Source organism: Pseudomonas sp. NPDC079086 (assembly GCF_044542155.1).
Lineage (GTDB): Bacteria > Pseudomonadota > Gammaproteobacteria > Pseudomonadales > Pseudomonadaceae > Aquipseudomonas.
Window position 1 is genome coordinate 1,755,857 of sequence record NZ_JBITTY010000001.1, and the last position, 56,472, is coordinate 1,812,328.

The following is a 56,472-nucleotide window of genomic DNA, read 5'->3' on the forward strand; positions in this document are numbered from 1 at the left end:
CACCGGCAACCCGCATATCGCTGCGTTCAGCGCCCAGAATGCGCTGAACGACTTCCGGAAGATCCGTGCTGACAACTACCGACGCATCCGGCCTGCCGATCTGATCGCTCAGTCCGTGCAGACGAAAGACTGGCTGCGCGATCGGCTTGCCGATCCCTTTGACGGGCCAACGGTGGTGATCACTCACCACGCGCCGAGCCTGCGCTCGCTCCAGGACAATCCGCATGCCGGCACTGATCTCGATGCCGCGTTCGCCAATCGCTGGGAAGACCTGATGGGAGGCGACATGGTCGCGCTATGGGTCCATGGCCATTCGCATACCGCCGTCGACTATGACGTGGCGGGCACCCGCGTGGTGTCTAATCCGAGGGGGTATCCGGGGGAGGAAACCTGCTTCTGCTCTGATTTGGTCATCGAGGTTTAGACGTGATCCTCTTCCTCGACATCGACGGAGTGCTCCATCCAGATCCGCCACAGCCTGATCAGCGCCTGCGCTCGCTGCCGCGCCTGGTCGCGATTCTGCAGGATTTCCCCGGGGTGGATGTCGTGATCAGCTCGCTCTGGCGCGAGAAGCTCTCACTCGACGAGCTGCGCGAGTTGTTCCCGACCGAGATCCGCAGCCGCATCATCGACGTGACGCCCATCGCCGAGCGGGTGGACGGCTGGTTACCGGCCAGGCGTGAGGGAGAGATCCTCGAATGGTTGGAATCTACCAGCCGGATTGCCGAGCCATGGCTCGCCTTGGATGATGCCGGCTGGCAGTTCACTCAGCACCGTGACCGGCTGATTGAGTGCGTTTTTTACGACGGACTGGACGAAAGAATTGAGGCGCTGCTGCGCCAGAGGCTAGAAACAAAATGAACGTCTTGATCATCGATCTTGAAAACACCTGCATGCCGGAACACGAGCGGCCGGCTGATTACCACGGGCAAATTATCGAAATCGGCGCGGCATGGGTCACGCCGGCCGGCGAGGTCTTGGACACGTTCGAGAGGTTCGTTCGGGCCGAAAACCCAGTGACCGAGTTCTGTGTCGAGCTGCTCGGCATCACCCAAGCCGACGTCGACGGCGGGCTGACGTTCCCTGAGGCCATGCAGGCCCTGGCCGAATTCGCGGCCAGGCATCCGGATAAAACCTGGGCCAGCTGGGGGGCGGCCGACCTCAACTCGCTGAACCGCGACTGCGTCCATCATGGGGTGGAAAGCCCCCTAAAAAACTGGGAGCACCGCAATCTGAAAAAGGAGTGGGCCAAGGCCAGGGGTATCAAACGGGTGGGCATGAAAAAAGCGCTGGAGATCTCAGGTATTGAGCTGGAAGGGCCACACCATCGGGCGCTGTCTGATGTGCTCAATATCGCAAAGCTGCACGCGCACCAGAACCCGGTCTGGTCCTCGTTGCCAGCTTTGCCGAAGGCCGACGAAGACTTTTTGAGCGATCGACCGAATATTATCGACGCGCCAGATCCATTTTAAATACGTCGAACGACGTTTTTTCAGTCTCACCGAACAGCTTGTTAGCTTCGCTCAAGATGTTTTGCGAGATGAGGCCTCGATAGCATGACCCTCACCCGGATCTACCTCGATACCGAGTTCACCAGCCTGAACCGTTACCAGGTCAAACTGATCAGCCTCGCCCTAGTGGTATCTGAAGGCCCGGAGTTCTATGTCGAGTTGACCGACAGCTGGGCGGTTGCCGACTGCTCCCCCTTCGTCCTAGATACCGTTCTCCCCCTACTCGATCACACCTGCTACGGCAGCACTACCGAACAGGCCAGGCGCGAGCTGTTGGCCTTCCTGCAGGCGCTCGACCAGGTAGAGATAATCACAGACGCCCCAGATCACGACTGGCCCTTGCTGCTGTGGCTTGTTGGCCCTGCAGGCCTACCGGCCAACGTACGACCGGAACCCGGGCGACTGACCATCGACCTCGATGCCGACTACAACGGCGAGGAGCCGCCCCACCACGCCCTGCAGGATGCCCGCCTTCTCGCCGCCCTGGTTGAGCCCAGGCACGGGCAGCTGGACATCAGCTAACAGACTCGCCGCCCAGGCCTCGACCAGCTGGTGATCGACAACCCGGGCGGCGTCAACATCGGCCAGGCCTTCCCTGGTGCGTTCCTCGGCTTCATCTTTGTTCATCGTCACCTCTCCGCTGTGTACGCTTAATCACATATCTGTGACTTTCCGCGCATGCCGAGGCGGAAGGCGTCATCTGACAGGCATTGCCTCGGCCAACACTACCGGACTGGCAGCGATGCGTCTCGCTGCCCAGCGGGCGCCGAGGACGGCCCCAGTTGCATCAGCGATCACTTGTTCCCACTGGAAAAAGCCGCGTGGCCCTGTGCCGTAAACATCGACGAAGGGCTGGTTGATCAGCTCCCAAAGCCCTGATAGCAGTAGGCAGAACAGCAGCGTCAGGCTTACTGCGTGGCGCCCGGCCGTCCAAGTCACCACTTCGCCGAGTATTGCTCGCAGAAAAGCGCCAACTATTATGGCCATCGCTATGGCCGATGCTGCGGCGCCGCTCATTTTGCCAGCGTGATTCGCCAGCCAGATAACACCGATCCCGGCCGTAGCTGCTAGCAATAGCCTCGGCAAACTGTCCTCAATGCGCTCGCCTTGAGTCCTGCTTAGTAGTGAGACAAGGCAGGCCGCCATGCCTGCAAAGCCCACGAAATGGGCAGCAGCTCTCCACCAGGTCACATGGCCGGCGACGAGAGGGATAAGCGAAAGCGCGACGCTCACCACCATGGCCGTTAGACCAATCTGAACCGCTTGCTTACGGATTACGGCTGCGTTGATCACCGGCGAGCACCCCATTAGTGGTTTGTAGTTGCGAAACATGTAAATCGAAAATGTACTTAAGCCTAGCAAATAGTGACATCTCCCTCAGTTCTGCATGTGGCGCTGGGTTCCCACGATAAGGCGAAGGTAGTATCCGTCTTCTGTCTGTGTATCCAAGGAGCTTCACTATGAGCGGAAAACCGGCGGCTCGCCAAACTGACCCCACCTCCTGTCCTCTGCCAGGCCATGGCATCAACCCCATTGCCATCGGCTCGCCCAACGTGTTGTTCGACAACCTCCCGGCCGCACGCGAGACTGACACGAGCGCTTGTGGAAGCCCCCTAGTGTCGGGGTTGTCCTCCACCGTTATCATCAATGGCTTGCACGCCGCCACTGTGGGCAGCAGTGGCTCTCATGGGAATACGGTCATCATGGGATCTGGCACCGTGATAATCGGAGACAGCCATTCCGCAGCGCCCTTCGAAGCACCGAAACCTCTCTTGTTTGCGAAGTCATATGCACAGGTTTTTGCGATAACTGACAGCGCGACTGGTTTGCCATTGGCTAATCGGGAATTTGTGGCGCTGGTCGACGGTAAGGAGGTGTTCGGCATTACGGATATAGGTGGCCTGGCCCATATACAGGCGCCATCAGCAGACTCTGTAATTTCCTTGCACGTCCTGTTCAAATCTCCGGCGCGCACGCTCACTGAGCTGTCGGAGGGCAACCAATGACCGGCACCGCTTTCAAGACTACGTCCAAGGCTCAAGAGGTGAAGCCTGGTCAACCGCTCGTTCCAGTAACGGTTATCGTTAATGACAGAGCGGCAACTCGTGAGGCAATCATCCGTAAGGTGCGTTCTCTAGGACATCAATTTGTCGAGCGTTCCGAATGGGGAGCCGTCTCAGCAAAGGAAGGAATGGCGTCAGATTGGGATTATTCCATGATTGCTTTTCACCATGCGGGACGCAGCTACAGCTGTGGGCATGGTGCTGATCAGATGAAAGACACTCAAGAGGAACAGCTTGGCAATAAATACGACGACATCGCATATCACTTTGGGATTGATTGCAGCGGAGCTATCTACGAAGGTCGGGACATTCGCCTAAAGGGCGGCAGTGTTCGAGGGTATAACACCGGTGTTGTAGGTATTGTTTTCTTGAACAACCTCACCATTGCCACCGAGGGCGATGATATTTGGGCAATGGGGCGTGAGACAATTGAGCGTCTGGGAGTTAATACGACCAACGCTATACCGCCTCTCCAGATTGATGCCGCCACCAATTTGATCAGTGCTCTTAAAAGTGTATTTGTGATTAAACAATTGGGCGGACATCGTGAATTTCCGGGGCAGGCCGCGGACGGGAAAACCTGCCCAGGCAATATCGGGATGGAATTTGTGAGAAACATGAGGGTGGTTACAGGCTTACTGCCGCCGCCGACATCGCCATGAAAAAGAAAATAATCCTTGTTTTGACAATTCTTGCATTGTCATTTTTATGGCTAAACGTAGGCGTTTACGAAACACACTTCGCTGAAGATAATCGATCTGTGTTTTTTATCAAAAAACATCCGACATTGCAGGTTCGGTTCGAAAACATCTTCCTAACGGATGAAGATGACAAGCCAATTGACCGGCTCAGCGACGAAGAGCGGAGTGAGGTGATCAACTACTGCAAGTATCGGTTAGGTATTAAAACTGAACTGAAAACGCAGGCAGAATTGGAGGCCTGCAAGGCGATGTAAATGTTCCCTGCAAATCAAGGCGCTGGTGCACATGTGTAGCCATTACGAAGCCCCCGCCTCGGAGCAGCTGCTGGACGCCGTAGCACCGGAAGGGCCGACGCAGACCGAGCTGTGAACTCTCCCTCAATCAGGGCGATCACCACCTCACCCGGGTTGGCCACCGCAGCACGATCGACTACCAATACATCACCATCGAAGATGTCGACGCCGGTCAGACTATCGCCGCCGGCGCGTACCAGGTACACGCTTGGAGCCCGAACGTTGACCAGCTCATCGAGCGACGAATGCGGCCAAGGATGGCGGTCATATGGCTGTAAATAACTGTATAATATAAAGATATTGCCCTGCCAGTCGCCTTAGGTAAGGACAGGCCATCCGAATCTTTATCAGCGCCCGCTAGGGCTAACCTTTGCGAGCGCTGATGTTCAGCGGGATTGCTGGAATCACGCGTCCAGGCGGTCGTACCGAACTGCGCCGTTATCGTACACGGCCAAGTTAAAATTACGGCCAAGCAGAACTTCGTCGGAAACCCCCAAACAGCTTTCAACCACTACTGTAGCCAGCGCGAACTCGATAACCGCTTTATCAATCTCATCCTCGCTGCCGCCCGCCTTCACGACTTTGGCCAATGCCCCACCGAAAAATGGAATGGCGCTCTGTGCGAAATCTAGCCCTTTCTCCATAACGGCAGGCTTTCGCTCGGCCGCCAGTTTGAGGATGTAGTCTCCCGGAAGATCTCGTGTCCCGGTGAACCATGCATTATCTTTGCTATCCAGTAATTCAATGTTGCAGCGCATCAGTCACTCCAATGTGAAAAATGTAAAAACTTGACGATACCACCAGAAGCTAGCCCTATTGTAGGGCATCCGCAGAATTCGGAAAAAATCGAACGCTAAGCATGACAAAAGACGAGTTGCGCGCAGAGCTTGAACGCCAGAAACAGAGATTTGAGACGGTTTACGGGGGGGGAGGTCGTGACCTATGCGGCTCAGCCTGAGCCGGACCGCAAGCCATGGCGCAAGCGTCCGAGTCTGCTGGATGAAGCGTTTCAGGAGGAAATACGTAAGGAAGAGAAGCGCCAGGCTGATCACTCCGGTTAACGGCCGTTTCACGCAACTATTTGCTAATCATCTTGCGTCACGACCGCTACTGCGCAATACTGCGCGCATCGGAGTGACTGACCAGATGAGACCGAGCACTCCCCAGCGGCGAAAGCCGTAGTCGCGCAAGGCGGCTCGTAAGTGGTGTCTGGATCGCAATATTCGAAGAAGGCGCCCATGGCGCCTTTTTTCGTTTCTAGCTATCGCCGGGTTGAGACCGGCTCCCCAGCGTACACCTTCGAGCACAGCAGGCCGAAGCCCATGCGGCCAGACAGCTGTGGCGGATCCATATCTGGAGCCTTCGGATACGCGCTCTCCACTATCAAATTCAGATCCTGCATGTGCCTCTCATCCTTTGCCGTCCGGCGAAGCTCGAAGAAGACATAGTACGGCCCTTTCGGCGTCTGGATCTCGGTTACATGAGCCCAGTTTCGCTGAGCCGCGGTCTGGTGAACCTTCGTTGCGGGATGGCTAAAGCCCGAAATCACACCAGGCAGTGTATGCGACAGCGTGTAGCGCACTTCACAGAATGAGCGTGGTCTGCCTCCATGATCTGGAATGACAGGGTAAGCAGGGTTGTGAGTTACCACGTCATGCGCGGCAGTGAAGACGTGGTTCGTAAACCGTACATGAATACGCAGATCCTTGCGGGCTCGCTCGCTCGGCAAAACCAGCTGGAATGGGTTGAGGTGGGCCAGACAATAGGTCCGATCCTGGATTGCCAGCGGTTCAAAATAGGGCTTGATCAAGCGGCTTCCCTGCAAGGAGATTTACATGCCGCCATTCTACCTCTTTGCCCCAGCCATTTATGAGGGTTCAACCGGTCGCAAGGCTACAGACCTCAGCAGCCGTGGCCAGCAGGAAAGATCGCCAGTGAGGCTCTCACTGCTTTGCGTTGATAAAGTCGACAGCGGCTTTCAATTCCTTCTTGCTTGGCTTTTGGGGTCAGCTGGAGTACCGACAGTAAGATCAGCTTGTTCCGTGTCTTCCTCTGGCCAATAGCGGCAGTCGTAAGCGCCGACTTTGCCAGCTCAAGACGAGGCAGGATTAGGAAACCAGGGGGGGGATTAGCTCGTGGCAAGGGCCGGGCCGGGGAGTGGTCTGAAGCGAGAAGCAGGCGCTGAAATAGCTAAAAACGAAAAAGCAAACCCCCACACGGACTCGAACCGTGGACCCAAGGATTATGGGGGTGTTGTTCCGGCTAGCTCAGCTTCTTGGCTAGATCTTCTGCCCTTGGATGGTAATAGCGCATGAGCATTCTCGTGTCTTGGTGACCAGTGATTTTGGTCAGCTCATGCAGCGGGAATATCTCAGCTAGGCGCGAGGTGGCCTCATGGCGCAGATCGTGAAACCGAAGGTCGAGCAGGAATGGATCTCTGGCGGTTTGCTCTGCAACCTGCTCCGGCGTTAGTCCCCCGGATTTGAGATGCAGCTCAAGCCCCCGCTCATAAGCATTCCTAGCATCACCCAGAGCATCCAGGAACGCCTTGGTGATGGTGTCCGGCTGGCTTTTGAATACTCGGCCGCCCTCTAATTTAGGTTGGTTTTCAATGATCGCTGCGGCTCGGCTGGATAGCGGTACGCCGCGTGAAGAACCATTTTTCGTCATTGGGAGGAGGGCTGTCCGCTTTTTCAGATCTACGTTGGCGCTTAGCAGGCCGGTTATCTCACTACGGCGCATTGCTGTTTCCACTGCGAAGGCGACGATTTTCGGCAGCTCGGCCGAGCGCGAGTGGCGGCAGATCATTTCCAGCTCATCCAAGTGCTCGCTTACCAGCTTCCCGTCTTTGCATGTCCATACGTCTGCGCTGAGGATTCGTCGTTCGCGGGCGTCATCAACGCTCGGTTGGCGGATCAGTTCGACGGGGTTGCTTAGCGACTCCATACGCCACTCTTTGCGGGCTATGGTGAAAACGTGAGAGATCAGGGCCAGCTCGCGGCGCACGGTGGAGGGAGCTAGGCCCTCTTCGAGGCGCAGGTCACGGTAAGTCGCCATGTCTGAGCCACGAATGCTGGCGAGCGAGCGAAGGGCGAGAGGGTGGCGTTGCATGGCCTGGATGCGTGACAGCTCGGAGGCGCTGCTGCGCTTCTTGCTGGTCACCTCCTTGGCGTACAACTCCAGTGCGCTGGAGAAGGAGGTGGCTTCGGCTTCGTTGCGGCTGACGAACACGCCAGCGTCCATTTCGCGCTCGATCATGGTCGCCCAGGTTTTTGCCTCTGCCTGGGTATTGAACGTCTTGCTTTGCAGGGGCCATCCTTTACGTCTGACTTGCACTTGCCATTGGAATGGGCCGCGCTTGCGAAAGGTCGCCATTTCTAATCTCAGTGTGACAAAATTGTGCCAAATATCATAAAGGAATACCCATGGAAGCCGCAAAGTCCCAGTTAATACGCGAAACCTTCCCCGTCGGGCCTTTGCAGTGCAACTGCACGATTATCGGTGATCCGCTGACCAAGAAGGCCATCGTCGTCGATCCGGGTGGTAATCCGGATTTGATCATGGCGCGCCTGGAGGTCCACGGGCTGAAGGTCGTCAGCATCATCCATACCCACGCCCATCTGGATCACTTTCTCGCCTCGGGGCAGATGAAGGAGAAGACTGGCGCGACCCTGCACCTGCATAAGGAAGATCAGTTTCTCTGGGACAACCTGGAGATGCAGTGCCGCATGTTTGGTGTGCCCTATACGCCGGTGCCGGCGCCGGATCAGTGGTTGAGTGATGACGAGGAACTGGCCTGCGGGTGCGGCGTGGCCTTGCATACGCCAGGGCATACCCCAGGCTCGATGAGCTTCTGGTTCCCGCAGGACAAGCTGCTGATTGCCGGCGACACCCTGTTCAAGCGTGGTATCGGCCGTACCGACTTGTGGGGCGGTGATTACCCGACCATCGAGCGTTCGATTAAGCAGCGTCTGTACAGCCTGGACGAGGATGCCACCGTGGTGACCGGTCATGGCGCCGATACGCGCCTTGGTGATGAGATGCGTGATAACCCGTTTGTTCGGGCGTAGTCCGTATCGCTGACCTGCTAATCACCCCTGAAAATGAACTTTAACCATTAATCGGGCTCGAAAAACCAGGTGCAAACCTGTCCCGATCCGATATTCAAAGGAAGTACGCATGAAGCTGTGGCGAAATCTTGCTGTTGTTACCCTCGGTCTTGGCGTACTCGCCGGCTGTACCACCAACCCCTATACCGGTGAGCGCGAGGCTGGCAAAGCTGGGATCTACGGTGGTGTTGGCGCAGTTACTGGTGCGGTAATCGGTGCAGCCACTTCCAGCAAGAAAGACCGCGCAAAAGGCGCTTTGATCGGTGCGGCAGTCGGCGGCGCGGCTGGTGGCGGCTACGGCTACTACGTTGATACCCAGGAAGCCAAACTGCGTCAGACCTTGCAAGGCACCGGCGTGCAGGTACAGCGCAATGGTGATGACCTGAAGTTGATCATGCCGGGCAATATCACCTTTGCCAGCAACTCGGCGGATATTTCCAGCGGCTTTTACCCAACTCTTAATTCCCTGGTCACGGTGTTCAAGGAGTTCAACAAGAACGGTATTGATATCGTCGGCCATACCGACAGCACCGGCTCGTTCGAGCTGAACCAGAACCTTTCCAACCGTCGTGCACAGAGTGTTGCCTCTTACCTGAGTGCCAATGGTGTTCCGGCTTCGCGTTTGTCTTCCTACGGCGCTGGGCCGAGTCAGCCGATTGCCAGCAATGCCAATGAAGCAGGCCGTGCGCAGAACCGCCGGGTAGAAATCAACCTGCGTCCGCTGTAACCGTAACGCGTCATATAAAGCCGCGTATTCACTCGAATACGCGGCTTTTTTCTGCCTGCAATTTAGACTCGGTCGGGCGTTCAAATCATGACTAGACTGCTGGCAGTGGTTCCAATAACCCTGCCGCATCGGCGCGCTGTATGCGCCAGACATGGATGAAAACTGGAGAGATCATGGACGACAGGCCTGTTTCTAGCTCGCGTAAACCCTGGCTGCCGTTGTGGGTCACCCTGGCCTTGTCGCTTGGTTTGGGGGCATTGATTGTCTGGCAGTGGCAGGTCTTCGAGCAGCATGAGCGCGAGCAGAACCAGCAGCGCTTCGAGCTGGAGGCGCAGGACATCGGCCAACGTGTGAAAAGCCGCATGCGCGCCTATGAAATGGTTCTGCGTGGTGTATCCGGTTTGATGACCGGTAGTGATCATGTCTCCCTGACTGAATGGGATCGAGCCATTGATCAGCTGCAGCTACAGGACCTCTACCCAGGCATCCTGGCCCTGGCCTGGTCGAGTTATCTGCGCGCCGAGCAGCTTGATGCCTTCCTGACTTCGCAGCAGAGCCAGGGGCGTGCCGACTATCGAGCATTTCCCACCGGGGCGCGTGAGCATTACCTGTTGATCGACTACATCAGCCCGCTGGATTGGCGTAACCGCCGGGTGTTGGGCTTTGACTTGCTCAGCGAGGACGTGCGGCGCGCCACAGTTGAGCAGGCCATCGACACGGGCCAGGCGATTCTCAGTGCGCCCGTCACTCTGCGCCAGGAAACTGAGGCCAATGCGCCGGGCGGGGTGCTGCTGTTCCTGCCGGTGTACCAGCCCAGCATGCCGCAGAGCACTGCCGAAGAGCGCCGCGCAGCCTTTCTTGGCATGGTGCACGGTGCGTTTCGCAGCCGTGACTTGATGGAAGGCATTCTCGGTGTGCAGAGCCAGCGCTTCGATGTGGTGATCAAGGATCAGCAGGCCCTGAAAACCCCTTTGCTAAGCGCCGAAGCGCATGGTGTTGCCCTGCAGCCACGCTTTCAGCATGAGCTGGAATTACCCTTGTATGGGCGCAACTGGGTGTTGCAGGTGAGCAGTACACCAGCCTATGAAGCGGTTTTGTCCAGCCGTGGTGGCATTAGTTTATGGGTCGGCCTGGTGGCTGCGACCCTGCTGGCCTTGCTGGTTGGTGGATACCTGTATTTGCGTGAGCGCGAGATGCATGCCAACCACCTGGCCACCAACAAATTGCGTGAGCGCGAAGAACGCTTCCGCCTGCTGGTCGAGCGGCTGCCGGTGGCGACGTTGCTGTGCAACGCCCAGGGCCGGATCGAGATGGCTAACCGCAGCGCCGCCGACCTGCTCGACTCGACGCCCGAGGGGTTGGTTGGTGAGCGGGTCAAACGTTTTTTGCCGAGCGTCGAGCAACTCAGCGCGCTGGCGATTGATCTCGACACCTCCGAGCTGTCCAACGAATACCTGGCGCGACGTGATCTTGGCGAAGAAGTGCCGGTGACTTTGAACCTGAGCGTGCTGGGCGACTCTGGTGAGGTCAATTATCTGATCAACCTGATCGACCTGCGCGCTCGAAAAGGCGCCGAAGAGCGTTTTCGCCTGGTCGTCGAAGCTTCGCCCAATGCCATTGTGCTGGTCGATAACAAAGGCTGTATTGCCATGGTTAACCGCCAGACTGAGCAGCTGTTCGGTTATGGCCGTGAGGCGTTGCTCTCGCAGCCTGTGGAGATTCTTCTGCCTACAGCTTTGCGTGGCAGTCATGTGCCCATGCGTCAGGGTTACCAGAGCAATCCCGAGCCGCGGCGTATGGGTAATAACCGTGAACTATTTGGCCAGCACCGCGACGGTACGCTGATCCCGCTTGAGGTTGGCTTGTCGCCGATCCGTGGCGGTGATGACGCACTGGTGCAAGCCGTGATCATCGATATCAGCGAACGCAAGGCCGCCGAACAGCGCCTGCGTGATCAGGCTGATCAGCTGATTTTGGCCAACCGTTACAAGTCCGAGTTCCTGGCCAATATGTCCCATGAGCTGCGCACGCCGCTTAATAGCATCCTGATTCTCAGCGACCAGTTGCGCTTGAACAGTGCCGGTAACCTGACCGAGAAGCAGGCCAAGCACGCCGATATCGTGCACCGTGCCGGCAGCGACCTGCTGCAGTTGATTAATGATGTACTGGATCTGGCCAAGGTCGAATCCGGGCGCATGCAGCTCAAACTCGAACCCCTGAACATGCAGGACATTCTGGTCGAACTGGATGCCAGCTTGCGGCCAATGGCCGAGATCAAGGGCCTGCGCTTGCATACCCAGCTAGAGGCCGGGGTGCCACGGGTGATTCACACGGACCGCATCCGCCTGCAACAGATTCTGCGCAACTTGCTGTCCAATGCGCTGAAGTTCACCGAGCATGGCGAAGTCAGCTTGACGGTCTCCTGCGCCAGTGGCGAGCCGGAGGAGGGCTATGAGCTGCTCAATTTCAGCGTGCGCGACAGCGGTATTGGCATCCCTCCCGAGCAGCATGAGCAGATATTTCAGGCCTTTCAGCAGATTGATGGTTCCACCAGTCGGCGCTTCGGTGGCACTGGGCTGGGGTTGGCCATTACCCGTCAGCTGGTCCTTGCGATGGACGGTGAGATCAGCCTGCAAAGTACGCCGGGCGAGGGCTCCTGTTTTACCGTACAGCTGCCGGTGCAGGTGGTGGCGCAAACCTATACTCATAGCCAGACGGAGCCGATTGCCGAAGCACCGCAACGCAGTGGTGACGGCCCGCTGGTGCTGATTATCGAGGACGATATGAGTTTTGCTGCGGTACTGGCCGAGGAGGCCCATGCACATGGCTTTGCCAGCGTGCATTGCCGTTCTGGGGAGCAAGCGCTCAACCTGCTGCAAAGTGAGCGCTTCAGCGCAGTGATCCTGGATATTCTGCTGCCCGATATCAGCGGCTGGCAGCTGTTCCGCCGTCTGCGCAGCCAGGCCAGCCACCGCTGCACCCCGGTACATATCATCTCTTGTGTACCGCAACCGGTGGATTGGAATGATGATGGCACGCGCTACCTGGTTAAGCCGATCCAGCGGGAAGACCTGGAACAGGTGTTTATCGACCTGCAGCAGATGAACCAGCAGCCGGAGCAACGCCTGCTGCTGGTCGAGGATGTGGAAGTTGAGCGCGAGCATTACCGTGAGCACCTGCAGCAACTGGGCTTCGATGTGCACGCCTGCGCGCGTGCCGATGAAGCACAGCAGGCCTACGCCAACGGTATGTTCGATGCATTGGTGATCGATCTCGACCTGCCTGACCAAGATGGTTTTGAGTTACTGGAAAATTTCAACCGGCAGCGCCCGCTGGAGGGCACGCGCGTGGTGGTCAACACCGGTGTCGATGTCACCCGCCAGGCTTTGCAGCGCCTGCGCCGTTACAGCGCAGTGGTGGTGCACAAACATGGTGAGGATATGCACGCATTGAGCGAGGCGGTGCAGGGCTTTCTCGGCAGTGTGCTTGATCCCGGCCTTGCAGAAATGCCGAGGGTTACGAATCCATTGCAAGGACGGCGCGTGCTGTTGGTTGATGATGATGTACGCAACGTCTATGCCCTGACCGCTTTGCTTGACGAGGTGGGGCTAATCATCAGTTCGGCCAAGGACGGTCAGGAGGCAATCAATGCATATGAGCGTGAGCCGTTCGACCTGATCCTGATGGACATGGCCATGCCGACTATGGACGGCTACACCGCCACCCGGCTGCTCAAAACCGAGCACGGCTGCAGCATTCCGATCATCGCCCTGACTGCCCATGCGATGAAAGGCGACAGAGAGAAGTGCATCACCGCCGGTGCTGATGACTACCTGGCCAAACCGGTTAGCCGCGAGGCCTTGCTTGAACTGCTGGTGCGCTGGCTCGCCACTGCCGAGCCATATGTCGGCACATCTGTCGCCCCATCGCAGTAGTTTTGCTGTGGGCTGCTACCCTCAACCGCAACAGGAGTCGCAAGGCGCTCGCCAGGGACAAGGGAGGAGTTATGGCACATGTGCAGCTGAAGAGCGTACCCAGTACGCAGATTTTGCTGGTGGTGGATGACCGACCGGAAAACCTGGTGGCCATGCAAGCCCTGCTCGAGGAGGGCGACTGGCAACTGCGTTGTGTCGACTCAGGCGAGGCCGCCTTGCAGTGTCTGCTCGAAGAGGACGTCGGCCTGGTGCTGCTGGATGTACAAATGCCGCACATGGATGGCTTCGAGGTCGCCCGGCTGATGCGCGGCAACCCGCGTACTCGCTACACCCCGATCATCTTCGTGTCCGCCATCGCGCAGACCCAGGAATCGGTGATCAAGGGCTACGCCACCGGCGCGGTGGACTTTATGCTCAAGCCGTTCGATACCAGCGTATTACGCCATAAGATTCATGCCCTACTTGAGCATGAGCGTAACCGCAGCGAGCTGCTGCAACTGACTCAGCAACTAGACACGGCGCGGGCCTTCAATGCCTCGGTGCTGGATAACGCCGCCGAAGGCATCATGGTGGTGGGTGAAGATGGCCGGATCAATTTCGCCAATCCGGCGATGGCGCGCATGCTTGGAGGCTCGATCAGCGATCTGGAAGGCAGTGAAATGCTCTCCTATCTGGTCAGCCCGCAAGTCACCAGCGACTGGCGTCTGTCCGAGTTTTACCTGCAATGGCGCCGCGGTGAATCTTATCGCCTACACGATGCCAGCCTACGCACCTTGAATGGAGGGCAGGTGCCGGTGGCTCTGTCCTGTTCACCCTTACCGCGGCTGCAACACGCTATGGTGGTGATGGCGCTGGATATGTCGGTTGTGCGCCATCTGCATCAGCAACTGGAGTCGCAGGCGATTACCGATTCTTTGACCGGTCTGCTCAACCGCCGTGGTTTCTATCAGGCGCTGGAGTCGGCGTTGTCGCGGATCAATCGCAGCGGTCAGCGCATGGCGGTGCTCTATCTCGATCTGGATGGCTTCAAGCGCATCAATGATTCACTCGGTCACGATGTTGGCGACCGCTTGCTCAAGCTGGTTGGCGAACAGCTTAAGGCTAGCCTGCGCCCCTATGACCGCCTGGCGCGGATTGGCGGCGATGAATTCACCGCCTTGCTCGATAGCCTGGAACACCCGGAAGACGCCGCACGCATCGCCGAAAAACTGATTGAGCAGGTGTCGGTGCGGCATAACCTCGACGGCATCGAGGTAACCCTGGGCGCGAGCGTGGGCATAGCCTGTTTCCCTGAGTGTGGGCAAACCGTGGAAGGCTTGCTGCGCGCTGCAGACATGGCCATGTACGAGGCCAAACGCACCGGTCGCCAGCAATACCGCTTCTTCTCCCAGGAAATGAACGGCCGCGCGCGCTCACGGCTGATGCTTGAGGAAAGCCTGCGTAATGCCATTGAAAATGATGACTTTGTGCTGGTCTATCAGCCGCAGATCTATCTGGAAACCGGGCGTCTGCGTGGTTTCGAGGCCTTGCTGCGCTGGCAGCACCGGGTTGCCGGGACCGTGGCACCCGGGGTGTTTATTCCGTTGCTGGAAGAGACTCGCCTGATCAACCGTCTGGGCGGCTGGATCTTCCAGACGGGGATAGAAAAATGCCAACAGCTGAGCCAGCAGTACGGGAATCAACTGGTGCTCAGCCTGAATGTCAGCCCGGTGCAGTTCGGCATGCCGCAGCTGGTTGAAGACCTGCGTCGGGTGCTTGAAGAGCACCTGCTGAACCCTCAGCAACTGGAAGTGGAAGTCACCGAAAGTGCGCTGATGCAGGACCTGGAAACCAGCCAGGAGCAGTTGCGCCAGCTACGCAAACTGGGCGTGAAGATCGCCATTGATGACTTCGGTACCGGCTACTCGTCGCTGGCCTACCTGCGCCATTTCGAGCTGGATACGCTGAAGATCGACCGCCTGTTTATTGCCAATATGCTTGACTCGCCGCGTGACGCTGCGGTGGTCAGTACCATCATCGACCTGGGCCGTCATCTGGGGCTGGAAGTGATCGCCGAGGGTGTAGAGACCATGGCTCAGCGCGATTGGTTGGCGGCGCATAACTGCGCAATCATGCAGGGCTTTCTGGTCGCACCAGGGCTGAACGCCGAGCAGATCAAAACTTTCCCTTCGCAGCTGGATTGGCACAACTTGCCGTTGCCCAATGAAAAGCCCGCTGGCTAGGCGGGCTTGAGGCTGCGGGGTTCGCGACTTAGCGCGCGGGATAGCGCCGTTTTAGCTCGTCGAGTTGCGCATCCTTATCCAGCCACAGCTGGTTGACCCATTGCTGGAATTGCAGGCGGTAGGCATCGTCTTGGTCGTAGTTACCACCGATAAATTCCTTGGGAATTTGCACTTCATCCAAGCGTACCACCACCTCAGGGATGCGCCCGCAGAGCAAATCCCAGAAGCCCGGAATGCCTTGCGGATAGTGGATGGTGACATTAATCAGGCTGTGCAGCTGCTCGCCCATAGCATCCAGAACGAAGGCAATACCGCCTGCTTTAGGTTTGAGCAGGTGCTTGAAGGGGGACTGCTGCTGCGCGTGCTTGGTCGCTGAAAGGCGCGTACCTTCGAGAAAGTTGAACACCGATACGGGGTTAGTTTTATAGCGTGCACAGGCCTTGCGGGTGGTGGCGAGGTCCTGGCCGCGCTTCTCTGGGTGCTTGGCCAGGTATTCCTTGCTGAAACGCTTCATAAACGGGAATTCCAGCGCCCACCAACACAGACCAATCACCGGTACCCAGATCAACTCTTGTTTGAGGAAGAACTTGAGAAACGGAATACGTCGGTTCAGTTGATATTGCAGCACCAGAATATCGACCCAGCTCTGGTGGTTGCTGGTCACCAGGTACGAGTGCTGCTTATCGAAGCCCTTGAGTCCTTCAACATTCCATTCAGTATTGCCAACCAGATGCATCCAGAATTTGTTGGTGGAAATCCAGAACTCGGCAGTCGCATGCATGGCAGAGCGCAGCGTGCGTTGTACCTTTGGAATAGGCAGCAGAAATTTGAGCAGAGCCCCGATGAACAAAGGCCAGCAGCAAATCAGGGTGTTCAGTGCGAGCAGCAAGCCAGCAAGCAGGCCGCGCAGTGGAGCAGGCAGGAAATGCAGCATTGGGGCAGGTGCCTCCAAGAAATGGGGTAGTTCTGGTGAGAACTATGGCGTAGGTGCTCACCGCCTGATGCCCCGACTTATCTATGCCTGTGGTTTTCCACCACAGATCGGTCGGCGCACAGGTTAACGCCTGTGCATCGAACTGCAAGCCTTTCGAAACGCTGGTGATCGCTGCGTTTCGCGGATTTTTACCAGCCTGTTAGCACTTTTGCCCGGCCAGGGCGACCTCAGGCCGGCCCTGGCTGTGCATTACTGCGGCAGGTTGGCGGCCTGGATCGCGGTCAGGGCGATGGTGTAGACGATGTCATCGACCAGCGCGCCGCGCGACAGGTCATTCACCGGTTTGCGCAGGCCCTGCAGCATCGGCCCGACGCTAACGCAATCGGCGCTGCGTTGTACCGCTTTATAGGTGGTATTGCCGGTATTCAGGTCGGGGAAAATAAATACTGTGGCGCGGCCCGCGACCGGGCTGCCGGGAGCTTTCTGCCGGCCGACACTTTCAATCGCCGCTGCATCGTATTGCAGCGGGCCGTCGAGTAGTAGGTCTGGATCAATGGCCTTCGCTAGGCGGGTGGCCTGGCGAACTTTCTCGACTTCTTCACCGCTGCCGGAGTCCCCAGTTGAGTAGCTGAGCATCGCCACCCGCGGGGTGATGCCGAAGGCGCTGGCCGAAGCCGCACTTTGTATGGCGATTTCTGCCAGCTCCACCGCGCTCGGGTCTGGGTTTACCGCGCAGTCGCCATAGACCAGCACCTGATCGGGCAGCAGCATAAAGAACACCGACGACACCAGCTTGTAGCCAGGCGCGGTCTTGATCAGCTGCAGCGCCGGGCGAATGGTGTTGGCGGTGGTGTTGATTGCCCCGGACACCAGCCCGTCGACTTCATCCAATGCAAGCATCATGGTGCCCAGCACCACGGTGTCTTCCAGTTGCGCGGCGGCCATCGGCGCGTTCAGTCCTTTGCCTTTGCGCAGCTCGACCATGGGCTCGACATAGCGTTCGCGAATCAGGTCCGGGTCGAGGATTTCCAGCCCTTCCGGCAATTCGATGCCGTGGGCGTGCGCCACCGCGTGAACATCCTCCGGCTTGGCCAGCAGAACGCAGCGGGCAATACCGCGCGCCTGGCAGATGGCAGCGGCTTGCACGGTGCGTGGCTCGCTGCCTTCCGGCAGAACGATGCGCTTGTTCGCCGCCTTGGCGCGTTGCACCAGCTGATAGCGGAACGCCGGCGGCGACATGCGCAGCTCGCGCGGTGTGCCGCAGCGGGCGAACAGCCATTCATGGTCGATATGGCTGGCGACGAAGTCGGCGACCGTTTCCGCGCGCTCCTTGTCGTCTACCGGGATTTCCTTGTTCAGGCGGTTGAGGTTGGTCGCCGTGTCGTAGGAGCCAGTGCTCACCGTCATCACCGGCAAGCCTCCCTGCAGTGCGCCACGGCACAGCTCCATGATCCGTGGGTCGGGGGCGAAGTCGCTGCACAGCAGCAGGCCGGCCAACGGCATGCCATTCATCGCGGCCAGGCTGGCGGCGAGGATGATGTCGTCGCGATCCCCTGGCGTGACGACCAAGGTGCCTGGCTTGAGTAGTTGTACGGTGTTGGCCACCGCGCGGGCGCAGAGCACGATCTTCAGCATGCGCCGCTGTTCGTAATCACCAGCATTCAGTACCCGTGCGCCGAGCAGATCGGCAATGTCACGGGTGCGCGGCGCGTTCAGCTCGTCCTGCCAGGGAATGCAGCCGAGCAGGCGGAAGTCATCGCCCTTGAGCAGCGGCGAAAGTTCTTTCAGGCGAGTGGCGAAGGCTTCGATGCCATCGTCACTGCGCACCTTGTTAAGGATCACCCCGAGCACTTTCTCGTCTTTTGGCCCGCCAAACAGCTGGGCCTGGATCTCCACCCGGTCGCTCAATTCGCTGAGGCTTTCCTGCTCAGGCGCAGAGACCAGAATCACCTCGGCATCCACGCTCTTGGCCAGGTGAAAGTTGACCCGTGCGGCATAGCTGGCCTGGCGTGTTGGCACCATGCCCTCGACGATTACCACGTCTTTACCTTCAGCGGCCTGCTGATAAAGGCTGATGATTTCTTCCAGTAACTCGTCCAGTTGACCGTCGCCGAGCATACGCTCGACATGTGCCAGGGCCAGTGGTTTTGGCGAGTGCAGGCCATGGGTGCGGGCGATCAGCTCGCTGGAGCGCTCCGGCCCCATATCGCCCTGATGTGGCTGTGCGATGGGCTTGAAGAAGCCGACCTTGAGGCCGGCCCGCTCCAGGGCGCCGACCAGGCCCAGGCTGATTGAGGTGAGGCCGACGCCGAAACCGGTGGGGGCAATAAAGAAAGTGTGCATTCGCGCTCCGTAGTAGTCAGGTGACGATCAGGCTTCGAGTAGCGCCAGGGTATCGAGGGCAATCTGTCGTTCTTCATTGGTCGGTACGACCAGCACGCGTGGGTGGCCCTGGGCATGGATCGGGCCGGCAGCGCCGCGCACGGTGCGGGCGTTGGCTGGGTCGTCGAGGGCCAGGTTGAGTAATTTCAGGTGGGCGATGGTCTTGCTGCGGATCAGCGCCGAGTTCTCACCAATGCCGCCGGTGAAGATCAACCCGTCGAGTTGCGGCAGGGCGCAGCTCATGGCCGCCAGGGACTTGGCCAGGCGATAGCAGAATACCTCGATGGCCAGGGTGGCGCCGGCATGGCCCTGTTCGCGGGCCTGTTCCAGGGTACGCATATCGTTGGACATGCCGGACAGGCCCAGCAGGCCGCTGTCTTTATTAAGCATGTTTTCAATCTGTTCCAGGCTCCAGCCCAAGGTGCGCGCCAGGTGGCTGTGCAGATTGGGGTCGACGTCACCGCTGCGGGAGCCCATCACCACGCCTTCCAGCGGCGTCAGGCCCATGCTGGTGTCGCGGCTTTGGCCATCGACAACGGCGCAGGTTGAACAGCCGTTACCCAGGTGCGCCACCAGCCAGTTGCTGGCGTTGATCGGCAGACCGGTCATTTCCGCCGCGCGTTGGCTGACAAAACGGTGGCTGGTGCCGTGGAAGCCATAACGGCGTACGCCGTGCTCACGGTACAGAGAGTCGGGCAGAGCATAGCGGTAGGCGTGTTCGGGCAGCGTCTGGTGAAACGCGGTATCGAATACCGCCACCTGAGTCAGGGTTGGGAACAGTTTGATCGCCGCTTCGATACCCTGCAGGTTGGCCGGGTTATGCAGCGGTGCCAACGGTGCAGTGGCGCTAATCGCGGCGAGGCTCAGCGCATCCAGGCGACAGGCTGCGGTGAAGTGTTCGCCGCCATGTACCACACGATGACCGATGCCGTGCAACTGGCCACCAGCGGCAGCCTGCACCAGTGGCAACATCTGAGCGAGGGCGGCGCGGTGGTCGGCATGGGGCAGGATCAGGCTGTCTTTACTGTCGCCTTGCTGCCAGAGGACTTGTGCATCGGGGCTGCCCAGGCGCTCGGCCAGGCCGCTGAGGATAAAGGCATCTTGGTCTTCGTTAATCAGGGCAAACTTGATCGATGAACTGCCGCAGTTGATCACCAGAATATTGCGTGCGGGCATTTACCGCTCCTTGTTCAAATCTTGGTTCGGGCGCTCTGTCATCGCCTCGCGTGCGCCATTTTCAGCCGCGCACCAGCCGCACAGGAAAGGTTCTCCCACGTGCGCCTGGCGTTGCTCGGCATCCAGCACCCAGGCGCGATTCTGCCAGGGCGGCTGGTGGCGCAGGTGCTGAGTATGGCCGCAGGACAATACTGCCACCCAATGGCCGTGCTCATCCTGACGAAAATCAAGCACGCGTACTAAAGCCGCGCCTGGCCGTCCGTCTGTGTCCGGTTCGCTTTCGCGCGTGCCCTTGGGTAAACTTGCACGCTCTTTATTTCCAAGCAAAAGGTCTCGCCCCATGCTGATCGCCGCCAATAAGGCCGTCTCCATCGACTATACCCTGACTAACGATGCCGGTGAGGTGATCGACAGTTCCGCAGGCGGCGCGCCGCTGGCTTATCTACACGGTGCCGGCAATATCATCGGCGGTCTGGAAAAAGCCCTGCTGGGTAAGCAGGTTGGCGACGAGTTGGACGTTGCAGTTGAGCCTGAAGACGCCTACGGCGAATACAGCGCTGAGCTGGTAGCCACCCTCAACCGTTCGATGTTCGAAGGTGTTGATGAACTGGAAGTCGGCATGCAGTTCCATGCCTCGGGCCCGGACGGCGGCATGCAGATCGTTACCATCCGCGAATTGGAAGGCGATGATGTGATCGTTGACGGCAACCACCCCCTGGCTGGTCAGCGCCTGCACTTCAAGGTCAAGGTTGTCAGCGTGCGTGATGCCAGCGAAGAAGAAGTTGCGCATGGCCATATCCACGGTGAAGGTGGTCATCACCACTAAGGTTTAGCCTTATGTCAGAGCCGCGAGTCGACTTATGGTCGTATCAACCGCTGGTTCGACTGCTAAGCTGCAAAAGAAGAAAGGCGCCTTCAGATAGGCGCCTTTTTTGTCCGCCATACGTAACCTGTGTGTTCTCAAGGAGTTACCCATGAGTGCCTTTCACGACCTCAACCTGCGTGCACTGGATGGCCAGGAACTGCCGCTGGCACCCTTCAAGGGGCAGGTGGTGTTGGTGGTCAACGTGGCCTCCAAGTGTGGCCTGACGCCACAGTACGCCGGCTTGGAAAAGCTCTATCAGCAGTACAAAGATCAGGGTTTCAGCGTACTGGGCCTGCCGTGCAACCAGTTTGCCGAGCAGGAGCCCGACAGCGAAGAAGCCATTCGCGAGTTTTGCAGCCTCAACTACGGCGTGACTTTCCCCTTGGGCAGCAAACTTGAGGTGAACGGGCCGGAGCGCCATCCGCTGTACCGCCTGCTAGCGGGCGAGGGCGCTGAGTTTCCTGGCGATATCACCTGGAATTTCGAGAAATTCCTCGTCGGTCACGACGGCCGTGTGCTGGCGCGTTTCTCTCCGCGTACCACACCGGATGATCCCAGCATCATTCAGGCGATCGAAAAGGCTTTAGGTTAAGGTCATTTGCGCCAAGGCTGCGGACTAAGCCGGTACACGGCTTGTTCGCAGCTAGGCATCGCGGCTTAATCGGCTGATCTGCCGAGGATGTCCCCGATGAGCCTGTTTCCCGCTGACACTGCCATTTCCCCCGCCACCCCTGCTGCGCTGCGTGAGTTGATCGAGAGTCGCCGCGCGGTTCGCCGCTTTACCGATGAGCTGGTACCTGATGAGGTGGTGCGTGATTGCCTGGAGCTGGCGGTGCTCGCGCCCAACTCCTGCAATCTGCAGCCCTGGAGCTTTCAGGTAATTCGCGACCCAGCGTTGTTGGCGCGGTTGCACCCGGTGTGCATGAGCCAGAACGCCGCCAAAGCGCCGCTGATTATTGTCGTGCTGGCGCGGCCGGACACCTGGAAACAGGCTTGCCAGAACATCATCGATTACTGGCCGGAGCCGCAGGTGCCGGCACGGATTCGCAGCTTCTACAACAAGACTGCGCCTTTTCAGTACAACCAGGGGCCATTTGGCCTGCTTGGGTTATTCAAGCGTCAGCTGCTGCGCGTGGCGGCCTGGCGCAAGCCGTTGATGCGCGCGCCCAACAGCCGCGCGCAGATGCGTATCTGGGCGGTGAAATCCACGGCGTTGGCGGCACAGAACCTGATGCTGGCCTTCCAGAGTCATGGCTATGCCACTTGCCCGATGGAAGGTTTTGATGAGGTGCGCCTGCGCAAGACTCTCGATATCCCACACCAGGCTTTACCGATCATGTTGCTGGCGGTGGGCAAGCAGGACGAGAGGGGCGTATATAACCCGCGCCTGCGTTTTCCGTTGGAGCAGCACGTGACGTGGCTATAGGTTATTGCTCGCGAAACAGTTTCGGATCTCGCGAGCTAGAGTCCTGCAAGGCGCTACGTAGTAACAGCCTCCGGCTGGTCAAAACGGCGAGGAAGCGGAGTGTACTTTTGTACATGAGCATAACTCGTTTCACTCGCCCTTCGGGTCGCGCTAAAGCGCGTTAGCCGCCAGCGGCTTGCTGAGCCTGTTTTTAACGCAGTAGGGCCGACGCGCAGCAGATCCTGGCTGGACCCTTAAAGTACGCCGGCTTTTTTCCAGGCTAAATAACTGCTCACCAACTGCGGCCCTAGCTCGCTAGGACGCGCATCCAGTACCGGCACCTTGTGGGCTATCAAGCGTTCGTGCAGGCCGGCGCGGGCATTCAGATAATCGAGGGTGCCGCAGTAATCCAGGGCGCTGGACAGGTCTTGCACCGGTGTGTGGCGCAGGGTGTCCAGCACTTCCTCACGCAGGCTGGCGACCAGCACGCGGTGTTGGCGGCTTAGGCGTTTGACCGCACCGAGCAGCGCCTGATCATCTTCATCACGCAGATTGGTCACCAATACCACCAAGGCGCGGCGGCGTTGGCGGCTGAGCAGGTTTTCCACTGCGGCGGTGAAATCTGCGGGTTGCTGAGTGCTGCGCAGGTCGTACAGGGCGTTTAGCAGCACATTTAGCTGCGCCTGGCCTTTTACCGGAGCAAGGAAGCGGTTCTGCTCACCGGCAAAGGTCGACAGGCCCACCGCATCGCCCTGGCGCAGCGCTACATAACTGAGCAGCAGGCAGGCATTGAGTGCGTGGTCGAAGTGCGACAGCTCACCATCCTGGCTGCGCATGCGTCGGCCGCAGTCGAGTAAAAAGATGATCTGCTGGTCGCGTTCGTCTTGGTATTCGCGAGCAATTGGCGTGCGTTTGCGCGCGGTGGCCTTCCAGTCGATCTGCCGCAAGGTGTCGCCGTCGCGAAATTCACGCAGCTGATGGAAGTCCTGGCCCAGGCCACGGCGTTGCTGCTGGCGTACGCCAAGTTGGCTGAGCCAGTCATCCACGGCCATCAATTGCGCGCCGTACAGGCGGGCGAAGTCTGGGTAGACGCGAGTCTCACCGACTACTGGTAGATAACGGCGGGCGCACCACAGGCTCATGGGGCTGGGCAGGCTGACTTCGCACTGAGGTAAATGAAAATGCCCACGCAGTAGCGGGCGCACGCGGTAGCTGACCTGGGTCTGTTCGCCGGGGTGCAGGTCAACCTTGAGCGGCAGGTGCTCGAAGGCCATGTCACCGGGAAGGTGGTCAAATACCTCTACCTGCAGCGCACGGTTGTAGCTGTGGTGCAGATTTAGCCGCACTTCGCTCCAGCGTCCCAGCGGCAGATTACCGGGTAGTTGGCGCTCGATGCGCGGCGAGGGCACTTGGCGCAGCAGCAGGGCGTCGATCAGCGTCAGACCGAGCAAAACCAGCAGCAGGCCCCAGTAAATCGGGGTGAAGCTGCGCGGCACGGCGATGGCCAACGCACTGCAGATGCCCAGCGCAATGCCTAGGACGAGCATGCCGGCCAGCAGCGTCAGTAGCGTGCGTGAGGGTTTCATGCCGTTGCGCCTTGCGCTGCGGGCTTTTTCCATGGGTGGGTCATAGACGCGGAGCCGCAACCTGGTCGAGCAGCTGTTGCAGCACCTGATCCACCGACAGCCCTTCGATATCCAGCTCCGGTGACAGCCTTACGCGGTGGCGCAACACGGCCAGGGCACAGCCCTTAATGTCATCTGGTAGGACGAAATCACCACCGCGCAGCAGTGCACGGGCCCTGCCGCAGCGTACCAGGGCAATCGAGGCGCGCGGGCCGGCGCCGATGGCCAGGCCTGGCCAGGTGCGCGTTGCACGGGCGATACGCACGGCATAGTCGAGCACTTGCTCATCAATCGGCAGGTCGCTGGCGATCTTCTGCAGCGCGAGGACATCGCGGGCCTGCAACAGGGTGCGCAGCGGCGTGACTTCAAGCATGTCGGCTTTGCTCGAACGCGCCACCTGGCGAACCATGTTCAGCTCTTCGCTCTGCTCGGGGTAGTCCATGCGTAGTTTGAGCATGAAACGGTCGAGCTCGGCTTCCGGCAGCGGGTAGGTGCCTTCCTGCTCGATCGGGTTCTGCGTGGCCAGAACCATAAACGGCAGTGGCACATTTAGCGCGCGGCCTTCCAGAGTGACTTGGCGTTCCTGCATCACTTCCAGCAGTGCCGCCTGAGTTTTGGCCGGGGCGCGGTTGATTTCGTCCGCCAGCAGCAGGTTGGTAAACACCGGGCCTTTGCGCAGTTTGAACTGCTCGCTTTGCAGGTCGTACACGGCGTGGCCGGTGACGTCGCTGGGCATCAGGTCCGGGGTGAACTGGATGCGCGAGAACTCGCCGCCAAAACAGCGCGCCAGAGCGCGAACCAGTAGGGTCTTACCTAGGCCGGGAACGCCTTCGACCAATACGTGGCCGCCGGCGATCAGCGCGCTAAGCACGTCGTCAATAACCGCCGTCTGGCCGATCAGGGCTTTCTGCAACTCAGCGCGTAGCGCCTGAGCCAGCTGGCTGGCGCGTTGACGCTGAGCATTCGGATTGGCCACAGCGGCTGCCGGGGCAGTTGGCGCTGGTGCCGCAGCGGGTGCCGCGGCCGGTGCCTCGGTGGCGGGCTCGGGGGTTACGACAGCAGGTTCGATTTCGCTTTCCGGCTGTTCTGGGGTGTTTTCGCTCATAGGGCATTCCTGAGGGTTTGCAGGTTGGCGACCTGGCGGGTGAAGTCGGCGGCGGCCAGTCGCTGCTTGGGCAACGGCCGCATGGCTTGGCTGATAACGCTGGAAGGCTGGCGGGTCAGACGGCTAAGGATCTGCCATTGCTCGGCCACCGCGAGGCGTTCGAAACCGGGGTGGCGATGGCGGGCGCGGCGCTGAATGTCCTGCTGCAAGCCTTGCAGCAGGCTGTGCTGGCCGTTGTGGCGCAAGAGGAAGTCGGCGCTGCCACGCAGGTGTTCCTGCAGTTGTCGGCGATTGCGGCTGGCAGGCAACAGCAGCGGCCCCTGGCGCATGCCCAGATGCCATAGACCGAATGCCAGCAACAGCGCCAGGGCGACCAGTGCCTGCGGGAAGTGTTCGAGCAGCTGGCTGAACAGGTCATCGCGGTCGGCGCGGTAGAGCAGAGTCACCTGGCTGTCCTGGGTCATGTACCAGAGCAGCCAAGCGTTGTCGTAGTCACTGATGCTTTGGTTTTGCCAGATCCAGCTGTCGCTGACCACGCTGATCAAACCATCGCCATGGTAGAGCTGCAGCAGGTGCGTGGCCGCATCGCTGTTGGCCCAGGCGTGGGCGCGGTTCTCGGAATCGTAGAGATGGAAGTCGGTGTCGAAGTTGAAATAGGCCGGCGCCTCTTCATTTTCCAGGTAGAGCTGAGTCAGTTCCGGGTAGGCGTTGTCATCGTCTGCAGCGAGCGGGGTCTCTTCGTCCTGAATGGGCCCGGCTTGTTGCTCGGAGTCGTGCTCGCTCTCTGCAGAGGCCTCTTCATCCGTCGCTTCGCTGGCGTCCTCATCGAGTTCTTCGCTCTCGTATTGCTGGATGCCAAGGCTATCGAGCAGCAGATCGCCGCTTTTGCCTTCTTCTTCATCCCACAGCCGCTCGGCAACAAACAGCAGGTGGCCGCCCTTGGCGGTCCAGGCCAGCAGGCGTTCGGCCTGTTTGGGTGTCATGCGGTTACGGTCACCGAGCAGCAGCAGGGTTTGTCCGGCGCTCGGCAGGTCTTTCATGACCTCCAGGCCATCGGCGCGTTGCACCTGCAGGCCTTGCTTACGCAGGAAGTGCTCGGCAGCCAGATAAGGGTTGGCACGAGCCTCGGGGGCAGGGCCATGTTCGAGCGTTTCTTGATAAGGCGTGAGCTTGCCCAGCAGATAAATGCCGAGCAGACCGAGCACCAGCAGCAGACCCGCGCCGAGGAAAAACTGGATGCGCCGGTTCATGCCTGCGCTCCTTGCTCGAACAGTTGCCGCCAGGCATGGCATAAACCCTGCTTGAGCGCTGCTGGTGGCAGGCGGTGGCCATAGGCGAGGTTCTGCCAATGACGAGTCAGGTCCTGGCTGAAATGGCTGAGGTTCTTCTGCTGCAGCGCATTTACCAGCTGCAGTACTTCGGCTTCGGTGTGCGAGCTCTTCAGCGGCAGGCGTTGTTCATGCAGCATACGGCTGAGCAGGGCACGGTAGAGCAGGCCGAGGGCGGCGCGGGGCTGTTCGTCCCAGAGCCGCTCGACTTCACCGGGGATATCTGCTGGCAGGCTTTGTGGTGCCACTTCCAGGCCGAATAGCTGTTCTGGCGGCTGATAGGTGCGCGCTTGCGGCAAGCGCAGGCGCCCGGCAAAGGCGCTCAGCCAGTCGCGGTAGCGCCACAGCAGCCAGGCGATCAGGCTGAACAATGCAGCCCACAGCAGCACCTCGAAGAACAGTGCCACAGCATCGATGCTTTTCCAGAACTCGGTAAGTTTGAAGAAATTTTCCAGCAGCTCGATCAGTGCTTTAGCGTCTTCCTCGCTCGGTTCCTTGGTCTCCTTGGGTTCGTCGCCGAGACGCCAGCGGGTGACCGTTTCGCGGTGTTCGAAGGGTGGCTGGTCGAGCAATTGGCTGATGCTCTGCTGGGCCTCCGCGCTGGTCAGCGGTTGCTTGAGCAGGCGCTCGGCCTGCGGCCCCATGGGATCTTCAATCGGCAGCGGGCAGCTGCTGGCGGCGGCCATGGCGCTGTTTGGCAGCTGCATCAGCAACAGGCCGCAGCCCAGCAGCAGGGCATAGGCCACGCCGGTCAGACGCTGGCGTAACTGACGGAAGATCAGTTCGATGTCCCAGGCTTCCAGGGCGGTGCGGCGGTTCAGGTAAAGGGTGAAGCCGCAGGCTACATAGATTGGTTCCCAGAGAATCAGCAGCAGGACATAGCTCAGGTTGGACAGGTGCTCCAGCCATAGCCATTCGCCCGCAGCGGCGTTGATCAGGCTGCTCCAGCTCCAGTCCAACTCTATCTGTGCCGGCAGCAGCATGTAGAACAAGCTGATGATGCCGAACCACAACGCCATTTCTAGGTGCATACCGACTACCGTCAACCAGCTGGCGCCGCCTGCATCACGCTGGCCGAGGACGATCAGGCGCTGGCTGCGCGCCCTGCCGGAAAGGCCTTCCAGCTGCATGACGGGCAGGTCGAAGCTGCGTGTGGGGCTTAGCCGGCGCCAGGTCAGGCTGGCCAGTAGTTGCGGTTTGAGCAGCCCAGGCAGGGCTTTCAGCGCTTGTTTGAGGCTCGGCGTAGCGCCGAACAGGGCATGTGAGAGGATATACAGCGGCAGGCGCTCATAGGCTGGTTTCAACCACCAGAAAATCAGCAGGGCAATGCTTGGGTAATCCCACAGCAGCAGGCACAGCAGGGCAAATATCGGCACGGTCACCAGCGCCCAGCTGGCCATCAGCAGGGCAGCGTGTTGTTTGGCCAACAACACGCCGAGGTCGACGGCTTCCCAGGCGCTGCGCGGGCGGATGACTACGCTGGCATCAGTCAGGCGCATGCACACCTCGGCCAGCCAACAGCAGATAGGCCAGTACCAGCAGCCAAAGTGCGCCGCCGACTGCATATTTGATCGCGGGACTGGCCAGGCTCATGGATGACCAATAGGCCTCGATAAAAGCCGCCAACAGCAGAAATACGATCACGCCGCCGACCAGCCGCACGCTGCTGCCGGCGGCTATGCGCAAGGCTTCGCCACGTGGCAGGCGGCCTGGTACCAGCAGCGCCCAGCCGAGTTTCAGTCCTGCTGCACCGGCCAGAGCAATGGCGGTCAGCTCGAATGCGCCGTGGCCAACGACGAACGACCAGAAGGTTTCGCCATAGCCGATCTGCGTCAGGTGGCCGGCCACTGCACCGATCATCAGGCCGTTGAACAGCAGGAAGAACAGGCTGCCCAGACCAAACAGCAGGCCACTGGCAAAGGTCTGAAAGGCGATGCCAATGTTGTTCATGATGTAGTAGCCGAACATCATCCAGTCATCGCCGGAGTCGCGTTCGCTGAAACGACCGATGCGTCTGGCGTCAGGGTCGTACATTTTTTCCATCTCGCCAACCTGGTCGGGAGCCATTACTCCGTAGACCAGGTCGGGGAAGTGATACACCAGCGTGCCCATCAGCAATAGGCTGCCAAAGAACAGCAGGCTGGCGGCGACGACAAAGCGCCATTCGGCGCGGACCAGGCGCGGAAAACCGGCCAGGATAAACCCGAGCAGTTGCCCCCCCAGTGGGCTGCGATGGCGATAGAACTGCTGATGGCCGCGCATGGCCAGCAGCTGCAACTGCTCGATCAGGTGACTGCTATAACCACGGCTCTGCGCCAGGGCCAGGTGTTGGCACAGGCTGCGGTAGTTGGCGGCAAAAGCCTTGCACTGCTGGCTATCGGCCTTGCCACGCTCAAGGGCTTCGAGTTGCGTGTTGAAGGTTTGCCAGTCCGCTTGGTGCTGGTTTTCAAACAGGCTCTGTTTCATGTCGGCCCCAACAAACCACGGGCAATACCGTGGATCTGCTGTTCAGCCTGTTCGGCGGATACCTGCAATGGTTCGGCAAGAATGCTTGCTAGCTCCTGTCGCCGTGCGCTGGACAGGCTCTGGGTGCGCTCGGCAAAACTGAGCAGGGCGCGCTGTTCACTCAGGCTCATGCTGAACGGTGCACGCAGGGCTTCGGCCTGCGGTAGCTCTGGAGCTGCCGGGGCGTTGTCACGGTAGACCACCAGCGTGCCGGCGGCGATATCGCCCAAGCGCTTGAAGGCCGGATGATTAAGGCAGCTGAGAATACCCAGGGTGTAACCAAACGGCAGGATGTCGACGAAGCGCAGCAGGTTACGTGTCAATGAGGCGGCCCAGCCAATCGGCGTGCCGTCGTCATGAATCACGCGTAGGCCCATCATCTGCTTGCCGGGTGAGCGACCCTGGTTGAGCACTTCAAACAGCACCATGTACCACCAGGTCACGAGAAACAGCAGGATGGTGCCCAGGCCCATCCCGAACTGGCCGAGCAGCGCCAGTAAAGCAAACAGTGCGCCAAGTAGCGCACCGCGAATCAGCAGGTCAATACTGAATGCCAGCGCGCGCGGCACTACACCCGCGGGGCGCAGGATCAGGTCGATGCCTTCCGGTGTTTCCACCTTATAGCGGGTATCCAGCAGCGGGCGAGCGGCGACTGAAGCAGGGGTTGGCGTGGGCAACATCGGCAGACTGCGTCGAGGAAAGCCCGATGCTAGCCAGCAGCAGGCAGGGAAGCAACCGGCTCAATGATCTGAGCCGGCGCAGCGGTGCTATTTATAGTGAGGATTATTGCGGTGCGGGCAATACGCCGAAGATGGTGCGGTAGAGCACGCCCATGGCGATAACGAACAATGGAATGGTCCAGACCAGGCCGATCCCCAGCGGAATGGCGCTGATAGCGGTGATCAGACCGAGCAGCAAGAACAGGCCGAAGACCTTGAACCAGTGCTGAGTAATCGCCTTGCGCGAAGCTTCCAGGGCTTGCCATGGCGTCAAGCCGCGCTCCACTACCAGCGGGATGGCCAGCATATAAGCGATGGCCAGGTACATACCGGGAATGATCAGCAGAAACATGCCGAGATAGATCAGCAGCATGCTGACGATGGCGGTAATCACCAGCGGCACGGTGCGGCCGAAGTGGCTAAAGATGTCATTGAAGCTGATCGGTTGGTCGGCGGCGCGACGGATGCCGATCATATTGATTCCGGCCATAAAGGGATAAGCCAGGGCTGAGGCCAGAATGCCGATTACCAGTTCGGCGACTACCGCGAGCATCGGGCTTTCGCTGACTACGCCCAGCAGGCCGAAGAACCCACCAATTAGAAAGGACGCTGCGAGCAGCACGGCGTAGAACACCAGAAAACCGCCGATGATGATGCCTTTGGTGCCTTTTACCCGTTGCCAGGCTTCGCTGAGCAGGTCACTGATGTTGAAGTCATAGCCACGGCTCAAGGCTTCTTCGATGCTTGGCACCTGGCTGTCGCGTGGTGTTTCCTGCAGTGCGCTGGCAGGTGCTGCGTAGGGGTTGTTGGGGTTGATGTCACTCATGGGGCGTCCTTGTGCAGAGTGGTTGTTCAAGCCTCCCACTTTAGCCGCCGCCAGGGTGCCCTACAAGGCACAGGCACCACGCGTGGCGTGCGCTGGCGCAAGGTTCTGCGCTTGTCTGCGTGATGCTTACAGGGTGGTAGACTGCCAGCGCCTCAGCATCAGGACATGACAGTGACTTCCAGCCTCTTTTGGTACGACTACGAAACCACCGGTATTGACCCACGGCGCGACCGGCCGCTACAGGTAGCGGGGATTCGCACCGATGAAGACCTCAATGAGATCGCTGAGCCGCTGAATATCTACTGTCAGCCTAGCGATGACATCCTGCCGCATCCGGCGGCGTGTCTGGTAACCGGGATTACCCCGAGCAAGCTGGCGCAGCATGGCCTGGACGAGGCTGAGTTTATGGGTCGCGTGCATGCTGAGCTCTCGCAGCCGGGCACCTGTGGGGTGGGTTACAACAGCTTGCGTTTCGACGATGAGGTGACGCGTTATAGCCTGTACCGCAATTTCTTCGACCCCTATGCCCGTGAATGGCAGGGCGGCAATAGCCGCTGGGATCTGATCGATCTGGTGCGCACGGCCTATGCATTGCGCCCGGAAGGCATCGTCTGGCCGGAAGAAGAGGGCCGGGTGACGCTCAAGTTGGAGCGCCTGACCGCCGCCAATGGCATTGAGCATGGCCAGGCCCACGACGCGCTGTCCGATGTGCGGGCGACCATCGCCTTGGCGCGCTTGCTGCGCAGCAAGCAGCGCAAACTCTATGACTACCTGTATCAACTGCGCAGCAAGCAACGGGTGCAGGATCAAATACGCCTGTTGCAGCCGTTGGTGCATATATCCGGGCGCTATGCCGGGGCACGGCATTATCTGGCGGTGGTGTTGCCGTTGGCCTGGCATCCGCGTAACCGCAATGCGCTGATCGTCTGCGATTTACAGGCTGATATATCGCCGCTGCTCAATGAGTCCGCAGAGACATTGCGCACGCGCCTGTACACGCGCCGCGATCAGTTGGCCGAGGGTGAGTTGCCAGTGCCATTGAAGTTGCTGCATATCAATCGTTGCCCGGTTGTTGCGCCGATGAATGTATTGCGTGCGGAAGATATTCAGCGCCTGCAACTCGATGTGCCGGCTTATCAGGCGCAAGCTGAAAAACTGCGCGGTAGTCCAGGTGTGTGGCAGGACAAACTTGCGCAGGTGTATGCCGAGGAGCAATTCGCTGCCAATCAAGACCCGGAGCAGCAGTTATACGATGGCTTTATTGGTGATCGTGATCGCCGCTTGTGTGAGCAGGTGCGGCGTGCCGAGCCGGAGCATTTGGGCGAGGCGGCTTGGCCATTTGATGATGGGCGTTTGCCAGAGTTGTTGTTTCGTTACCGCGCACGCAACTTTGCCGCGAGCCTGAATGCTGAAGAGCAACAACGTTGGTGGACGTTCTGCCAACAGCGTTTGAGTCAGCCCGAATATGGTGCGCCGAATACTCTGGAGCAGTTCAGTCAGGCCCTTGCCGCGGTACTTCCTGATGTTGGCGCGGAGCAGCAAGCTATCTTGCTGGAATGGCGTGATTATGCAGAACAGTTACGCCAGCGTTATGCCCTGTAATTTGTGAGGATAAATGCTGATTGCGCCGTTGAAGTAGTGCCCATAAAAAACGCCAGCATCGCTGGCGTTTTTATTTAGAGCTGTGTCGCTTGCGCGGCAGGCTTAACCCAGCAGGGTAGCCCAGCCTTCAACGACGTCACCGCCCCACTTGGCTTTCCACTCTTTCAGAGTCTTGTGGTTGCCGCCTTTGGTTTCGATAACTTCGCCGGTGTTCGGGTTTTTGTACTGCTTAACTTTGCGTGCGCGCTTGGTGCCAGTGGTTTTGGTGGCGCGGGTGGCTTTGCCGCCTTTAGCGTCCGGGTCGAGCATGGCAATAATGTCACGCAGCGACTTCTGGTATTCACCCATCAGTGCGCGTAGTTTGCCTTCGAATTCCAGTTCTTTTTTCAGTTTGTCGTCTTGCGACAGGTTCTTCAGGCGATCTTGCAGTTCTTTGATAGCTTCTTCGGTGGCGCGATATTCGTTGATCAACGACATGTTGGGTACCTGTATTCGGGATTGGCGATTAAGTGATAGCAATAGTAGTCAGGCACTTTTCACAAGTAAACCGCTTTATCGGTATTTTTTATGAATTGTATTGTTCAGTAACTTGTTGAGTATTTTGTCTGTTGCACATACCTGGTTATTCACCTGTTAGGGCTGCGGTGTTTGCTCTATTTACCTGGCTGTAACTGTTCGATCTTGCGCTATTGCTACGCTGGCAAGTGCTGTTTGAGTACTGCAGTTTTTTCTGACTGTGACTAGAATGGCCGACTTTATCTGAGCGCTGGAGCCGTTGATGCGTACTTTTCGATTGGTCATTGCCTGTCCGGACCGGGTCGGGATCGTGGCCAAGGTCAGTAACTTTCTGGCCACCTATAACGGTTGGATTACCGAGGCGAGCCATCACTCGGATAATCAGAGTGGTTGGTTCTTTATGCGTCACGAGATCCGTGCTGACTCACTGCCATTTGATCTGGATGGTTTCCGTCAGGCCTTTGCGCCGATTGCCCGTGAGTTTTCCATGGAGTGGCGGGTTACCGATTCGGCGCAGAAGAAGCGCGTGGTACTGATGGCCAGTCGAGAGTCGCATTGTCTGGCCGATTTGCTGCACCGCTGGCACAGCGATGAACTGGATTGCGATATCCCCTGCGTGATTTCCAATCACGACGACCTGCGTAGCATGGTCGAGTGGCATGCTATTCCGTACTTCCATGTGCCGGTCAACCCACAGGATAAACAACCGGCATTTGATGAAGTGGCGCGCCTAGTGAAAGCCCATGCGGCCGATGTGATTGTGTTGGCGCGTTATATGCAAATTCTACCTGCACCACTCTGTGCGGAATTTTCCCAGCGCGTCATCAATATTCACCACAGTTTTCTGCCGTCGTTTGTCGGAGCTAAGCCGTATCACCAGGCATCGCTGCGTGGGGTCAAGCTGATTGGTGCGACTTCGCACTATGTGACCGAGGAGCTGGATGCAGGGCCAATCATTGAGCAGGACGTGGTGCGCGTCAGTCACCGCGACAGCATCGAAGAGATGGTTCGCCTGGGTAAGGATGTGGAGAAGATGGTGCTGTCGCGTGGTCTACGCTATCACTTAGAGGACCGAGTGCTGGTGCACGATAACAAGACGGTGGTGTTCGACTGAGGTGCATGTTGCGGTTCGGTTCAGTACAGACAGAGGGATTTACTGATGCTCAAGTCAATCAAAGTACGTGATTACATGACCCGCAACCTGGTGACTTTTCGTCCTGAAATGAACCTGTTCACCGCCATCAACCGTCTGCTTGAACACCGTATTTCCGGTGCGCCGGTGGTCGATGGGCAAGGGCACTTGGTGGGCTTGTTGTCGGAGGGCGATTGCTTGCGTGGCATTCTTTCCGGGGCTTATTACGAGTCGGCGGGTGGTGATGTCAGCGCCTACATGACCACTGAGGTGGAAGTGATTTCGCCTGAGGCGGACATTATTGAAATCTCCGAGCGCTTTCTGCGCGGCCGACGTCGGCGTTTGCCGGTGGTCGAAGAGGGCCGCCTGATCGGTCAGGTCAGTCGCAGCGATGTTCTGCGTGCGGTCAAGGAGTTCGCCCAGCATGATGAAGGTCGCCTGGCGCTCAACTGAAAGGCTGCGAGGTGTATTTGGAGGTGTTATGACGGATCCGCTCGACCGTGGTTCATCCAGCGCGCCACCTGTGCTTGGGGAAGGCTGCACGCAGCGTTATGACCCACAGGCAATGACCCCTGAGGACGGTACCGAATTTGCCGATGCCGCTGAGCTGTGGCGACAGTTGCAGCAAGACGAACAGTCGGCAACGGACAGCGATAAGCAGAAATAGAAAAGGGCGCTCACTGAGCGCCCTTTTTGTTTGTATGGCTTGCCATCCATGGCGGCCACCCTTGCGGGCCGTCGCTACGCGACGTTAAAAATGGCTCCCAGCTTTTTACGCATTTGTTAAATGCGGAAGCTGTCGACAAGTTGCTTGAGTCGGCTGGCTTGTTGTTCCAGATCGCCGCAGGCACGCAGGGTGGCATTGAGGTTTTCCACGCCTTCCTGGTTAAGGGTGTTGATTTCGGTAATGTCGACGTTGAGCGATTCGATTACCGAGGTCTGCTCCTCGGTAGCAGTGGCCACTGACTGGTTCATGCCATCAATCTCGCCGATGCGCTCGGTCACGCTGCTCAGACGCGCGCCGGCCTGGTTGGCGATCTCCACGCTTTCTTCGCTGTAGCGCTGGCTTTCGGTCATGGTGGTGACCGATTCGCGGGAGCCGACCTGCAGCTCCTCGATCATCTTCTCGATCTCCTGTGCCGACTCCTGGGTGCGGTGGGCGAGGTTACGTACTTCATCGGCAACCACGGCGAACCCACGGCCGGCCTCACCGGCGCGCGCTGCTTCAATGGCGGCGTTGAGTGCCAGCAGGTTGGTTTGTTGGGAGATGCTTTTGATGACCTCAAGAATTTGCCCGATATTCACCGTTTTGCTGTTGAGGGTTTCGATATTGCCGCAGGAGGCGCTGATCTTGCCCGACAACTCATTCATCGCCAGTATGGTTTTCTCTACAACCTGGCGACCGTCTTCAGCCAGATGACGTGCATCGGAAGCCTGATTCGATGCGTCGGCTGCGTTGCGCGCGATCTCCTGGGCGGCAGCGCCCAACTCGTTGATCGCAGCGGCGACGCTGTTGGTGCGGCTGGCCTGCTCGTCAGAGTTGATCATCGACGAGTTGGACGCGCCGACCACCAGTTTCGCTACTTCATTGACCTGACTGGTGGCTGACGACACTTCGCGGATCGAGCTGTGGATACGTTCGACGAACTGGTTGAACGCGCTAGCCAGGCGGCCGAATTCGTCATTGGACTGAATGGTCAGGCGTTTGGTCAGGTCACCTTCGCCCTGGGCGATATCTTCCATTGCTTTACCCATGACATTCAGCGGTTGCATCAGCACGCTGATCAGCATGCTCAGCAGTAGCATGATCAGCACAACCGCGATGATTGTGGCGACGATCGCCGAGGCGCGGAACTCGCTGAGCATCGAATAGGCCTTGGCCTTGTCGATGGACAGGCCAACATGCCAGTTGACCGAAGGTAGGCCCTTGACCGGGGCAAAGGTGAGGATGCGGGTCTCGCCATTGAGTTCCGCTTCGCTGAACTCGCCGCTGATCCGTGGGGTGTTTTGCGGGTAGACCTCGCTGATGTTCTTCATCACCAGGGACTTGTCCGGGTGCACCAGGATCTTACCGTCAGCGCTGATTAGAAAGGCATAACCCATTCCTGCAAAGTCCAGCGAGTTGATGATTTCGACCAGGGTGTTGAGGCTTAAATCTCCTCCGATAACCCCGGTTGCTTTCGCGGGGGTAGCGATGGTGATGATCAGCTCTTTGGTCGCTGCGTCTACATAGGGCTCGGTCAGGGTGCTCCCACCTGCAGCCATGGCGTCCTTGTACCAAGGGCGCTGGCGTGGGTCGTAATCAGCGGGCATTTCCTCGTCCGGGCGCATGGTGAAGCTGCCGTCGGCGCTGCCCAGGTAGGTAAACACAAATGTGGAGGCCAGGACCTTTTGCTCCAACAGGCCGGTCAGGGCTTCATTGGATGGGTCGCGAGCGACTGACTGGGCGACGTTTTCCACCAGCAGGATGCGTCCCGACAGCCAGTTGGAGATGTTGCTGGCGGTGACATTACCCATTTCCTGTAGATAGTTTTCCAGATCATCGCGGATGGCGTTGCGCTGCAGGTAATCGTTGTACAGGGTGAACAATGAGAATGCGGCGATTACTACCAGTGAGGCAGCAAGCAGAATCTTGTGGCTGAACTTCAGGTTATTGGTCATGGCTTCTTGCGTCCGGTAAGTTCTGGCATCAGTCTTGTGCTGATGTAAGGCAATTGCTCCGCCGCTGATGCGGCAATGCGGCGATGCTGACTATGTCGGCCTACTTGCAGTAAAGCTTTAACTAAGGAGATGGCAAGATGGCGCAAACCGATCAATTTATTGTAGGGGCCGGTCTTGATGGGCTGCCGGTGGGGCAGGCGTTGCGTCTAGCCAACCGTCACGGACTGATTGCCGGTGCGACGGGCACTGGCAAAACGGTGACCCTGCAGCGCTTGATCGAAACCTTCAGCGATGCTGGCGTGGCGGTATTTGCCGCCGATGTGAAGGGTGATCTTTGCGGCCTGGGTGCTGCCGGCGCGCCGCAGGGCAAGGTGGCTGAGCGTATCGCCAGCATGCCCTGGCTCAATCACCAGCCGACCGCCTACCCGGTAACTCTGTGGGATGTGCATGGCAAGAGTGGCCATCCGCTGCGTACCACGCTGAGCGAGATGGGGCCTTTACTGCTCGGTGCGCTACTGGAACTGACCGACAGCCAGCAAGCCGCACTCTACGCTGCATTCAAGGTGGCGGACCGCGAAGGTTTATTGCTACTTGATCTGAAAGACCTCAAGGCGCTGCTGGCACATCTGAAAAGTCATCCCGAGGCGCTGGGCGAAGACAGCGCGTTATTTACTTCCACCTCATCACAAGCCTTATTGCGCAAATTGGCCGGCCTGGAGCAGCAGGGCGCCGAGGCGCTGTTTGGCGAGCCAGCCCTGCAGCTGGAAGACATTCTGCATCCGGACCGGGATGGTCGTGGGCGCATCCACCTGCTCGACGCCCGTCGTCTGGTGCATGAAGCACCGAAGGTCTACGCGACTTTCCTGCTCTGGCTGCTGGCCGAGCTGTTCGAGCAGCTGCCGGAACGCGGTGACGCCGACAAACCGCTGCTTGCGCTGTTCTTCGACGAAGCGCACCTACTGTTTGCTGGAACACCGAAGGCCTTGCAGGAACGGTTGGAGCAGGTGGTGCGGTTGATCCGCTCTAAAGGTGTGGGGGTGTATTTCGTCACCCAATCGCCGGGCGACTTGCCGGATGATGTGCTCGCTCAGCTTGGCTTACGTATTCAGCATGGCCTGCGTGCTTTTACCGCGAAAGAGCAAAAATCGCTGCGTGCGGTCGCCGAAGGCTTTCGCCCTAACCCGGCTATCGACACGTTAGCTGTACTGACTGAACTCGGTATTGGCGAGGCGCTGGTAGGCACTATGGAAGCTAAAGGTACGCCCGCCATGGTGCAGCGGGTGGCGGTTGCACCGCCGCAATCGCGTATCGGGCCACTGAGCGAGGCTGAGCGAACGGCCTTGATCCAGCAGTCGCCTTTGCGGGGACGTTACGACAAACCAATTGATCGGGAGTCGGCTTACGAGTTGTTGACTGCCCGCGCCGAAAAGATCGCCGCCCAGCAGGCCGAGCAGAGTAAACCGAGCGTTGTTAGCAAAAAGGCTGAGGCCGGTAGCGGTATAGGTGGTGCGGCCGGTGAGTTGCTTGGCGGTCTTGCCAGTCAGGTGATGAAAACGGCCATGCGCCAGGCGGCCAATCAGATTGGTCGGCAACTGGTACGCGGTCTGTTGGGTTCGTTGATGGGTGGTAAGGGGCGCTGAGTCAGCGGCCATCCCGATCAGGGATGGCCGCGTGATCTGACATCAAGGTGGCGGGGCGTTAGCCAGATGCCTCGTCTGCCTTGGTTTGCAACTCTTTTTCGATTTTTACCAGCTCTTTTTCAAACGCTTGGTCGAGAAGGTTAGCCTTCTTGCGCCACGGCTTGCGCTCGGGGTCCGGCTGAGCGGCGTAGGTAATCACTTCCCCGCCGTATACATCCTTGTAACGCTGCGCCTGGCGCTCGAGTTCGGCGCGCAGTTCGTCTTTCGTCACGTAGTTACCCATGGTTTTGAACAGAATATTGGCTGGATGCCAGGCATATGGTCTGGTCACCTGAGACGGCCAAACAGTTTTAGCTCGCGCATTTATTAAGCGTGGCGAATAGTTGCAATGACTATTGCCGTGCTGGTTCGCCCTTTAACTCTGGGTTATCTGAGCGAATTGTCAGATTTATTAAAGGACGATTTATGCTGCGCCCAGCAATTATGGCGAAGCCAAGTTAAATGTCCAGCCTGCTTAATTAGTAGGCAGTAGACCATGGTGTTGCGCAATGGTTGCAAACTGGCCGTTATTACGTAGCGGGCTCAGTCCGCGATTGAACGCCTGATACTGCGCGGGAGATTGCATTACGGCGAAAATACCATCCACCTCGCCATCTTTGGCCTGCTGCAGAGTAAGGCGCCAGGGTACGGCGGCGCTACTGCAAGAGTCAGCATGTGGCATTAACTCTTTCGGGCTGGGCGCCGCTGGCACTTGCACCGTGCGAATAACTGAAAGGTAGTTACTGCTCGGTTACCAAGTACAGGCTCTTGGCCTCCGAAGTAGTGCTGCAGAACAAGATGGCAAATAGTGCGTATCGGTGCGAGCTAATACCTTGGTTGCGAAAATGTGTTGCTGGTGGTGCGTCGAGTTTTTCGCTGTAACTGTGCTGTTCGCAGAACCTGCAAGCGCCGTTAAATATTGGGTTAAGGCGTATTTTCCAGTGCGTGACAACTGGCGCTGTAGTTCTGCTGGCAGGCACTGGTGAACAGGCGTCTGGCCTGGTTGGCATCCAGTGGTACGCCTTGTTCGCCGCGCAGGTAGAGGTTGCCGAGGATGTGCTGAGCCATCGGGTTGCCGCCGGCGGCGGACTGGTTGAGGTACTTGAGCATCTCTGCCGGGTTGTTGAAATCCGGGTTGTCGCGGCCGGTATACAAGTAGGCCAGGCTGACTGCTGCCATGGCGTGGCCTTTGTCGGCAGCCAACTTCCACCAGTACTCGGCCTGTTTGAGGTCTTTTTTCGGTTTGCCGACGAAGTACAGGCTGCCGAGCTGGAACTGGCTATCGAGATCGCCGCGATTGGCCTGGCTGCGCAGGTTGGCCTCGGTGGCGCTTGATACAACGGGCTGCTCTGTTTGCTGGCTCGGGCTGCTGACTTGTTGATCTGTGGGTTTGCTGGCACAACCGCCGAGCAGCAGGCTGGTGCAGAGCAGTGCAGGCATCAGGTAGCGTAGGTTTATTGGTGTAGCCATGTGTTTCTCCCGGACATAAAGCAAGGCGAAGGTGTCGAGCACAGCAGGTAAGCAGATGACTATCGGCGCGCCGATGAGTTGCGTCGTGCGAGTGTCCCGCAAATCAGCTCAGCGGCTACAGGTTGCAGAATCCATATCAGTTTGTCGCCTGTAGCGTTTCGTCTGCGCGCCAGAGCTGCGATTCTTGGTCATCTTCGCGTCTCTCCATGCTTCCAGGCCTTCGAGGTATCCATGCAGATCAGTTCTAACTTCGACAGCGGCAATATCGAGGTCATCGACGCTAGCAACCCGCAGCAGGTATTGCTGGCGATTCGTCCGGATCTCAACAGTGGGCATTTTCAGTGGTTCCACTTCAAGGTTGATGGCTTGCAGCCTGGGCAGCGTTATGGCTTTAGCCTAGGTAATGCTGGGCAGTCGTCTTACAAGGATGCCTGGAGCGGTTACCACGCTGTGGCCTCCTACGATCAGCGCGACTGGTTCCGTGTGCCCAGCCGTTTTGAAGAGGGGGCGCTGAAGTTCGACATCGAGCCGCAACATGAACAGATCTGGTTCGCCTACTTCGAGCCCTACAGCCGCGAGCGTCATGCGCTTCTGATCGAGGATGCGCAACGCCTGGCTGGCGCTGAGCTGTTTGCCACGGGTAAGAGCATTGAAGGTCGGCCAATCGAGTTGCTGCGCATCAGCCGCAACCCGCAGGCGCAGCGCAAGATCTGGCTGATCGCCCAGCAGCATCCGGGCGAGCATATGGCTGAGTGGTTTATGCAGGGGTTGCTTGAGCGCCTGCAACAGCGTGATGACCCCGAGCTGAATGCCCTGTTGGAGCAGGCTGATCTGTATCTGGTGCCTAACATGAACCCGGACGGCGCCTTCCGTGGCCATCTGCGTACCAACGTCGCTGGGTGCGACCTTAACCGCGCCTGGCAGTCGGCCAGCGAGGCGGAAAGTCCTGAGGTGTATTTCGTCCAACAGCAGATGCGCGCCGTGGGCGTTGATCTGTTTTTGGATATCCACGGTGATGAGGAAATCCCTCATGTGTTTACCGCCGGCTGCGAAGGTAATCCGGGCTACAGCCCGCGTCTGGAGCGTCTGGAAAAGCAGTTCCGCCAATTGCTGATCGATAACGACGCCGAGTTCCAGACCACCTTCGGTTATACCCCCGACCAGTTTGGCCAGGCCAATACCACCCTGGCTTGTAACGCAGTAGGCATGGAGTTCGATTGCCTGGCGTTCACCATCGAAATGCCGTTTAAGGACCACGACGATCGGCCCAATCCACACACTGGCTGGAATGGAGCCCGTTCAATGCAGCTGGGTAAGGATGTGCTGAGCGTGGCAGCAGCGATGGTCGGAGAACTGCGCTAATCGCGTTTTAACCCATTAAGAGAAAACCCAATGCAGCTGGCCGCCCCCATTCCAATTCTGCGCAGCTTTGATGAAGCCAAGGCGCGGGCGTTTTACTGCGAGTTTCTCGGCTTCAGCGAAGATTGGTCGCACCGCTTCGAGCCGGGCTTGCCGCTCTATCTACAAGTGTCGCGCGATGGTTGCGTGCTGCACCTGTCCGAGCACCATGGCGATTGCTGCCCCGGTGCGGCGCTGCGCATCAGTGTTGATGATCTGGATGCTCTGCATGCCGAGCTGACTGCGCGGGCTTATGTCAATGCACGGCCCGGCATCTCGGCGCAGCCCTGGGGGCGCGACATGCCGGTAATGGATCCGTTTGGCAATCGACTGATTTTTACCGATATCCGCACGCCGTAGGTGCGAATAGCCTGCGCCGGCCAAGCGGCCGGCGCAGCGCACTGGGTGATTAGCCGCGGTAGTAGCGTTGTGGCACAAACGGAGTCTTGGCAACTTTCATGGCAACGCGTTTGCCGCGCACCATGGCCCAGACTTCGCTATCCAGAGCGATATGGCTGCTCTGTACATAACCCATGGCAACCGGTGCCGCTAATGTCGGGCCAAAGCCGCCGCTGCTGACAGTGCCAATCACGTTGCCGTCGGCATCGACGATTTCCGCGCCTTCACGCACAGGTACGCGCTCTTGCGGCAGCAGGCCAACGCGCTTGCTGGCTACGCCGGCTTGCTGCTGGGCGAAGATGCATTCGGCACCCGGGAAGCCGCCAGCGCGAGCACCGTCGGCACGGCGCGGCTTGGACATGGCCCACAGCAGGCTGGCTTCGATTGGCGTAACGCTGGTGCTCATGTCGTGGCCATACAGGCACAGGCCGGCTTCCAGGCGCAATGAGTCGCGCGCGCCGAGGCCGATGGCCTCGACTTCTGCTTCGGCCAGCAGGCTGCGTGCAAGGGTTTCAGCGTGTTCAGCTGGCACCGAAATCTCGTAGCCATCTTCACCGGTGTAGCCGGAACGGCTGACATAGCAGTCCACGCCCAGCAGGCGCACGGGGGCGAATTGCATAAAGGTCATCTGCGCAACTTCTGGGGCCAGGCGCGCCAATACGTCGACGGCTTTCGGGCCTTGTAGGGCGAGCAGGGCGCGGGCTTCGAACAGGCTTTCGATCTCACACTGGCTGCCGATGTGTTTCTGCAGGTGGGCCAGGTCTTGGTCTTTACAGCCAGCGTTGACCACCAGAAACAGGGTGTCATCGCCCAGGTTGGCGACCATCAGGTCGTCAAGGATGCCGCCGTTTTCATCGGTGAACATGGCGTAACGCTGCATGCCTACTGGCAGGTCAATGATATCCACCGGCACCAGGCTTTCCAGCGCCTGGGCAGCATTTGCGCCACGCAGGATGATCTGGCCCATGTGCGACACGTCGAACAGGCCAGCCTGGTCGCGGGTGTGTAGATGTTCCTTCATAACGCCCAGTGGGTATTGCACCGGCATGTCATAACCGGCGAAGGGCACCATACGTGCGCCGAGTTCGAGGTGCAGGGCATGTAGTGGGGTTTTCGCCAGGGTTTCAGTGGTCATGCGGTTCTCCATGTCTGTATAGGTTGCTTTTGTAGGAGCGAGCTTGCTCGCGATTTTTTGCGAAAAGCATCGCGAGCAAGCTCGCTCCTACAGGGTTGTATGGTTGTTGGCTTTAGCATTCGACAATATTCACAGCAAGGCCGCCGCGAGCGGTTTCCTTGTACTTGTTGTTCATGTCGGCGCCAGTTTGGCGCATGGTGCGGATCACTTTATCCAGCGAGACGAAGTGCTGGCCATCACCACGCAGGGCCATGCGCGCGGCGTTAATTGCTTTCACTGAACCCATGGCGTTGCGTTCTATGCAGGGCACCTGGACCAGGCCGCCAATAGGATCGCAGGTCAGGCCGAGGTTATGTTCCATGCCAATTTCGGCAGCGTTCTCCACCTGGTTAACGCTACCGCCGAGTACCTCACACAGAGCGCCGGCTGCCATCGAGCAGGCCACGCCGACCTCGCCCTGGCAGCCGACTTCGGCACCAGAGATCGAAGCGTTTTCTTTGTAGAGAATGCCGATCGCGGCAGCAGTGAGTAGAAAGCGCACCACGCCGTCGTCGTTGGAACTGGGAATAAAGCGGCTGTAGTAATGCAGCACCGCCGGCACGATACCGGCCGCGCCATTGGTTGGTGCGGTGACCACGCGGCCACCGCTGGCGTTTTCTTCGTTCACTGCCAGGGCGTAGAGGTTGACCCAGTCGAGCACGCTCAGGGCATCGCGCAGGCTGGCTTCAGGGTGCTTGCATAGCTGGCGGTGCAGGGCGGCGGCGCGGCGTTTGACCTTGAGGCCGCCGGGCATGATGCCTTCGTTACGGCAACCCGCCTCGACGCAGTCCTGCATCACTTGCCAGATATGCAGCAGGCGCGTGCGGGTTTCCGCTTCCGGGCGCCAGGCGGCTTCGTTGGCCAGCATCACCTGACTGATTGACAGGTTGTGTTCGGCGCAATGCGCGAGCAGTTGTTTGCCGGTGGTAAAGGGGTATTGCAGCGGGGTGGTGTCTTCGACGATACGGTCGGCCCCGGCGGCCTGTTCATCCACCACAAAGCCGCCACCCACCGAGTAGTACTCGCGTGAGCGAATCTGCAAACCAGCGGCGTCGAAGGCGCGAAAGATCATGCCATTGGGGTGAAAGGGCAGTGGCTTGCGAATCATCGCCAGGTGCTGCTTTTCGACAAAGCGGATCGGCTTTTCGCCAAGCAAGTTGAGCTCGCCGGTGCTGCGGATTGCCGCCAGGCGGGCATCGACGTTGTTGGTGTCGACCGTATCGGGCTGCTCGCCCTCCAGGCCGAGCAGCACGGCTTTATCGCTGCCATGGCCCTTGCCGGTGGCGCCGAGGGAGCCGTATAGCTCGACCTTGATGCTGTCGGTACTGCTCAGTAAATCATCGCGGCGCAGGCCTTCGGCAAAGCGTAGGGCTGCGAGCATGGGGCCCACCGTGTGCGAACTGGACGGGCCTATACCAATCTTGAATAAGTCAAAAACGCTGAGTGACATGCTATCTCCGGCTCTTAGCCAACCTTGTAGGTCGGCGTGGGTACAGCGCGGCTTGTAACCGCGCCTGTTGCCCGCGCCTGCGTTCAGCAAAAGCAGCTGTTATTTAGTCAGCGTAGACCGGGAAGGTTGCGCACAGCTCTGCAACCTGACCACGGACGCGCTCAATCACCGCTGGGTTGTCCAGCTCATCGAGAATGTCACACATCCAGCCAGCCAAGGTGCGGCACTCACCCTGCTTGAAGCCGCGAGTGGTAACTGCCGGAGTGCCGATGCGGATGCCGGAGGTGACAAATGGCGACTGCGGATCATTCGGTACGGCGTTCTTGTTGACCGTGATATGTGCTGCGCCCAAAGCCGCATCAGCAGCTTTGCCAGTGAGGCCCTGCTTGATCAGGCTGACCAGCATCAGGTGGTTGTCGGTGCCGCCGGAGACCACATCAAAACCGCGCGTAACGAACACTTCAGCCATCGCCTGGGCGTTGTCGATGACTTGCTGCTGGTAGGCCTTGAAACTTGGCTCCAGCGCTTCTTTGAAGCATACGGCTTTGGCTGCAATCACTTGCATCAGCGGGCCGCCCTGGCTGCCGGGGAATACGGCGGAGTTGAGTTTCTTCTCGATAGCCTCGTTGGCCTTGGCCAGGATCAAACCGCCACGTGGGCCGCGCAGGGTTTTGTGGGTGGTGGTGGTGACCACATCGGCAAACGGAATCGGATTGGGGTACAGGCCGGCGGCGACCAAGCCAGCAACGTGGGCCATGTCGACAAACAACAGGGCATCGACCTTGTTGGCGATTTCGCGGAAGCGGGCGAAATCCAGAGTGCGTGAATAGGCGGAGAAACCGGCGACGATCATCTTCGGCTTATGCTCAAGCGCCAGGCGCTCGACTTCGGCGTAGTCGATCAGGCCCTGCTCATCGATGCCGTACTGCACCGCGTTGTACAGCTTGCCGGAGGACGACACCTTGGCGCCGTGGGTCAGGTGGCCGCCGTGGGCCAGGCTCATGCCGAGGATGGTATCGCCGGCATTAATCAGCGCCAGATACACCGCGCTGTTAGCGGACGAGCCGGAGTGCGGCTGTACGTTGGCGTAGTCTGCACCAAACAGCTGCTTGGCGCGCTCGATGGCGAGGGCTTCGACCTTGTCTACATGTTCACAGCCGCCGTAGTAACGCTTGCCCGGATAGCCTTCGGCGTACTTGTTGGTCAGGCCGCTGCCTTGCGCCTGCATGACGCGCTGGCTGCAATAGTTCTCCGAGGCAATCAGCTCGATATGGTCTTCCTGGCGCTGCTCTTCGGCGTTGATCGCGGCGAGTAGGGCGTCGTCGTAGCCTTGCAGTTGGTCGTGCTTGCTGAACATGGTGAGGTCCCTCGCTTATTGTTTTGGGGTGCAACTAACCCGCCCCGGGTAGGGGTGAGTCGAAATTTGGGGGAGAAAGCAGCCCCGCGGCCCGGATGCGCTCCGGGCCGCGGGCTGTTATCACTCGTCCTGGTACGCCTCGATGGACGGGCAGGCGCAGATCAGGTTGCGGTCGCCGAACACGTTGTCGACGCGGCCGACCGGTGGCCAGTACTTGCCTTCGATCAGCGTGGCGGTCGGGTACACCGCTTGTTCGCGGCTATAGCCGTGAGTCCACTCACCGACCAGTTCTAGCGCGGTGTGTGGGGCGTTTTTCAGCGGGTTGTCGTTGGCATCCAGTTCACCACGCTCCACTGCACGAATTTCCTCGCGGATGGCGATCATGGCGTCGCAGAAGCGGTCCAGTTCTTCTTTGGATTCGCTTTCGGTCGGCTCGATCATCAGCGTGCCGGCCACCGGGAAGGACATGGTCGGGGCGTGGAAACCGAAGTCGATCAGGCGCTTGGCCACATCGTCAACGCTGATGCCGCTGCTGTCCTTGATCGGACGGATATCCAGGATGCACTCATGCGCCACCAGGCCGTTGCTGCCCGAATACAGCACGGGGTAGTGCTCTTCCAGGCGGCGGGCGATGTAGTTGGCGTTGAGAATGGCCATCTGCGAGGCGAGCTTGAGACCCTCACCGCCCATCATGCTGATGTACATCCAGGTGATCGGCAGGATGCTGGCGCTGCCGAACGGCGCGGCGCTGACTGCACCTTCTTTACGGGCCATATGGCCGTGGCCAGGCAGGAATGGAATCAGGTGCGCTTTGACGCCAATCGGGCCAACACCTGGGCCACCGCCACCGTGCGGGATGCAGAAGGTTTTGTGCAGGTTCAGGTGCGAGACGTCGCCGCCGAACTTGCCCGGGGCACAGAGGCCGACCATGGCATTCATGTTGGCACCGTCGATATACACCTGGCCGCCGTTGTCATGAATGATCTGGCAGATTTCGCGGATGCCTTCCTCAAACACGCCGTGGGTCGACGGGTAGGTGATCATCAGGGCAGCCAGGCGATCCTTGTGCTCTTCGGCCTTGGCCTTGAGGTCGGCGATATCGACGTTACCGCTGCTGTCGCACGCCGTTACCACCACGCGCATACCGGCCATGCTGGCGGTCGCCGGGTTGGTGCCGTGGGCCGACTGCGGGATCAGGCAGATATCGCGCTGATCGTCGCCGCGACTGTGGTGGTAAGCACGGATGGCCAGCAGACCGGCGTACTCGCCCTGGGAGCCGGCGTTTGGCTGCAGGGAGATACCGTCATAGCCGGTGGCCGCGCAGAGCATGGCTTCCAGTTCGGTTGTCAGTTGGCTGTAACCCTGGCTCTGCTCTGCTGGAGCGAAGGGGTGCAGGTTGCCGAATTCGGCCCAGGTCACCGGGATCATTTCGCTGGCGGCGTTGAGCTTCATGGTGCAGGAACCCAGCGGGATCATGCTGCGGTCCAGCGCCAGGTCCTTGTCGGCCAGCTTGCGCAGATAACGCATCAGCTCTGTTTCGCTGTGGTAGCGATTGAATACGGGATGGCTGAGGATTTCCGATTCGCGCAACAGGCCTTTTGGCAGCTGGGCGAGCACGTCGGCAGCCAGTTCAGCGAAGGCTGGAACAGCCTTGCCGTCGGCGAATACCGCCAACAGCGCTTCGACGGCTGCTTGATCGGTGGTCTCATCCAGGGACAGGCCCAGACGCTCACCATCGATTTCACGCAGGTTGATCCCAGCCTTGCGCGCCGCTGCATGCAGAGCAGCGGTCTTGCTGCCGGTTGCCAGGCTCAAAGTGTCGAAGAAGAATTCCTGCTCAACGCTGTAACCCAGGGCGCGCAGGCCTTTGGCCAGGATTGCGGTGAACTGGTGAGTGCGCTGGGCAATCTGCGTCAGGCCTTTCGGGCCGTGGTAGACGGCGTACATGCTGGCGATGTTGGCCAGCAGCACCTGGGCGGTACAGATGTTACTGGTGGCTTTCTCGCGGCGGATATGTTGCTCGCGGGTCTGCATGGCCAGGCGCAGGGCCGGCTTGCCGAAGCGGTCGATCGACATGCCGACCAGGCGGCCTGGCATATCGCGCTTGAATGCATCGCGGGTAGCGAAGTAGGCCGCGTGTGGGCCACCGAAGCCCAGCGGTACGCCGAAACGCTGGGCGCTGCCCAAGGCTACGTCGGCACCGAACTCGCCGGGTGGGGTGAGCAGGGTCAGGGCCAGTAGGTCAGCGGCGACAGCGACCAGCGCGTTGGCCGCGTGGAAGCGCTCAACCAGTTCGCGATAGTCGAAGATATCGCCATTGCTCGCCGGGTACTGCAGCAGCGCGCCGAAGTAGGCGCTGGCATCAGTAATCGCGGCTTCGTCACCGATCACCACTTCAATACCCAGCGGCTCGGCACGGGTGCGCAGCACGTCGAGGGTTTGCGGGTGGCAATGCTGGGAGGCGAAGAAGGCGTTGCTGGCCTTGTTCTTCGACAGGCGTTTGCAGAAGGTCATGGCTTCGGCGGCGGCGGTGGCTTCATCCAATAGCGAGGCGTTGGCGATCTGCATTCCGGTGAGGTCGCTGACCAGCGTCTGGAAGTTCAGCAAAGACTCCAGGCGGCCCTGAGAAATCTCTGGCTGATAAGGGGTGTAAGCGGTGTACCAGGCCGGGTTTTCCAGCAAGTTGCGCAGGATCGGGCTTGGCGTGTGGGTGCCGTGATAGCCCTGACCGATGTAGGTTTTGAATTGCTGGTTCTTGCCTGCGATGGCCTTGATCTTGGCCAGCGCGTCGGCTTCCGACAGGCCCGGCTGAGCACCCAGCACGCTGGTGCCCTTGATGCTCTCGGGGATGACGTTATCAGTCAGCGCGTCGATGCTGGCATAGCCGAGCAGTTCGAGCATGGCGGCGGTATCGGTCTCACGTGGGCCGATATGCCGGGCGATAAATTCGTTCTGGGTGGTCAGCTTGGTCATTGCAATCTCTCAGGCGTCAGCATTGGCGTTGAGCAGGCGCTCGTAGGCGGCCTGATCGAGCAGGTCGGCTACCGCGCTGGCATTGGCCGGACGGAAACGGAAGAACCAACCCTTGCCCAGGGGATCTTCGTTGACCAACTCAGGGCTGGATTCTAGCTCGCCATTGACCTCAATCACCTCACCGTCCAGCGGCATGGCGATATTGCTCGCCGCTTTTACCGATTCCAGCACGGCCACTTCAGCGCCTTCAACGTAGCTCTGGGCTTCCGGCAACTGGACGAATACCACGTCACCCAAGGCTTCCTGGGCATAGGCGGTGATGCCCACGGTAACCAGACCATCGGCATCCTGACGCAGCCATTCGTGCTCAACGGTAAAACGCAATTCGCTCATGTGAACTCCTCAAGGGTGGTGACTCGCCCTTTCTGTTGGGGGCGATGTGCTGGACGCTCGTGCCGGGCACGAACGGAAGGTGTAAAGACCATAGCAAGGGTGGTGCCATTGTTATTTTTATCAATAAAAACAACAACTTAAGTTGTTTTTAGGTGCTGGGTTTTATAGCGATTGTAGCGATTTCGATACAGGTGTGGCTAATTCATTCACAAAGCACGGCGCAAAGGCTCTAGCGTCGCGGGTTGAACGCTTCGTGTCGCTTTCAATACGGTGTATTCAAATCGGTACGGTTGCCGGTTAGATTCCGCGCTGCAGTGCCGTTGCTGGCGCTGCAGTGCGGCCTGAGTTGCAACGCCAGCCATGGTGAACTCCCCCGCCGAACCGGCCGGGCCATTCACCCGCCCTATAAAGCGCCATTGAAATGGTCCATGGGCCGGGCGCTGAGTGGCTTTTTAGAGGTGTATTCACTCTTTCGGCTGACAGGGCAAATACCTCTTTCGGGCGCTTATCCCGCTCAAGGCGCCTGGGTAGCGTGGGGCCTCAACACGAAACCCGCTTTCCAGGAGAGCCGCATGAGAACAACAACAAGACATGCCATCTTCCAGCCCAGCATTTTGGCGGTTGCCATTGCTGTTGGCTGTGTCGCGCCTGTCCAGGCCATAACGTTCAATATTGGTGAGGTCGAAGCGCAGTTCGACTCATCACTGTCGGTGGGGGCCAGCTGGAGTGTGCGTGGGGCTGATCCGGATTTCATCGGCACACGCAATGGCGGCAAGGCCTCCTCACAGACGAACGATGATGGGCGTCTGAACTTCAAAAAGGGCGAAACCTTCTCGAAGATCTTCAAGGGTATCCATGACCTTGAACTCAAGTACGGCGATACCGGTGTGTTCGTTCGCGGCAAGTACTGGTACGACTTTGAGACCAAGGATGAAAGCCGCCTGCTGTATGACATCGATGATCACAATCGCAAGACTGCGGCGCAGGCCTCAGGAGCGGAAATCCTCGATGCGTTCATCTACCACAACTACAACCTGGGCAGCATGCCCGGCAGTGTGCGGGTTGGTAAGCAAGTAGTCAGCTGGGGCGAAAGTACTTTTATCGGTAACTCGATCAACTCGATCAACCCTGTGGATGCTGCAGCATTCCGCCGGCCTGGGGCGGAGATCAAGGAGGGGTTGATTCCGGTCAACATGCTCTATGTATCGCAGAGCTTGACCGACACCATCAGCATGGAAGCGTTCTATCAGCTGGAGTGGGACCAGACCGTTATTGATAACTGCGGGACGTTCTTTGCACCCAGCGACACGGCCGCCGATGGCTGCAATGACCGCCTGGTTGTAGCCGGGGCCGACGTTGCGCCTGACGCGTCAAATAACACCGGTGCGCCCGGTAATCCGGTCTTCATTCCGCGCGCGGGTGATCGTGATGCTCGCGACAGCGGCCAGTTCGGCGTTGCCCTGCGCTGGTTTGCCGAGTCGCTGAACGACACTGAGTTCGGCTTGTATGCGATGAATTATCACAGCCGTACCCCGAGCGGCAGCATCATTGTTGGTACTGGGGCACCACAGGCTGCTCGCTACTTTCTGGAATACCCGGAGGATATTCGCCTGTATGGCGTAAGTTTCCAGACCAATATCGAAGGCACGGCGTTGTCGGGTGAACTCAGTTACCGGCCGAATATGCCAATCGGCATTAACTCCACTGATATGACCTTTGCTTCCCTTCGGCAGGGTTTCTCACCGGTATTTACCAGTGGTCATGGGCGAAATGCAGTGGGTGAGGAAATTGCCGGTTACGTGCGCAAGCCGGTGACCCAGGCGCAAGTTACGGCGGTGCAGTTTTTCGACCGGGTGCTGGGGGCCAGTCGCCTGACCGTGCTGGGTGAGGTGGGTTACAACCACGTCAGTGGCATCAGCAATGATGTGGGTGAGCTGCGCTTCGGCCGCGATCCTGTCTATGGCATTGGTCAGCTCACCCCCAATACGACCTGTACCGCAGGGGTGAATACCGCCAACCCTGATCAGTGTAATGACGATGGTTTCTTTACCAGCAGCTCCTGGGGCTACCGCCTGCGTGCTAGTGCCGAGTACAGCAACGTCTTCGCCGGGATAAACCTAACGCCGAGCATCGCCTGGTCGCATGACGTCGATGGTTATGGCCCCAATTTTAGCGAGGGCAGTAAGGCGGTGAGCCTAGGCCTGAACGCCGACTACCAGAACACCTATAACGCCAGCCTCAGTTACACCGACTTCTTTGGTGGTGATTACAACACCAACGTCGACCGTGACTTTGTTGCCCTGAGCTTTGGTGTGAACTTCTGATCAACGCAGTGCAAAGGATCCGTACACCATGAAAAACACAAGAATCCTGCAAGCAGGGGCGCTGGCGCTGACTTTGTTAGCCAGCAGCGTAATGGCCGCAGTGTCTGAACAAGAAGCGGCTCAGTTGGGCACCAGCTTGACGCCACTGGGCGGGGAAATGGCCGGTAATGCCGAAGGCAGTATTCCTGCCTGGGATGGTGGCCTTTCTACCAGCGCGGCGGCTGTTGATGACAAGGGCTTTCTCGCAGACCCATATGCCAGCGAGCAACCGCTCTTCACCATTACCGCAGCCAATGCTGAGCAATACAAAGACAAGCTATCAGCCGGCCAGATGGCCATGCTCACGCGCTACGCGGATAGCTACAAGATTCCGGTTTACCCCACTCACCGCTCCACTGCTGTGCCTGCAAGGATTGGTGATGCGGCCAAGGTCAGTGCGCTGAATACCACGCCGGTTGATGGTGGTAACGGCCTGCAGAACTTTAATGCCAGTCGCTACTACGCCTTTCCAATTCCCAAGACTGGTGTTGAGGTGATCTGGAATCACATTACCCGTTACCGCGGCGGTAACACCCGTCGAGTGGTTACGCAGGCCACACCACAAACCAATGGTTCTTACAGCTTGGTGAAGTTCGAGGACGAAGTAGCCTTCCCGGCAGATATGCCCGACCTTGATCCGGCCAAGGGCAGTAATGTGCTGCTGTATTTCAAGCAGCGGGTGACTGCACCATCACGTCTGGCCGGTAACGTGCTGCTGGTTCACGAAACCATCGATCAGGTTAAAGAGCCGCGCTTGGCGTGGATCTATAACGCCGGTCAGCGCCGCGTAAGGCGCGCACCGCAGGTGGCCTACGATGGGCCGGGTACCGCTGCTGACGGCATGCGTACGGCAGACAGTTTCGACTTGTTCTCCGGTGCTCCGGATCGCTACGACTGGCAGTTGGTCGGCAAGAAGGAAATGTACATTCCCTATAACAGCTACAAGCTTGATTCGCCGTCGCTGAAATACGACGACGTGATCAAGGCCGGGCATATCAATCAGGATCTGACTCGCTACGAGCTGCACCGGGTTTGGGAAGTGGTGGCTACGCTGAAGAGCGGTGAGCGGCATATCTATGCCAAGCGTCATATGTATGTCGACGAGGACAGCTGGCAGATTGCGCTGGTTGATCATTACGACGGCCGTGGCCAGCTCTGGCGTGTTGCCGAAGGCCATGCGCAGCAGTACTTCAACCATCAGGTACCGGGCTACACCCTCGAAGCGTTGTATGACTTGGTGGCGGGTCGTTATTTGGCCCTGGGCATGAAAAACGAAGAGAAGTCAGCCTATAACTTCGGTTTCAAGGCGACAGCTGCAGACTACACTCCTGCCGCACTGCGCAGCTCCGGCGTACGTTAAGTAGGCTGCGTTACCTGTTACTCCGTATTTAGGCGGCCTTCGGGCCGCTTTTTTTATCGGCCAGCATCATCTGCCGTGATAGAGCTTTGAACCTCGGGCGATGGGGTTTAGCCTGTAACGATCCGGTTCCTGTAGAACAATAAAACGAGCCGCCATGAACGCATTAGCGCCTTTATCGCTGAGCGTCGCAGCCCTTCCCGGCGGCAGCGTGCAGCGCCCGCCACCCGGGCATATCCCGCGCCTCACCCTACAGCAGCGCTTATTCGCGCAAGACTGTCGACTCCGCCTGCTGATTGCCCCCGCCGGTTTTGGCAAGACTGTGTTACTGGCCGATTGTGCCCGTGAGTGTCCGCAAGGTTGCCAGTTGCTTTGGCTCAATTGTGGTGCAGACGAGATACATGCAGAGCAGTTCGTCGAGCAGCTGGGCAAGTTGCTCGGTTACTCGGCGGGGCTTACTACCAGCGAGTTGCTGGCAGCCTTGGCCCATGAGCCGCGCCGTCTGTGGATCATGCTTAACGACTATCCGGCTCACTCGAATAACGCTCTCGATAATGTCCTCAATCAACTGCTCAGCGTAACGCCGGCGGGCGTCTGCTGGTGGCTCGGTAGTCGAGGGCGTCCGTCTTGCAACTTGTCGCGGTTGTTACTGGAAGGTGAGTTGTTGGAGCTTGGGCCGAGTGACCTGTGTTTCAGCGAAGCGGATGTCGCTACCTGGTTGCAGCAAATCGATCCAGCGCGCAGCCATTGGGCACATGATTTATATGGGTTGACCCAAGGCTGGCCGGCGGCATTGCGCTTGCGCCTATTGGCAGCCCAGGTCGAGCCAGCGGCGGCGACTGCGCCACTGGATATTGAGCACGACCCGCTGCTTAGCGAGTACGTTGAGCGTGAAGTGCTGCATGGTCTCCCGGTCGAGCTGTTGCAGATGCTGCAGAATCTGGCACAGCTGCCGCGCTTCAATCCGGCGCTGTGTGACCACCTGTTTGGCGTGGGGGAGGGGGCACTCTGGTTGCGTGGGTTGATCGAGCGCGGTGTATTTGTTCAGGAGCTGGAGGCTGCCAAGGGCTGGTTTGTTCTGTTTCCGCCACTGGCCAGGTTACTGCGAAGCCTTACGTCGCATATCCCGTGCAATGCCCTGCATGTGCATGCCAGCCAGTGGTTTGCCAGCCACGGTGATATCCGGGCGGCCGTGGAACATGCGTTGCTGGCCGGGCAGCTGGAAGTGGCAGGCAGCTTTCTTGAGCGGTTTACCGAAGAGCAGGTGCTACAAGGGCAAGATCTGGCGTTGATTCTGCGTTGGCGCAGCGAGCTGCCAGAAAGTCTGCTGTGTAGCACGCCAAGGCTGATTTTGTTAAACGCCTGGGTCTTACTGCTAGTCGGTCGTCTGGATGAGGCTCAGGCCTGTATTGATCAGTTGGCCAGGTTTCAGCCGCGCAGTGATGGTGCGCGTACCCGTGAGCTGTTCGCTCATTGGCAGGCTATCCAGGGCATCATTGCCTATGGCCGTGTTTGTGCGGTCGGTGCCCGCAGTAATCTGCTTGAGGCATTACAGGGGTTGCCGGAAAGCGCTTGGGCGCAGTCCCTGCTATGCCGCTCGGCGCTGACACTGGTGGCCATTGGCGAAGGTAATCTTGAGCTGGCACAAAAGCTCAGCTTCGAGGCATTGAAACAGGCGAGGTTGCACGGCAATGCAGTGTTTGAGGCGCTGCTGGAGCTTGACCATGCCTTGTTGCTGGAGGCTCGCGGGGAGTTTGCCCGCGCCGAATCATTGCTACAGCGGGTACTGACGGCCACAGATCCTGCCGCGCTGCGTAATACTCCGGTTTTGGCACGGCTTCAGCTGCGTTTGGCACGTGTGCAGTTGCGCCAGGGGCGACACGACGAGGCTGCACAGGGTTTCCCACGTGGTCTTGAGCATGCGCTTAGTTGTGGTGATCCTGGCGCGTTTCACGGTTATCTCGGCCTGGCTGAGCTGGCCATGGGGCAGGGAGATTTTGCCGGAGCGTTTGCCCATTTAGGGCGAGCCGAGCGGTTGATGCAGCGCCAGCATGTGAGTGAAACCCTCTATCGCGGCACGTTGCTGCTGGCCAGCAGCCACCTGTGGATTGCCCAGGGACACTACGAGCGTGCGCGTATGGCTGTTGGCCGGGTGCTGGCTTATTCTCAGCGGGTTGAGGCGATTCTACCGACGCCCAACTTTCCTGAGCTTATTCCGCGTCTGCAACTGTTGTTGCTGCAAATGGACTTGGCGCAGGGTGAGGATGTGCGTGAGCCTCTGCGCCACCTGCGTGAGCAGGCCCTGAGCCAGGGGCGCCAGGCGCTTGTCAGTGAACTCTGGTTGGCTTATGCCGATGCCAGTACCGCGTGTGGCGACAAAACCGCGGCTGAGCACGCACGAGAAACCGGACAGGTGCTGCGCCGACGTTTGGCTTATCACTGCCTGTGGTTCTCGGTGGCCAAACCACTTCGCGATGCCACTCCGGTACAACCTGCTACCGCCAATGCGCTGAGCCAACGCGAGATAGCGGTGTTGCGCTTGATCGCTCAGGGTTGCTCGAATCAAGAGGTGGCCGAGCAGCTGTTTATCTCGCTGCATACGGTCAAAACCCACGCCCGCCGGATCAACGGCAAGCTGGGTGTGGCACGGCGTACTCAGGCGGTGGCCAAGGCCAAGGCGTTGGGCTTCTTCTAGTGCAGCGCTGGGCTGGCGCTGAGCAGGCGTAGACGCTGGCTGAGCTGAAGGTGCTGCGCCGGGTCATCGCTGAGCAGCAGGGCGCATTGCAGGTCGAAGCGTTCACCCTGCGGACAATCGAGCAATTGATAAATCTCCGCGCGGGCCAGGTGGTCATGCAGGGTCGGTGTGCCGAGCAACAGCACGCGCTCGGCATCGCGCAGCGCGGCCAGCGGGTCATCATCCAGTTGATGCAGTTGCCGCAGGTTGCGTGATAGGCGCTGCAACATACTGCGTGCATCGCAGGGCTGCAGCTGGCTGGCGCTCAATTCGGCAGTCGGGCCTAGGTGGCGTTGCAGCAGTTCGCGGCATTCGCGGGTGTACAGACGCCGGCCGCTGCACGGGTCGAGTAGATGATCGGCGCCCGGTACGCGCAGCAGAAAATGTCCCGGAAAATTCACTCCCTGTAGCGGAATCGCCAAGCGCCGGGCCAGCTCCAGTGCGAGCAGGGCCAGGGACAGTGGTTGGCCGCGGCGGCGCAATAACAACTGGTCCAGCAGCGCTGCCCTTGGCCTGAGCGGGCGTTCGTCGTCTTCATGAAAGTCCAGCTCACTCAGCCGGCGCAGCAGTGGTTGCGCCAGTTCTTGCAGCGGCAGATTTGGCAGGCCCTGGCTGACCTGTTGCTGCAGACCGTTGAGCCGTTGCAGCACCTCGGCCGGTTGCAGCGTTGGTTGGTGCTCCACGGCAATCCACAGCGCCGCCTCGAACAGCGCAGGCGGGTTTTGCTCCAGACAGGCAAGGCAGGCGGCGCGTGGGGTCATAGCAATCTCCCGATGTCTCTGCTTTGTAGTCAAGCGCCGAGGCTTCGTCCAGTGGATTGTTATGTGGGCGCTCGGTTGCAACTGACCACTGGGCGGGTGCCGGCAGTGCCACTGCCTATACTGATGTGCAAATCAGTACGGGAGCCACAGCATGTTTGCCATGATGGAAACCGCCCGGCTGGAGTCGTTGCACTTCGCCGTAGACCCGCTGACCGGTCTGCAGGCCATTATCGCCATTCACAACAGTCGCCTCGGCCCCGCGCTGGGCGGCTGCCGTTATCTACCCTACGCCGACAGCCAAAGCGCCATTGAGGATGTGCTGCGCCTGGCCAAGGGCATGAGCTACAAGGCTGCGCTGGCCGGCCTGCAACAGGGCGGCGGCAAGGCGGTGATTATCCGCCCGGCGCATGTCGACAATCGTGGCGCGCTGTTTGAAGCCTTCGGGCGCTTTATCGAAACCCTCAACGGCCGCTACATCACTGCCATGGACAGTGGCACCTCCAGCGTCGATATGGACTGCATCGCCCAGCACACCCAGCATGTCACCAGCACCACGGCCGAAGGCGATCCGTCGCCGCATACGGCGCTGGGGGTGTTTACCGGTATTCGCGCCACCGCTCTG

51 protein-coding genes and 2 pseudogenes (2 of these 53 only partly in view) are annotated in these 56,472 nt (G+C 59.1%); 26 read left to right on the plus strand and 27 right to left on the minus strand.

The genetic code is table 11. The annotated features are described in order from the left end of the window. The 4 genes from ACIGEK_RS08230 to ACIGEK_RS08245 all read left to right on the plus strand — a co-directional run. On the plus strand, positions 1-424 hold the 3' portion of the coding sequence (locus ACIGEK_RS08230; protein ID WP_397492810.1) for a metallophosphoesterase. 314 nt of this gene lie to the left of the window's left edge; only the last 424 of its 738 coding nucleotides appear in the window; its start codon lies off the left edge, out of view; its stop codon occupies positions 422-424. Between the two features lie 2 nt (positions 425-426). Continuing rightward, a complete protein-coding gene (locus ACIGEK_RS08235) occupies positions 427-861 on the plus strand; it encodes an HAD domain-containing protein (RefSeq protein ID WP_397492811.1) in 435 nt (144 codons plus the stop codon). Beyond that, a complete protein-coding gene (locus ACIGEK_RS08240) occupies positions 858-1,472 on the plus strand; it encodes an exonuclease domain-containing protein (RefSeq protein WP_397492812.1) in 615 nt (204 codons plus the stop codon). The genes ACIGEK_RS08235 and ACIGEK_RS08240 overlap by 4 nt, the downstream gene beginning before the upstream one ends. A gap of 84 nt (positions 1,473-1,556) precedes the next feature. Next, complete coding sequence (locus ACIGEK_RS08245) at positions 1,557-2,033, plus strand: hypothetical protein (RefSeq protein WP_397492813.1); 477 nt, start codon at positions 1,557-1,559, stop codon at positions 2,031-2,033. Here ACIGEK_RS08245 and ACIGEK_RS08250 read toward each other — a convergent pair. Continuing rightward, positions 2,007-2,129: pseudogene (locus ACIGEK_RS08250) on the minus strand (CopG family transcriptional regulator); the annotation flags it as partial. The gene ACIGEK_RS08245 and the pseudogene ACIGEK_RS08250 overlap by 27 nt on opposite strands. Before the next feature lie 78 nt (positions 2,130-2,207). Then, positions 2,208-2,843 (minus strand): hypothetical protein, encoded by a 636-nt coding sequence (locus ACIGEK_RS08255; RefSeq protein WP_397492814.1) that lies wholly within the window; start codon positions 2,841-2,843, stop codon positions 2,208-2,210. Between the two features lie 128 nt (positions 2,844-2,971). Between ACIGEK_RS08255 and ACIGEK_RS08260 the strand changes: the two genes are divergently transcribed. The 3 genes from ACIGEK_RS08260 to ACIGEK_RS08270 are packed head-to-tail and all read left to right on the plus strand — an operon-like array spanning position 2,972 to position 4,529. Next, positions 2,972-3,517 (plus strand): PAAR domain-containing protein, encoded by a 546-nt coding sequence (locus tag ACIGEK_RS08260; protein WP_397492815.1) that lies wholly within the window; start codon positions 2,972-2,974, stop codon positions 3,515-3,517. Next, positions 3,514-4,236: an N-acetylmuramoyl-L-alanine amidase gene (locus tag ACIGEK_RS08265; protein WP_397492816.1), complete on the plus strand. Its 723-nt coding sequence runs from the start codon at positions 3,514-3,516 to the stop codon at positions 4,234-4,236. Before ACIGEK_RS08260 ends, ACIGEK_RS08265 begins: the two co-directional genes overlap by 4 nt. Next, the gene (locus ACIGEK_RS08270) at positions 4,233-4,529 is read left to right on the plus strand and encodes a hypothetical protein (protein WP_397492817.1); all 297 of its coding nucleotides are present in this window, start codon (positions 4,233-4,235) and stop codon (positions 4,527-4,529) included. The genes ACIGEK_RS08265 and ACIGEK_RS08270 overlap by 4 nt, the downstream gene beginning before the upstream one ends. Before the next feature lie 14 nt (positions 4,530-4,543). On the opposite strand, the gene ACIGEK_RS08275 is transcribed toward ACIGEK_RS08270, so the two are convergent. Both ACIGEK_RS08275 and ACIGEK_RS08280 read right to left on the minus strand, forming a co-directional pair. Next, positions 4,544-4,867, minus strand: coding sequence for a LexA family protein (locus ACIGEK_RS08275; protein WP_397493110.1), 324 nt, complete (start codon positions 4,865-4,867; stop codon positions 4,544-4,546). Positions 4,868-4,972: 105 nt separating this feature from the next. Beyond that, a complete protein-coding gene (locus ACIGEK_RS08280) occupies positions 4,973-5,326 on the minus strand; it encodes a hypothetical protein (protein ID WP_397492818.1) in 354 nt (117 codons plus the stop codon). Between the two features lie 101 nt (positions 5,327-5,427). On the opposite strand from ACIGEK_RS08280, the pseudogene ACIGEK_RS08285 reads away from it, so the two are divergent. Beyond that, positions 5,428-5,629 (plus strand): annotated as a pseudogene (locus ACIGEK_RS08285) (hypothetical protein). A 200-nt stretch (positions 5,630-5,829) separates the two neighbouring features. Here the strand turns inward: ACIGEK_RS08285 and ACIGEK_RS08290 are convergent. Together ACIGEK_RS08290 and ACIGEK_RS08295 are read right to left on the minus strand one after the other, a co-directional pair. Continuing rightward, complete coding sequence (locus tag ACIGEK_RS08290) at positions 5,830-6,378, minus strand: hypothetical protein (protein WP_397492819.1); 549 nt, start codon at positions 6,376-6,378, stop codon at positions 5,830-5,832. Positions 6,379-6,830: 452 nt separating this feature from the next. After that, on the minus strand, positions 6,831-7,943 hold the full coding sequence (locus ACIGEK_RS08295; RefSeq protein ID WP_397492820.1) for a site-specific integrase: 1,113 nt from the start codon (positions 7,941-7,943) through the stop codon (positions 6,831-6,833). 50 nt (positions 7,944-7,993) lie between these two features. Between ACIGEK_RS08295 and ACIGEK_RS08300 the strand changes: the two genes are divergently transcribed. From ACIGEK_RS08300 to ACIGEK_RS08315, 4 genes are all read left to right on the plus strand, one after another. After that, positions 7,994-8,638, plus strand: coding sequence for an MBL fold metallo-hydrolase (locus ACIGEK_RS08300; protein WP_397492821.1), 645 nt, complete (start codon positions 7,994-7,996; stop codon positions 8,636-8,638). Positions 8,639-8,747: 109 nt separating this feature from the next. Further along, positions 8,748-9,404, plus strand: a complete 657-nt coding sequence (locus ACIGEK_RS08305; protein WP_397492822.1) for an OmpA family protein — start codon at positions 8,748-8,750, stop codon at positions 9,402-9,404. Positions 9,405-9,577: 173 nt separating this feature from the next. Next, complete coding sequence (locus ACIGEK_RS08310; RefSeq protein WP_397492823.1) at positions 9,578-13,339, plus strand: response regulator; 3,762 nt, start codon at positions 9,578-9,580, stop codon at positions 13,337-13,339. Between the two features lie 71 nt (positions 13,340-13,410). Continuing rightward, positions 13,411-15,561 (plus strand): putative bifunctional diguanylate cyclase/phosphodiesterase, encoded by a 2,151-nt coding sequence (locus ACIGEK_RS08315; RefSeq protein WP_397492824.1) that lies wholly within the window; start codon positions 13,411-13,413, stop codon positions 15,559-15,561. A gap of 28 nt (positions 15,562-15,589) precedes the next feature. On the opposite strand, the gene ACIGEK_RS08320 is transcribed toward ACIGEK_RS08315, so the two are convergent. From ACIGEK_RS08320 to ACIGEK_RS08335, 4 genes are all read right to left on the minus strand, one after another. Continuing rightward, positions 15,590-16,495, minus strand: a complete 906-nt coding sequence (locus tag ACIGEK_RS08320) for an acyltransferase (protein WP_397492825.1) — start codon at positions 16,493-16,495, stop codon at positions 15,590-15,592. 249 nt (positions 16,496-16,744) lie between these two features. Then, entirely contained in the window at positions 16,745-18,838 is a 2,094-nt protein-coding gene (gene pta / locus ACIGEK_RS08325) for a phosphate acetyltransferase (RefSeq protein ID WP_397492826.1), read from the minus strand. Between the two features lie 27 nt (positions 18,839-18,865). Continuing rightward, the gene (locus ACIGEK_RS08330) at positions 18,866-20,053 is read right to left on the minus strand and encodes an acetate kinase (RefSeq protein ID WP_397492827.1); all 1,188 of its coding nucleotides are present in this window, start codon (positions 20,051-20,053) and stop codon (positions 18,866-18,868) included. Further along, positions 20,054-20,425, minus strand: coding sequence for a DUF3565 domain-containing protein (locus ACIGEK_RS08335; RefSeq protein WP_397492828.1), 372 nt, complete (start codon positions 20,423-20,425; stop codon positions 20,054-20,056). It abuts the gene before it with no gap. Here ACIGEK_RS08335 and ACIGEK_RS08340 point away from each other — a divergent pair. The 3 genes from ACIGEK_RS08340 (at position 20,394) to ACIGEK_RS08350 (ending at position 22,344) form a co-directional block, all read left to right on the plus strand. Further along, the gene (locus ACIGEK_RS08340; protein ID WP_397492829.1) at positions 20,394-20,879 is read left to right on the plus strand and encodes a peptidylprolyl isomerase; all 486 of its coding nucleotides are present in this window, start codon (positions 20,394-20,396) and stop codon (positions 20,877-20,879) included. The genes ACIGEK_RS08335 and ACIGEK_RS08340 overlap by 32 nt on opposite strands. Before the next feature lie 148 nt (positions 20,880-21,027). Then, positions 21,028-21,510 carry a glutathione peroxidase gene (locus ACIGEK_RS08345; RefSeq protein ID WP_397492830.1) on the plus strand — a complete coding sequence of 161 codons (483 nt, stop codon included), beginning with the start codon at positions 21,028-21,030 and terminating at the stop codon, positions 21,508-21,510. A gap of 96 nt (positions 21,511-21,606) precedes the next feature. Continuing rightward, complete coding sequence (locus tag ACIGEK_RS08350; RefSeq protein WP_397492831.1) at positions 21,607-22,344, plus strand: nitroreductase family protein; 738 nt, start codon at positions 21,607-21,609, stop codon at positions 22,342-22,344. 233 nt (positions 22,345-22,577) lie between these two features. Here the strand turns inward: ACIGEK_RS08350 and ACIGEK_RS08355 are convergent, their stop codons facing one another. The 7 genes from ACIGEK_RS08355 to ACIGEK_RS08385 form a co-directional block, all read right to left on the minus strand. Then, positions 22,578-23,909, minus strand: a complete 1,332-nt coding sequence (locus ACIGEK_RS08355; RefSeq protein ID WP_397492832.1) for a DUF58 domain-containing protein — start codon at positions 23,907-23,909, stop codon at positions 22,578-22,580. Positions 23,910-23,949: 40 nt separating this feature from the next. Next, positions 23,950-25,053, minus strand: a complete 1,104-nt coding sequence (locus ACIGEK_RS08360) for an AAA family ATPase (protein WP_397492833.1) — start codon at positions 25,051-25,053, stop codon at positions 23,950-23,952. Continuing rightward, the gene (locus ACIGEK_RS08365) at positions 25,050-26,303 is read right to left on the minus strand and encodes a DUF4350 domain-containing protein (protein ID WP_397492834.1); all 1,254 of its coding nucleotides are present in this window, start codon (positions 26,301-26,303) and stop codon (positions 25,050-25,052) included. Before ACIGEK_RS08365 ends, ACIGEK_RS08360 begins: the two co-directional genes overlap by 4 nt. Beyond that, on the minus strand, positions 26,300-27,880 hold the full coding sequence (locus ACIGEK_RS08370) for a DUF4129 domain-containing protein (RefSeq protein ID WP_397492835.1): 1,581 nt from the start codon (positions 27,878-27,880) through the stop codon (positions 26,300-26,302). The genes ACIGEK_RS08365 and ACIGEK_RS08370 overlap by 4 nt, the downstream gene beginning before the upstream one ends. Then, positions 27,867-28,847 carry a stage II sporulation protein M gene (locus ACIGEK_RS08375; protein ID WP_397492836.1) on the minus strand — a complete coding sequence of 327 codons (981 nt, stop codon included), beginning with the start codon at positions 28,845-28,847 and terminating at the stop codon, positions 27,867-27,869. Before ACIGEK_RS08375 ends, ACIGEK_RS08370 begins: the two co-directional genes overlap by 14 nt. Next, on the minus strand, positions 28,844-29,566 hold the full coding sequence (locus ACIGEK_RS08380; protein ID WP_397492837.1) for an RDD family protein: 723 nt from the start codon (positions 29,564-29,566) through the stop codon (positions 28,844-28,846). Before ACIGEK_RS08380 ends, ACIGEK_RS08375 begins: the two co-directional genes overlap by 4 nt. Positions 29,567-29,669: 103 nt before the next feature. After that, positions 29,670-30,431 carry a hypothetical protein gene (locus tag ACIGEK_RS08385; protein WP_397492838.1) on the minus strand — a complete coding sequence of 254 codons (762 nt, stop codon included), beginning with the start codon at positions 30,429-30,431 and terminating at the stop codon, positions 29,670-29,672. 171 nt (positions 30,432-30,602) lie between these two features. Here ACIGEK_RS08385 and sbcB point away from each other — a divergent pair, with 171 nt between their 5' ends. Continuing rightward, the gene (gene sbcB, locus ACIGEK_RS08390; protein ID WP_397493111.1) at positions 30,603-32,033 is read left to right on the plus strand and encodes an exodeoxyribonuclease I; all 1,431 of its coding nucleotides are present in this window, start codon (positions 30,603-30,605) and stop codon (positions 32,031-32,033) included. A 102-nt stretch (positions 32,034-32,135) separates the two neighbouring features. Here the strand turns inward: sbcB and mvaT are convergent, their stop codons facing one another. Next, positions 32,136-32,510, minus strand: a complete 375-nt coding sequence (gene mvaT, locus ACIGEK_RS08395) for a histone-like nucleoid-structuring protein MvaT (protein WP_397492839.1) — start codon at positions 32,508-32,510, stop codon at positions 32,136-32,138. Positions 32,511-32,811: 301 nt separating this feature from the next. Between mvaT and purU the strand changes: the two genes are divergently transcribed. From purU to ACIGEK_RS08410, 3 genes are read left to right on the plus strand one after another with little or no spacing between them, the layout of a single operon-like run. Next, positions 32,812-33,663 (plus strand): formyltetrahydrofolate deformylase, encoded by an 852-nt coding sequence (purU, locus tag ACIGEK_RS08400; protein WP_397492840.1) that lies wholly within the window; start codon positions 32,812-32,814, stop codon positions 33,661-33,663. Positions 33,664-33,708: 45 nt separating this feature from the next. Further along, complete coding sequence (locus ACIGEK_RS08405; protein ID WP_397492841.1) at positions 33,709-34,134, plus strand: CBS domain-containing protein; 426 nt, start codon at positions 33,709-33,711, stop codon at positions 34,132-34,134. A 28-nt stretch (positions 34,135-34,162) separates the two neighbouring features. Next, the gene (locus tag ACIGEK_RS08410; RefSeq protein ID WP_397492842.1) at positions 34,163-34,348 is read left to right on the plus strand and encodes a hypothetical protein; all 186 of its coding nucleotides are present in this window, start codon (positions 34,163-34,165) and stop codon (positions 34,346-34,348) included. Between the two features lie 116 nt (positions 34,349-34,464). Here the strand turns inward: ACIGEK_RS08410 and ACIGEK_RS08415 are convergent, their stop codons facing one another. After that, positions 34,465-36,342 carry a methyl-accepting chemotaxis protein gene (locus tag ACIGEK_RS08415; protein WP_397492843.1) on the minus strand — a complete coding sequence of 626 codons (1,878 nt, stop codon included), beginning with the start codon at positions 36,340-36,342 and terminating at the stop codon, positions 34,465-34,467. A gap of 137 nt (positions 36,343-36,479) precedes the next feature. Here ACIGEK_RS08415 and ACIGEK_RS08420 point away from each other — a divergent pair, with 137 nt between their 5' ends. Beyond that, a complete protein-coding gene (locus ACIGEK_RS08420; protein WP_397492844.1) occupies positions 36,480-37,982 on the plus strand; it encodes a helicase HerA-like domain-containing protein in 1,503 nt (500 codons plus the stop codon). A gap of 58 nt (positions 37,983-38,040) precedes the next feature. Here the strand turns inward: ACIGEK_RS08420 and ACIGEK_RS08425 are convergent, their stop codons facing one another. Together ACIGEK_RS08425 and ACIGEK_RS08430 are read right to left on the minus strand one after the other, a co-directional pair. After that, a complete protein-coding gene (locus ACIGEK_RS08425) occupies positions 38,041-38,253 on the minus strand; it encodes a hypothetical protein (RefSeq protein WP_304863260.1) in 213 nt (70 codons plus the stop codon). 692 nt (positions 38,254-38,945) lie between these two features. Further along, on the minus strand, positions 38,946-39,491 hold the full coding sequence (locus tag ACIGEK_RS08430) for a tetratricopeptide repeat protein (protein ID WP_397492845.1): 546 nt from the start codon (positions 39,489-39,491) through the stop codon (positions 38,946-38,948). A 231-nt stretch (positions 39,492-39,722) separates the two neighbouring features. Here ACIGEK_RS08430 and ACIGEK_RS08435 point away from each other — a divergent pair, with 231 nt between their 5' ends. Further along, the gene (locus ACIGEK_RS08435; RefSeq protein WP_397492846.1) at positions 39,723-40,853 is read left to right on the plus strand and encodes a M14-type cytosolic carboxypeptidase; all 1,131 of its coding nucleotides are present in this window, start codon (positions 39,723-39,725) and stop codon (positions 40,851-40,853) included. A gap of 30 nt (positions 40,854-40,883) precedes the next feature. After that, the gene (locus tag ACIGEK_RS08440; RefSeq protein ID WP_397492847.1) at positions 40,884-41,249 is read left to right on the plus strand and encodes a glyoxalase superfamily protein; all 366 of its coding nucleotides are present in this window, start codon (positions 40,884-40,886) and stop codon (positions 41,247-41,249) included. A gap of 49 nt (positions 41,250-41,298) precedes the next feature. Here the strand turns inward: ACIGEK_RS08440 and gcvT are convergent, their stop codons facing one another. From gcvT to gcvH, 5 genes are all read right to left on the minus strand, one after another. Further along, positions 41,299-42,423 (minus strand): glycine cleavage system aminomethyltransferase GcvT, encoded by a 1,125-nt coding sequence (gene gcvT / locus ACIGEK_RS08445; RefSeq protein ID WP_397492848.1) that lies wholly within the window; start codon positions 42,421-42,423, stop codon positions 41,299-41,301. A gap of 112 nt (positions 42,424-42,535) precedes the next feature. Continuing rightward, the gene (locus tag ACIGEK_RS08450) at positions 42,536-43,912 is read right to left on the minus strand and encodes an L-serine ammonia-lyase (protein WP_397492849.1); all 1,377 of its coding nucleotides are present in this window, start codon (positions 43,910-43,912) and stop codon (positions 42,536-42,538) included. 103 nt (positions 43,913-44,015) lie between these two features. Then, on the minus strand, positions 44,016-45,269 hold the full coding sequence (glyA, locus tag ACIGEK_RS08455) for a serine hydroxymethyltransferase (RefSeq protein ID WP_397492850.1): 1,254 nt from the start codon (positions 45,267-45,269) through the stop codon (positions 44,016-44,018). A gap of 120 nt (positions 45,270-45,389) precedes the next feature. Then, positions 45,390-48,242, minus strand: a complete 2,853-nt coding sequence (gene gcvP, locus ACIGEK_RS08460) for an aminomethyl-transferring glycine dehydrogenase (protein ID WP_397492851.1) — start codon at positions 48,240-48,242, stop codon at positions 45,390-45,392. Between the two features lie 9 nt (positions 48,243-48,251). Next, positions 48,252-48,635 carry a glycine cleavage system protein GcvH gene (gene gcvH, locus ACIGEK_RS08465; RefSeq protein ID WP_397492852.1) on the minus strand — a complete coding sequence of 128 codons (384 nt, stop codon included), beginning with the start codon at positions 48,633-48,635 and terminating at the stop codon, positions 48,252-48,254. Between the two features lie 572 nt (positions 48,636-49,207). Between gcvH and ACIGEK_RS08470 the strand changes: the two genes are divergently transcribed. The 3 genes from ACIGEK_RS08470 (at position 49,208) to ACIGEK_RS08480 (ending at position 55,050) form a co-directional block, all read left to right on the plus strand. Continuing rightward, entirely contained in the window at positions 49,208-50,959 is a 1,752-nt protein-coding gene (locus tag ACIGEK_RS08470; protein ID WP_397492853.1) for a DUF1302 domain-containing protein, read from the plus strand. Between the two features lie 28 nt (positions 50,960-50,987). Continuing rightward, positions 50,988-52,358 (plus strand): DUF1329 domain-containing protein, encoded by a 1,371-nt coding sequence (locus tag ACIGEK_RS08475; protein ID WP_397492854.1) that lies wholly within the window; start codon positions 50,988-50,990, stop codon positions 52,356-52,358. Between the two features lie 154 nt (positions 52,359-52,512). Then, positions 52,513-55,050, plus strand: a complete 2,538-nt coding sequence (locus tag ACIGEK_RS08480) for a LuxR C-terminal-related transcriptional regulator (protein WP_397492855.1) — start codon at positions 52,513-52,515, stop codon at positions 55,048-55,050. On the opposite strand, the gene ACIGEK_RS08485 is transcribed toward ACIGEK_RS08480, so the two are convergent. Then, positions 55,047-55,850, minus strand: coding sequence for a transglutaminase family protein (locus tag ACIGEK_RS08485; RefSeq protein ID WP_397492856.1), 804 nt, complete (start codon positions 55,848-55,850; stop codon positions 55,047-55,049). The genes ACIGEK_RS08480 and ACIGEK_RS08485 overlap by 4 nt on opposite strands. 151 nt (positions 55,851-56,001) lie before the next feature. Between ACIGEK_RS08485 and ACIGEK_RS08490 the strand changes: the two genes are divergently transcribed. Next, positions 56,002-56,472: the start of a Leu/Phe/Val dehydrogenase gene (locus ACIGEK_RS08490; protein ID WP_397492857.1), read on the plus strand. It continues 549 nt past the right edge of the window; only the first 471 of its 1,020 coding nucleotides appear in the window; the start codon lies at positions 56,002-56,004; its stop codon lies off the right edge, out of view.

Coding starts and splice junctions, on each gene's coding strand:
- ACIGEK_RS08240 (WP_397492812.1), top strand. CDS start 858: ATGAACGTCTTGATCATCGATCTTGAAAACACCTGCATGCCGGAACAC.
- ACIGEK_RS08245 (WP_397492813.1), top strand. CDS start 1,557: ATGACCCTCACCCGGATCTACCTCGATACCGAGTTCACCAGCCTGAAC.
- ACIGEK_RS08255 (WP_397492814.1), bottom strand. CDS start 2,843: ATGTTTCGCAACTACAAACCACTAATGGGGTGCTCGCCGGTGATCAAC.
- ACIGEK_RS08260 (WP_397492815.1), top strand. CDS start 2,972: ATGAGCGGAAAACCGGCGGCTCGCCAAACTGACCCCACCTCCTGTCCT.
- ACIGEK_RS08265 (WP_397492816.1), top strand. CDS start 3,514: ATGACCGGCACCGCTTTCAAGACTACGTCCAAGGCTCAAGAGGTGAAG.
- ACIGEK_RS08270 (WP_397492817.1), top strand. CDS start 4,233: ATGAAAAAGAAAATAATCCTTGTTTTGACAATTCTTGCATTGTCATTT.
- ACIGEK_RS08280 (WP_397492818.1), bottom strand. CDS start 5,326: ATGCGCTGCAACATTGAATTACTGGATAGCAAAGATAATGCATGGTTC.
- ACIGEK_RS08295 (WP_397492820.1), bottom strand. CDS start 7,943: ATGGCGACCTTTCGCAAGCGCGGCCCATTCCAATGGCAAGTGCAAGTC.
- ACIGEK_RS08300 (WP_397492821.1), top strand. CDS start 7,994: ATGGAAGCCGCAAAGTCCCAGTTAATACGCGAAACCTTCCCCGTCGGG.
- ACIGEK_RS08305 (WP_397492822.1), top strand. CDS start 8,748: ATGAAGCTGTGGCGAAATCTTGCTGTTGTTACCCTCGGTCTTGGCGTA.
- ACIGEK_RS08310 (WP_397492823.1), top strand. CDS start 9,578: ATGGACGACAGGCCTGTTTCTAGCTCGCGTAAACCCTGGCTGCCGTTG.
- ACIGEK_RS08315 (WP_397492824.1), top strand. CDS start 13,411: ATGGCACATGTGCAGCTGAAGAGCGTACCCAGTACGCAGATTTTGCTG.
- ACIGEK_RS08320 (WP_397492825.1), bottom strand. CDS start 16,495: ATGCTGCATTTCCTGCCTGCTCCACTGCGCGGCCTGCTTGCTGGCTTG.
- pta (WP_397492826.1), bottom strand. CDS start 18,838: ATGCACACTTTCTTTATTGCCCCCACCGGTTTCGGCGTCGGCCTCACC.
- ACIGEK_RS08330 (WP_397492827.1), bottom strand. CDS start 20,053: ATGCCCGCACGCAATATTCTGGTGATCAACTGCGGCAGTTCATCGATC.
- ACIGEK_RS08340 (WP_397492829.1), top strand. CDS start 20,394: ATGCTGATCGCCGCCAATAAGGCCGTCTCCATCGACTATACCCTGACT.
- ACIGEK_RS08335 (WP_397492828.1), bottom strand. CDS start 20,425: ATGGAGACGGCCTTATTGGCGGCGATCAGCATGGGGCGAGACCTTTTG.
- ACIGEK_RS08345 (WP_397492830.1), top strand. CDS start 21,028: ATGAGTGCCTTTCACGACCTCAACCTGCGTGCACTGGATGGCCAGGAA.
- ACIGEK_RS08350 (WP_397492831.1), top strand. CDS start 21,607: ATGAGCCTGTTTCCCGCTGACACTGCCATTTCCCCCGCCACCCCTGCT.
- ACIGEK_RS08355 (WP_397492832.1), bottom strand. CDS start 23,909: ATGAAACCCTCACGCACGCTACTGACGCTGCTGGCCGGCATGCTCGTC.
- ACIGEK_RS08360 (WP_397492833.1), bottom strand. CDS start 25,053: ATGAGCGAAAACACCCCAGAACAGCCGGAAAGCGAAATCGAACCTGCT.
- ACIGEK_RS08365 (WP_397492834.1), bottom strand. CDS start 26,303: ATGAACCGGCGCATCCAGTTTTTCCTCGGCGCGGGTCTGCTGCTGGTG.
- ACIGEK_RS08370 (WP_397492835.1), bottom strand. CDS start 27,880: ATGCGCCTGACTGATGCCAGCGTAGTCATCCGCCCGCGCAGCGCCTGG.
- ACIGEK_RS08375 (WP_397492836.1), bottom strand. CDS start 28,847: ATGAAACAGAGCCTGTTTGAAAACCAGCACCAAGCGGACTGGCAAACC.
- ACIGEK_RS08380 (WP_397492837.1), bottom strand. CDS start 29,566: ATGTTGCCCACGCCAACCCCTGCTTCAGTCGCCGCTCGCCCGCTGCTG.
- ACIGEK_RS08385 (WP_397492838.1), bottom strand. CDS start 30,431: ATGAGTGACATCAACCCCAACAACCCCTACGCAGCACCTGCCAGCGCA.
- mvaT (WP_397492839.1), bottom strand. CDS start 32,510: ATGTCGTTGATCAACGAATATCGCGCCACCGAAGAAGCTATCAAAGAA.
- purU (WP_397492840.1), top strand. CDS start 32,812: ATGCGTACTTTTCGATTGGTCATTGCCTGTCCGGACCGGGTCGGGATC.
- ACIGEK_RS08405 (WP_397492841.1), top strand. CDS start 33,709: ATGCTCAAGTCAATCAAAGTACGTGATTACATGACCCGCAACCTGGTG.
- ACIGEK_RS08410 (WP_397492842.1), top strand. CDS start 34,163: ATGACGGATCCGCTCGACCGTGGTTCATCCAGCGCGCCACCTGTGCTT.
- ACIGEK_RS08415 (WP_397492843.1), bottom strand. CDS start 36,342: ATGACCAATAACCTGAAGTTCAGCCACAAGATTCTGCTTGCTGCCTCA.
- ACIGEK_RS08420 (WP_397492844.1), top strand. CDS start 36,480: ATGGCGCAAACCGATCAATTTATTGTAGGGGCCGGTCTTGATGGGCTG.
- ACIGEK_RS08430 (WP_397492845.1), bottom strand. CDS start 39,491: ATGGCTACACCAATAAACCTACGCTACCTGATGCCTGCACTGCTCTGC.
- ACIGEK_RS08435 (WP_397492846.1), top strand. CDS start 39,723: ATGCAGATCAGTTCTAACTTCGACAGCGGCAATATCGAGGTCATCGAC.
- ACIGEK_RS08440 (WP_397492847.1), top strand. CDS start 40,884: ATGCAGCTGGCCGCCCCCATTCCAATTCTGCGCAGCTTTGATGAAGCC.
- gcvT (WP_397492848.1), bottom strand. CDS start 42,423: ATGACCACTGAAACCCTGGCGAAAACCCCACTACATGCCCTGCACCTC.
- ACIGEK_RS08450 (WP_397492849.1), bottom strand. CDS start 43,912: ATGTCACTCAGCGTTTTTGACTTATTCAAGATTGGTATAGGCCCGTCC.
- glyA (WP_397492850.1), bottom strand. CDS start 45,269: ATGTTCAGCAAGCACGACCAACTGCAAGGCTACGACGACGCCCTACTC.
- gcvP (WP_397492851.1), bottom strand. CDS start 48,242: ATGACCAAGCTGACCACCCAGAACGAATTTATCGCCCGGCATATCGGC.
- gcvH (WP_397492852.1), bottom strand. CDS start 48,635: ATGAGCGAATTGCGTTTTACCGTTGAGCACGAATGGCTGCGTCAGGAT.
- ACIGEK_RS08470 (WP_397492853.1), top strand. CDS start 49,208: ATGAGAACAACAACAAGACATGCCATCTTCCAGCCCAGCATTTTGGCG.
- ACIGEK_RS08475 (WP_397492854.1), top strand. CDS start 50,988: ATGAAAAACACAAGAATCCTGCAAGCAGGGGCGCTGGCGCTGACTTTG.
- ACIGEK_RS08480 (WP_397492855.1), top strand. CDS start 52,513: ATGAACGCATTAGCGCCTTTATCGCTGAGCGTCGCAGCCCTTCCCGGC.
- ACIGEK_RS08485 (WP_397492856.1), bottom strand. CDS start 55,850: ATGACCCCACGCGCCGCCTGCCTTGCCTGTCTGGAGCAAAACCCGCCT.